The organism is Streptomyces sp. NPDC088812 (genome assembly GCF_044750285.1).
Taxonomy (GTDB): domain Bacteria; phylum Actinomycetota; class Actinomycetes; order Streptomycetales; family Streptomycetaceae; genus Streptomyces.
The window spans coordinates 1-57671 of the sequence record NZ_JBIVJP010000010.1; the positions used below are offsets into that span (position 1 = coordinate 1).

Here is a 57671-nt window from a genome sequence, read left to right on the forward strand (position 1 = left end):
AAGGTCATCGGCTCTCTGCACCGGCGGCATCGGGCTGTGGAGTTCAAGAAGTTCCTGGCCAAGCTGGACAAGGAGGTACCCGCCGAGCTCGAGGTGCACCTGATCCTGGACAACTACGTCACCCACAAGACGCCCGCCGTCAAGCAGTGGCTGGTGGCTCATCCGCGTTTCCACCTGCACTTCACGCCGACGAGTTCGTCCTGGCTGAACCTGGTGGAGCGGTGGTTCGCCGAGCTCACCCAGAAGAAGCTCAAGCGCGGTGTCCACCGCTCCGTCCAGTCCCTCGAGCGCGACATCCGGTACTGGCTCGCCGACTGGAACGAGCGCCCCAGGCCGTTCGTCTGGACGAAGACCGCCGACGAGATCCTCGACAAAGTCGCCGCCTACTGCCGACGAATCTCCGACTCAGGTCACTAGGTGTAGTGCCCTGTGGGGTTGGGGACGCTCAGTCGAGACAGAACTCGTTGCCCTCGACGTCCTGCATCACGATGCACGACTCGTTGTCGTCGTCGGCGGGCAGGAGCCGCACGCGTACCGCGCCGAGCGCGACCAGCCGCGCGCATTCGGCCTCCAGCGTGGCCAGGCGCTCCTCCGCCACGAGACCGGTGCCGGCCCGCACGTCGAGATGCACCCGGTTCTTGACGACCTTCCCTTCGGGAACGCGCTGGAAGAACAGCCGCGGGCCCACACCCGAGGGATCGACGCAGGCGGACCACGAACCCCGCTCCTCAGCGGGCAGCGAGCGCTCGGCATCGGCCCACGTGGCGTACCCCTCCGGCGGCTGGGGCACGACGTACCCCAGCACCTCGCACCAGAAGCGGGCGACGCGCTCGGGCTCCGCGCAGTCGAAGGTGACCTGGAACTGCTTGACCGATGCCATCGGGCCACCGTAGCAGGGGGACTCAGCCGCTCAACTCCCCGTGGGGAACGGCGAGAAACCCCCTGCGGTGCGGTGTTCGCCGGTGCGGTGTTCGCCGGTGTGCGCGGACGAAAGGGCAGGAGGGCCGGGCGGGCCCGCGCCTCCTTCAGCCGGTCGGGGCGCCCGGCACTCCTCCGCCCGAGCCGTCACCTCCGGTGGGCAGGTGCCGCGCGCCGCGCGGAAGGCGCCGTCCCGTCGCTCACCGCTCACTGCACACCGTCTTCGGCGCCGCCCTCTTGTCGACGCCTTGCGCGGACGGCGTGTCCTGCACCCGCTGCACGTCCCGGAGCAGGTCCTCGATGCGCAGTTCCTGACCGGCGGCGGCCCGGGCGATGGTCAGCAGAACGGCCTCGTAGAAGGCGTCCCGCACGGCGGGGGCCATGACGTCCGAGGCGTCCAGGCAGCGGGGCCCCTGACCGAGCCGTCGGGCGATCTCGCGCTCGACCGCGCCGCCACCCGACGCCACCCGGCGATTCGCCGAGAACACGTCCGCGAGATCGGCCCACTTCTGCTGGCCGTCCTCGGAGGCCAGTCGCCGGATCAGCTCACGGGCCCGGGGGCGGTCGCTGAACAGCGCCGCGAAGTCGCCGGTCACCTCGTGGGCCCGGACCTGGCCGCCGCCGTCCGGCAGCAGCGGAGCGGAGTCCATCAGTTCCGCTGCCTCCGCGGCACCCTTGTAGAAGGAGAGCGCGAAGGAGCCCTGGTGCTCCAGGGTGCACCCGCCCCAGCCGTCGAACAGCAGCCCGTCGCCGTCCGGGGCGCCGCGATGGTCGGTGAGCAGAGCGTGCTCGGCCGCGTCCCTGTCCTGCTGGAGCAGACCGGCCCACGCCTCCCAGGCGGTCCGCACCTCCTCACTGTCCCACCACTGCTTCCCGTCCTTGTCCAGCGCCCACTGCTCGTAGACCTCCGGGCCCTCCCGTTGCAGCACCAGGTCCTCGATCCAGTCGGTGCCCGGCCAGCCGGAGGCGCCGTCGTCCCCCATACCGACGCACCAGCTCGTCATCGGGGCCGCTGCGGCCGCCGGCCGGTGACCCTCGCGGTACCAGACGACGCTCTTCAGGTCCGCCTTGACCGGGACCCAGAAGACGTGTTCGGACGGCGAGCCGGTCGACTTCCAGGGTGCGCCGTACTCCTGCGGGTCGTAGAGGCCGTCCAGCGGTTCGAGGAGGTTCTGGCCGGCGTATTCGGCGAGTTCGCCGAGGCCCGGCATGATCACGATGTCCGGGGGCTCCCCCGACTGCACCTTGGAGAGCAGCACCTCCCGCTGGGCCGCGGTGCCCTGGTAGTCGAAGGGGATGCCGAAGCCGCGCAGCACGGCCTCGAACTGGTCCGCCTGCTTGGCCGTCCACGTGCCGAGGATGGTCACCGGGTCCTCGTCGTCGTGCTGCGCCCAGACCACCACCATGCCGCCCGCGGTGATCAGCAACATGACCACGACGAAGATCAGTCCCCTGAACCGCTTGGTCACCGACGCCTCCAGTAGTCGTGGTCGAGCCGGAGACCGAGCCCCAGCGCGGGCAGGACGACGGTCAGCAGGCTGCCGACGAACGCGCCCCGGTACACCCGCTCGGTCCACACGCCGTCGGCCGTCTTCTCCCGGACGTCCTCCGACTTCTCCGTGACGCGCTGCTGCGCGTCGGCCAGCCCCGGGCCGCTCTGCCGGGACACCGCGGTGATCAGCCGCAGATCCCCGACCGCCCCGTCGAGGTCGTCCTCGGCGGACGACGTCGCCGTCAGCGGGACCACCGCGAGCAGCGCGGTGAGGACGAAGGCCGCGAGCAGGTACGGATTCCAGTCACGGCCGCAGCGGTCCCGCAGTACGAACAGCGCCGACAGCAGGGTCAGCGCCACCGCGGCCAGCGCCAGTTCGGCGGCCCACCACCCGCCGCGCTGCCAACGCCCCACCGAGACCGTGGCTTCGGCGTGCCGCAGCTGGATTCGCTGCAGCGCGTCCAGCCGGGGTGCGAGTCCCACCGTCTCCCGGGTGAGCAGCGAGTCCGCCTCCTTGAGCTTCTGCTCCCGCATGAGGGGCTGGTCACGGTAGAGGGACGTGCCGAGAGCGAGCGAGTTGCTGTAGGTGGCGAGCAGCCCCTTGACCGTGCCGAGGTCCTGGTCCGTGCGGTCGGCGATCCGGGACAGGCCCTGGTCGGCGGCCGACAGCTGGGACCGGTAGGTCTCGCCCGAGCCCGCGACGCCGATGAGGTGCCGCTCGACCAGGAGGTGCGCCTCCTGGTCGGCCCGCAGGGCCGCGAGCCGGGTGGCGGCGAGCCCTTGTACGGCCGGCGCCTCACGGGAGGCGAGGGCGTCGGCGCCGCGCTCGACCTGACGGCAGGAGAGGAACAGGGCGGTCGACGCCACAGCCGTGAGCAGCAGCAGGACCAGCAGGTGCGCCTCCAGCAGCCGGCGGGTCCGCCAGCGGCTCAGGCGCCCGCGCCAGAAGGCGGCGGGGGAGCGGCGGCGCCAGGAGGCGGCGCGTCGGGCCGTCACAGCAGCTTCTCCCCGCAGGCGACGCAGTACCGGGCCTCGCTCCCGGCCGGGGCGCCGCAGGTGCCGCAGCGCGGGCCCGGCCGCGCCCCGCCGGCGTCGGCCGGGACGCCGCCGGGACGGGACCCGGCGCGCAGGATCATCGGGCCGAGGGTGCCGGCGTCGACGGCGCGCGGGCGGACCCGCCCGGCGGTCGCGTCCTCGATGTGGGCGACCGCGCCGATCTCGTCCAGCACCCAGCCCGTGCCGAACTGCGCCGCCAGCCGGGCGGCCAGCCCCAGACAGCTCTCGGCGGTGTCCCAGCGGTGTTCCCGCAGCGCGACGAGCCCCTGGCGCAGAGCACCCCGCATCCGCGCGGTGGCGTTGAGGTCCCGCACGCTGTCCGCGCCCGCCGGGGCGTGGGGCGGGGTCTGCTCGGGAAGGTGCCAGCGGGCGGTGACGGGCACGTGGACGTCGCCGACGGAGACCATGGCGAACTGCAGCTCGGTCTCCAGCGGGTCGGCGCCGGCGTCGGCGACCAGGGTGAGCAGGTAGTCGCGTCGGCCCTGCTCCCACTGGTAGGTCGGGAAGCTCCAGCAGTGCGGCCGGCCGGGCTGGGGCAGGGCGCCGAGGCGGTGCGGCCGCGGCGCCTTCTCGCTGAGCGACACCTGGCGGACGGAGGGCCGCACGGTCACCTCGATCGGCAGTTGGGGCGTGTGCACCCGGCGCAGCCGCTGGATGGCGGCGGTGATCGCGTGGCCGAGGCCGTCGTCCACGAACTCGGCCGTGCCGTGCAGCCGTTCCGCCAGGGCCAGCAGGGGGTCGGGGGTCCAGTCCGCGCCCACGGCGAACACATCGCAGGTGAACTGCCCGGAGCAGGCGTCCAGTTCCTCCTCCAGACGCATCTCGCCGCCGGCACTGCTGCCATCGGTGATCAGCACCAGATGGCGTACGGACACCGGCCGTCCGGCGAGCAGGGCGCGCGCCGCGGCCACCCAGACGGCGTACCCGGCGGGACGCGGCCCTTCCCGGTGCAGCGGGAGCGATCCCGAGACGAAGGCGGCCCGGCGCCGCTCCTCCGGGTCGGCGACCGCCCACTCGTCGTCGCCCCGCGGATAGCACCGGACCGGTTCGGGGCCGCTGCCGAGCACGGCGAAGGAGAGGGAGTCGGGCAGGGCGCGCAGCGCCGCCGGCAGGGCGTGCCGGACGGCCGCCCGGTGGGATTCGGCGACGTCCACCGCGATGATCACGGCGAGCTGGACCGCGGGCAGGTCGGTGGGGGCGCCGTCGGCGGCCACGTCGACCTGGAGACGGGCCTCGATCTTCGCGCTCCGGTGCGGGCGCAGATCGCCGCCGAGGTCGACGTGGAGCCGGATGCCGGGGTGCGGCGTCCGGGTATGGCTGCTCATGTCGTACGTCACCGCTCCTTCGCCTTCGTCGCCCGCACACCGGGGGCCGGGTGCCGACGGGTCTGTCGTGCCGTGCGGTCAGAACACCGTCTGGGGCCGTACCGCGTGCATGAGGTCCACGAGGTGTTCGTGGGCGCCGGCCGGCTCCTGGTGACGTGCCGCCAGCCGCCGGTAGTGCGACTCCAGCTGCTTGCGCAACACGCGCTCCGGCACGCCCAGACGCCGCAGACTCCGTGCGTCGAGCCGTCCGGCGTCCCGTCCCGGAGCACCGGGCCGGTCGCTGAGACCGTGCACCGCGTGCAGTTTCCATTCGTGGAGTTCGGTGCTCAGGCGCAGCGCCTCGTCCTCGGACAGGCCGGGTTCCCCGGCGCCCGGTTCGCGGCCCACGAGGCCGTGCAGTTCGGCCAGGGCCGCGTCGACCTCGGCGGGCGCGGGCAGCGGATCGCCGTCCCCGGGCAGCCGGGCCGCGCGGATGCGCAAGGAGGCGATCCGGGCGACGGTGTGGTCCAAGGTGCCCTGCCGGACCCGGCCGAGCACGTCGATGGCCGCCCGGCGGTCGTGCGCGCGGAGCGCCAGCCTGGCCAGGCCCAGGGCGGCGCCGCCGTGCGCGGGGTTGCGGGCGAACACCGCCTCGTACAGTTCCCTGGCCGTGGGCTCGGCCGGGTCGTCGCCGAGCCGCTCCGCGCAGTGGGCGAGGGCCAGCTTGGGCGCGTACTCGCCGGGCAGTTCGAGGTGGACCTGGGTGAAGCGGGCCCTGGCCTCGGCGACCTGCCGCTGGTCGTCGTCGAGGTCGGCGCTGTGCAGCGCGAGCAGGGCGCGGTGCCACTCCAGCCGCCACCGGCGCACGGAGGGCGGTCCGGGCACGGAGTCGGCCGTGTCGAGCTCCTCCTGGGCCCGCCGCAGGTTCTCGCGGGTGCCGCGGCCCAGCAGGACGCGCACGTTGTGCAGGCAGATCTCCACCGAGCGCGGCTTCTCGTCCTCCGGCGCGAGGAGCTGGCCGGGGTCGTAGCCGCTGCTCACCGCGAACCGCGCGGCCTGCGGGTCGCCCGGGTACGGCCTCGGCACCGGCAGGCAGCCGGCGATCTCGGTGGGGGTGGGGGCGCCGAGGTCGAGGGCCGGGGCGACGGGTGGCGCGTACCGGTCGCGGCTGGGGCGCTCCAGCCAGTGCTCGATGCCCGGCACCGTGCCGAGCCGGGCGCCGGGCAGCCGGGTGGACGGCCGGAAGTAGTCGGAGGGCTCGGGCGGGTCGCTCTTGCCGCGCAGCGCACGGATCTCCCGCAGGGCGCCGCGCAGCTGGCCGACCATCTCGCGGGCGTCGGTGAAACGGCGGCCCGGGTCGGTGCGCACGGCACGGTCGACGACCCGCTGGAAGGAGGCGGTGCCGAGGCCGGGCACCTCGGCGACGGCCCAGCGGGCGAGTTCCCGCAGGGTGACGCCGACGGTGTGCAGGTCGTGGGCGACGGTGGGCACGGCCGAGGTGCCGGTCTCCGGCGCCATGTAGTCGGGCGTGACGTGGGCGGGCGGCTGGCTCTGGCCCTGTTCGCGCATGCCGCCGAGATCGATGACCTTGACGCCGGCACTGTGGTGCACGACGTTGGAGGGCTTCATGTCCCCGTACACGAAGACCCGTTCGCCGTCGGCGTGCAGGTGGACGAAGGCCTCGAGGATCTGGCAGCCGTACGCCGCGACGTGCTCGATGTCGAGGACGGACTCACCGCGCCGGACCTCCTCGACGACTTTCGCGAGGGTGCCGTCGCCGACGTCGTCCATGACGATGTAGCCGCCGGTGACCTGACCGGACTCGTCGCTGCGGGCGACGAAGTCGCGGATCTGGACGATGCGGGGGTGGCGGATGGCGACGAGGTTGCGGCGTTCGACGTCGGCGAGCCGGGCGCCGTCGTGCTCGTACCGGTTGAGCAGGCCCTTCACGGCGACGACGTCCCCGAGATGGGTGTCCTCGGCGAGGTAGACCCAGCCCTGGCCGCCGTGCGCGATGGGGCCCATGATCGCGTACTGGTCGCGCAACACGTCACCCTTGGTGAGTTCGGGCCGGTACGAGTACCGCTCGCCGCAGGCCGGGCAGAATCCCGTGATCGGCACCGGGCCCTCGGTGTAGGGCGGGGCGAAGGTGATGCCGCAGTCGGCGGACGAACAGCCCATGCGGATGTGCAGCGGCGCCTCGGGACGCATGAGGCGTTCCTCGGCGGGGCGCGGCTCCCGCTCGGGGAGCGCGAGGAGCTCGCGGGGGCCGTGGTCCCGTGGGTCCTCGGGCAGGGCGGGCAGCCCGGGGCCGTTCTCCGCGCGGCCGCACACGGCGCAGTGGCCGGTGGGCAGCACGGTGCCGCCGCAGGGGGCTCCGGTGAAACGCCGGTGCGGGCAGGTCGTCATCCTCTCGGGGTCCTCCTCCCTCGCCCGGGCCGGGCGGCACACCGCATCACCGGTCCCCATGGCGGCTCAGGTCGGCGCGCAGGGCCCTGATCAGCGCGCGCACCCGGGTGAGCTGCTGTTGCGGGTCCCGCACGCCGTCGATCAGACGGCGCTCGGCCCGGCGCCGGTCGGCCGTCGCGGTCACGGAGCCGAGGGAGTCGCTGTCGACGACATCTCGGCTGATCGCCAGGGTGACCTCCACGCGCTGCAGACGGTCGAGCAGCGTGTCGGCGTGGTGGAGGAGCGCGGGCCGCAGAAGCCGGTCGCGGGACGCGGTCCAGCCGGGGCCGCCCTCGTGGCGGAAGACGAGCAGCAGCCGTAAGCCGAGAACCCGTACCCGCGTCAGGAGTTCGACCAGGGAGTCCGGCTGGGGCTCCTCGTCGAGGCCGTCGACGAGGACCGTGACCGGTCGCACGGGCGCACGGTCGGCCGCCCGCGCGGGCGGGGGCTTGGCGCCGCGCAGCCAGTCCCAGTACGCCAGGTATTCGCCGGCCGGGAAGGCCACCTGGCCCAGGGCGTGGTCGATGAGTTCAGGCCGGCCGGCGCCGCCGCGGTGGACGACGTGGGCGCGGTGTGCCAGATGGCGCAGCGAGCGGTCCTTGCCGCTGCCCGGAGGCACCACGGTGATCTTCACCGGGTCCCCGTCCGGGTCGTCGAACCACCGGGTCAACCGCTCCTCGAAACCGTGGTCCCAGGCGTACGGGCTGCTCAACTCCTCGACGACGGGCGAGAGTTCGGCGATGCGGTCGACGGGGATCAGGTACGAGAAGGAGAGCCGGTTGTCCTCGGGCAGCACCTCGCCCAGGTCGCCGCGCCAGCTGACGACGAGGCCGACCACACGGGCGGGACGGCCTTCCTCCGGCCGCGTGCACACGCCGGCTCCGCTGAAGCCGGCGCGCACCACCTCCGCCTTCGTGACGGCGTCGAGCTGTACCCGCTCACCGCTGGCGCCGCCGATGCGCCCCCACAGGCTCATGCCGTCGTCGAAGCCCTCCGCGTACCCGGTCGCGTACACCTCCATACCGCCCCACATCCTGGGCTCCAGCGGGGCGCGACGTGCCCCCGGGCGCGGGCTGTCCAGGCGCAGCACGGCGACGTCCTCGCCGCTCTCGCCGTCCGGCAGCCAGCCGCCGGGCATGACCCGTGCGGAGACCGGTTCGAGCGCGCCGTTCTCGGCGAACTCCAGCCACATGACGGCGTCCGGGTGGCGTACCACGTGGGCGCAGGTCAGCGCCGTGTACTGGTCGACGAGCACGCCGGCGCCGCAGATCGGGCCGTGCGCGTCCTCGCGCCGCAGCCTGAGTCTCCAGTCCGCACGCAGTTCCCCCATACCGTCTCACAGTACGCGCACAGCACGGTGCGTCCCTAGAGTTGTGAGTGGGGCGGATCGGTCGATCGACGCAAGACGGTGGTGTGTTGCCGTGGGCAAGAACGCCTCGTCGAACTCGGCACCCTCACCGAAGCCGACACCGGCGACATCGTCAGAAAGCAGCAGCCGAAGCCGCGACCTGCATCCCTGCCACAAGCATCAGCCAGAATGGGACGTCACCTCACGGGCCTGCGAAGCACCCCAGGACGGTCACCTGGTCGAAGCACCGCGCCTTCGCGTCCTTCCTCGCGATCGTCCAGAAGACGTCACCGCCGATGTAGTAGTTACCGAGGTCCAAGACGCCGCCGTACCATTGTGCGAGAAGCGCCCAGTCGTCGGGACGAGGCCGTGCCCAGGGGCTGGCCCGCCTGCCCTCCGGCTTCCCTGCCCTCCGTGCTGCCATGGCGGCGGACGCGGTGATGGGGTCGTCCTCGCCGTAGGAGTCCCTGGAGTATCCGTCGATCTGCAGGTGAGTCTGGTCGCGATGGTGCCTGTCCTCGTACAGCACGTCTGACCAGGCCTGGCGCAGTTCCTTGGCGTGCGGGTGCTCGACGGGGTCGATGAGCACCTCGTTGTCCGGCAGGGAGAGGTCGTACTTCAGCCGTAGCTCCGCGCGGTCATAGCCGTCGTCCCCGGGGCGTTCTTCGAGGGGCGTGCCGGCGGGGACGTACATCACTCGGCCGGAAGCGTCGAGGTCGTCGGGATGGAGTCGGGCGAAGAAGAGGAGCCGGCCGTCGGGGGGCAGTACCAGAGTCGTTGCGTCGTCGGGCAGCGCGGCGAGGTCCAGCATCGCGATCAGGTTCAGCCCTGCCGGGAGTCGGGGAGCGTCGGCGGGGAGCAGGTTGGGCCCCCCGAAGTGGCCCACGACCGGCCCGTCCACGGTGGACGCCAGGGTGGCGCAGGGGCGGGCGGCTTCGAGCCACCTCTCCACCTCGGCGGACGGGACGCCGCCCGCGAGCGCCTTCTCACGGAACCGGTTCACCTTCTCGAGCATCTCGGGTTTCATGCGGTGAACATAGTGGCGGGCACTGACTCATGGGCCGGAGCATGACGTACACCGGGCAACTGCCGGTTCCCGCGGGGCGGCCGCCGAAACGCAGACCCCGGCCGCCGGAAGCACGACACCGACGGACGCCACTGCGGACGCCGCCGCGGACGCGGTGCCGACCGGGCCGCCGTCGGCGGAAGCGCAGCCCTGCGGGCCCCTTGGTGGAGGCTGCCGTGCGCGCGTTGCGCGCGCCGCCCGCGTCACCCCCGACCTCGCGGGCGACGTTCGCGGCCCGGAACCAACGAGCGGATCGGGCGTCCGCACCTGGCGGCGAACACAGAGAGCGGGCCTTGCATAGACTGGGCCGCGGTCTGGGCCGGTCCGCGTTCCGGAGCAGCGGTCGCAGGCCACGCAGGGGGAGGCCTGGCACCGTGGAACCACTGAGGGACGAGGACCCGAGACAGATCGGGGGCTTCGCGCTCGTCTGCCGGATCGGGTCGGGCGGTATGGGGCAGGTGTTCCTCGGCGAGTCCGTGGCCGGCCACCAGGCCGCCGTGAAGGTCATCAAGCCGTCGGTCCTCGACGAGGACACCCGGGCACGCTTCGGGTCCGAGGTGGACAGCCTGCGCACGGTGTACGGGCCGTTCGTCGCGGCCTTCGTGGGGGCGGACGCCGATCAGCCGTGGCTCGCGGTGGAGTACGTCCCCGGACCGGATCTGCGCACGCTCGTCACGGGGAAGGGCCCGCTGCCGCTCGCCGAGACCGCCAGCCTGGCGTCCCGTTTTCCGATCATGCAGGACTTCGACGCCGTGACGTGGTTCGACGCCAACGAGAGAAGGATCGCGGGGAACCGGTACACGTACGGCTTCGGCCAGACCAAGGACCACTACGAGCAGTTCCTCGCCTACCAGAAGCAGGGCCGCTCCGAACCCCCCGAGGGCTATACCGCACCCTTCTACAAGGCCGATCGCGAAAAGGAGATGCGCGAAGCGCACGCCTACTTCTCCGCGCGGCTACGGGAAGCCACCGACAAGGGCAAGTGAACGGCAAACGCCCCGCGCCGGACGGGTCCGGCGCGGGGCGTTTGCCGTGAGGGTCAGCTCCGGGCGGCGTAGGAGACGAAGTCGCTCCACGCGGTGGGGGAGAGGGCGAGTTCGGGGCTCCGCTGGTCCTTGGAGTCCCGGACGTGGATCGCCTGCGTGCCCTTCGCCACCTCGACGCAGGCGTCACCGTCGGAACCGCTGTAGCTGCTCTTGAACCAAGCCCGTTCGTCGATGCTGCTCATAGCGCTCCTCGAAGTTGCTTCAGCAGGCTCCTGGAGTCCTCGGAGGCGAGAGCCTGTGAGCGCAGTTTCGCATACCGCTGGAGCGTGATGCTGACCTCCTTCGGGTCAGTGATCAGCATGCCGCCGCGCTGTCCCTCCGCGTAGCCGAACCACTTGTTGTCCGGGGACTCCAGGAGCATCAACGGTCCGTCGAAGCCAGCATGATCCGGCTGGTATCGCGGCATGATCTGCAACTCGACGTTGAACTGCAACGACCGTTCCAAGAGGCTGTCGAGCAGTTCCCGCGTCACATCAGGGCCTCCCGTACCGCGCTCGACAACTGCCTGCTCGATGATGAAGCTGAACGCGATCGGAGGCTTGCGCTCGAACAGTCGCTGGCGCTCCAACCGGGCCGCAACCTGCTCGGCCACCTGCTCCTCGTCCTTCACGGGCGGCACGCTCTCGGTCACGGCTCGCGCGTACCGCTCGGTCTGGAGCAAGCCGGGGATCACCCGGCACTCGTAGGTCCACAAGGTCACCGCCCGCGTCTCCAGCCGAGCCCACTGCCGGAACCAGCTCGCCAGTCCCGCCTGCCGCGACAGATGTGGCGCGGCCTTCCGCAGTGCCCCCGTGTTGCCTAGTGCCTCCTCCGCACGCTCGACGAAGTCCCGGTCCGGCATCCGGCGGCCCTGTTCGACCGAGGCGACCGTGTGTTTGGAGAAGCGGACCAGGCTGCCGAACTCCTCACGGCTCAGGCCCCCGTGCTCCCGCAGGGCCTGGACGACCGCGCCGAAGGTGCGCAGACTGTCCGACGCCCCCGGTTCCGCGCCGCCCGTCCCCGTACCGCCGTCCGTACATTCGTGGGCCACCGTCGGCCACCTCCCGCGCACCCGCCACGCCCGTACCGCTTCTGACTCGGCTCCATCGTCACGCCGAGCGGCACGTACTGTCTACCGAATGTGCGCGTACGCTGACTCTGCGTACGCGGGTCGCTGCTGGCGAACACCCGCTAAGTGCCGCCAAATTGGGCATATGACGCCACCGTCCACTCCCGTGACCCGCCAAGGGCCCGTCACCGTACGTGTGTTCACGCAGCAGTTCAGCTCCACCCCGCGCGGAGCGCGCCTCGCCCGCCGGCTCGTACTGCACCAGCTCGACGGCTGGGGCGTGCCGCACGGCAGCGATGCGTCCGACACCGCCGCCCTGCTCGTAGCGGAGCTCGCAGCCAACGCCGTCACGCACGGCCGTGTTCCTGGCCGGGACTTCGAGGTCACCGTCAGTCTCCTCGGCCGGACCGTGCGCATCGAGGTCTCCGACACCCGGGACGAGCTACGGCCTCCGGCTCCCGGCGCTCCCCGCCCCGCGCCCCAGCCGCTCGCGGAGACCGGCCGGGGCATGCTCCTCGTGGAGGCGCTCGCCGACCGGTGGGAGGTCCTGGACCGCGCCCCCGTCGGCAAAACGGTCGCCGCCGAGCTGCACCTGGCACGGTGAACGGAGCCGCTTCCTGACGCCGCTGCTTGCGCCCCGGAGCGAGATCTGAGCGACGCCCACGCTCCTTGAGCACATCAACAGCGGTGGCAAGCAGCCCGGTTGGTCCCCGCGCACAGTGAGGACACGAAGACGGTACCGGCCGGTCGATGTTCTTCAGCCTCGGGTTGTTCTCGGCCTTGAGGTGTCGTCGCTGCATCCGATGGGCGTGCGCCGGTCGACGCGGTGCAACAGCAGCAGCGCGCTCGCGGCGGTGGCGAACTCTCCGGAGGCGAGGCCGAACCACACGCCGCGCGTGCCCCAGACCAGGCCGCACATCACCACGAGGGGCGCCTTCAGCAGGATCAGGGACCCGATGGTCAGGACGTAGGCGGGCAGCGGGCGTCCCAGGGCCTGGAAATAGGCCGAGACCAGCGGTGCGATACCGATGACGATCCCGCCGACGGCGATGACGCACAGTGCGAACCCGGCCTCCTCGGCGGCTTCGCCGCCGCTGACGAAGATGCCGACGAGCGGTTCGGCGAGCACCGTCAGCAGGATCGCGGTGGCCGCTCCGTAGACGAGCGAGGCCCGCAGCGCGAGCGCCCGCGTTCGCGCTACCCGGGCGTCCAGGCCGCGCCCGGCGTTGTAGCCGACGATGGGCTGCAAGCCCTGGCTCATGCCGGTCTGCGGCATCACGGCGAAGGACGGGACGCGTTCGGTCGGGGTGTCGGTGACCTCGACGCGCACGGTGTCGGTGCCGTGGGGGAGCCGGACGTGGAAGTCCCGTCCGGCGACGTGCTCGTGCTGCACGGCGTTGGCAGTCAGCTCGGCGGTGATCAGGGTGGGGGTGTTATTGCTCTGATTCGGACGTGATTACTCGATGTCCACATCATCGGCCCCTTCGAGGAGACGGGCCGCGAGGTCGTCGGCCCACTCCACGGCCCAAACACGGAGAGCAGTGATGGTGGCGTCATCGAGCCCATAAGCGGCGAAGGCTTCGTCGTCGGTCCACTCGGCGCCCGTGAGGTTCGACTGCAGATCCTCGCGCTCGAAGCGGCCCCGGGCGTGGCGGCGGCCGAACTCCTCGAGTTCGGTGTTGGTCCAGCGGCGGGAGGCCGCGAACACGTCGATCAGGTCGCGGGGCGCTCCGCGGTCGGCGAGGGCGCGGACCTTGGTCCCGACCACGTCCTCCTCCGCGAGGACGGGCCCGTACGGAGTTTGGGCGACCGGCCGCCAGAAGATCTCCTTGAGGATGTCGACTTCGCAGTCCTGCCCGGTGGCTGGGTCGGTCACGGTGAAGCGGGCGGACAGCGGAGCGGTCTCCAGCACGTGCACCTTCCAGCCGCGGGCTTCCAGGCCGGCGCGGAGCGTGGCCGCGATGTCGGCCATGGGCGCCGGGTTCTCAGTGGCGACGTCGAGGTCCTGGCTGGGGCGGTTCACGAGGCGGTGCGCCCGCACGGCGTATCCACCGGTGAGAACCAGTGGGTACGGCGAGCCGAGCGTGATCACATCCGCCAGGAGCCGCGTGTGCAGCTCCGGCATGTCCGTCACGCGGCTGCCCGGGTGTGGGATGCGAGCTGGGGGAAGGCGTCTTCCCACACGGAGCGCACGGTGCGACCGACGAGTGTGTGCAGCACCGGCCACAGCTGGAGGAGAAGACCCCGGTTGAGGAACTGGGGCAGATCGTCGCGCAGGCCCTCGTGCAGGACGGCGCGGTACAGGCCCACGCGCTGGCGAGGTTTGCCCAGGTCGTACGAGGTCATCCCCGACCAGGCCATGTGCAGTGGCAGCTCCACGATTCCCTGGGTCGGGCCGTGCAAATCGTCCAGCGACTCCGGCAGACGCCGCCGGAACTTCTCCCGGTACAGCGCCAGATCCTCGGCGACCGCGTCCGAGAGGCCGCCCGGCGCGGGTGCGGGGTGCTGTGGGCTGGAGGACATGCCTCCATTATGACGGCAGGGGGGCGGTAAGGGGCATGATGCGTGAGCTTGCGTCCGCAGTGAGCGCGACGGCCGGAGAAGTCCCACAGGCGAAGCCGAATCCCCTCCCGGCTCGCGTACACACAGGTACAGGTCAGGAGGGGTGTGCGGTGTTGTTTCCGAAGACCTTCAGATGTCCCGGAAGATCTCGATCTGCGCCCCCACCGAGTTCAGCCGCTCGGCCAGGTCCTCGTAGCCCCGGTTGATGACGTACACGTTGCGCAGCACGGACGTGCCCTCCGCCGCCATCATCGCCAGCAGGACGACGACCGCGGGGCGCAGGGCCGGCGGGCACATCATCTCGGCGGCCCGCCAGCGGGTCGGGCCCTCCACCAGGACGCGGTGCGGGTCGAGGAGCTGGAGGCGGCCGCCGAGGCGGTTGAGGTCCGTCAGGTAGATGGCGCGGTTGTCGTAGACCCAGTCGTGGATGAGGGTCTTGCCCTGGGCGACGGCGGCGATGGCCGCGAAGAAGGGCACGTTGTCGATGTTCAGGCCGGGGAACGGCATCGGGTGGATCTTGTCGATCGGTGCTTCCAGCTTGGAGGGCCGGACGGTGAGGTCCACCAGGCGGGTGCGGCCGTTGTCGGCGACGTACTCGGGCGTGCGGTCGTGGTCGAGGCCCATCTCCTCCAGCACGGCCAGCTCGATCTCCAGGAACTCGATCGGTACCCGGCGCACGGTCAGCTCGGACTCGGTGACCACGGCGGCGGCGAGCAGGCTCATCGCCTCGACCGGGTCCTCGGAGGGGGAGTAGTCGACGTCGACGTCGATGTGCGGCACGCCGTGCACGGTGAGGGTGGTGGTGCCGATGCCCTCGACCGTGACGCCGAGCGCCTCCAGGAAGAAGCACAGGTCCTGGACCATGTAGTTGGAGGAGGCGTTGCGGATGACCGTGACGCCGTCGTGGCGGGCGGCGGCCAGCAGGGCGTTCTCGGTGACGGTGTCGCCGCGCTCGGTCAGCACGATCGGGCGGTCCGGGCGGACGGCACGGTCGACCTGGGCGTGGTACTGCCCCTCCGTCGCGGCGATCTCCAGCCCGAACCGGCGCAGCGCGATCATGTGCGGCTCGATGGTCCGCGTACCGAGGTCGCAGCCGCCGGCGTACGGCAGCTTGAAGGCGTCCATACGGTGCAGCAGCGGGCCGAAGAACATGATGATGGAGCGGGTGCGGACGGCGGCCTCGGCGTCGATCGCCCCCATGTCCAGCTCGGCCGGCGGCACGATCTCCAGGTCGACGCCGTTGTTGATCCACCGCGTCCGGACACCGATCGAGTTCAGCACCTCCAGCAGGCGGTAGACCTCCTCGATGCGGGCGACCCGGCGCAGCACCGTGCGCCCCTGGTTGAGCAGTGCGCCGCACAGCAGGGCCACGCACGCGTTCTTGCTGGTCTTGACGTCGATGGCGCCGGACAGCCGCCGTCGGCCCACGACACGCAGATGCATCGGTCCCGCGTAGCCGAGCGAGACGATCTCGCTGTCGAGGGCCTCACCGATCCGCGCGATCATCTCAAGGCTGATGTTCTGGTTGCCGCGCTCGATGCGGTTGACGGCGCTCTGGCTGGTTCCGAGCGCCTCGGCCAGCTGCGCCTGTGTCCAGCCACGGTGTTGCCGGGCGTCACGGATGAGCCTGCCGATGCGTACGAGGTAGTCGTCTGCCATGAGGCTGAGGTTATCTCAGATATGAGATCACGCCTTCCCCGGGGGGCCATTCGGGTGACGGCGGCGGTGGCGGTGACGGCCCGTCAGCGGCGCTTGGCCGTCCGCGTGCGACGCCACCCGAAGGGTCCGGGCAGATCCATCGACGTCGTACGGCGTCCGGTGCTGCTGTGGGTGTGGCGCGGGCCGTGCGAGCCGCCGCCGGTCGTGATGGACCACGACCGCCGGTTGATGTTCAGCCGCACGCCCGGCAGGATGCGGAAGCTCTTGCGGAAGGTGAGGGGCATCGGAACCTCCTTCTGTGGACCGTGGGACCGTGCCTCGTCCTTCGTCTACCCCGGCCCGGACGGGCCATGACGGGTCCTCACCTGACGTGCGGGACAAGGCACTTGAGCGGGTGCCCGGGTGCCCGGATGCCCGGGTGCCCGGATGCCCGGATGCCCAGGTGTCCGGATGTGGTGCAGCGCGCCGACCGGGGAGGAGGGGGTCGGGGCGTTCTCCTGGGGGTCGCGGGATGCCGGGTGGCGCGTGCGGGGTGCACGGGGTGCACGGGGTGTGCGGGTGCGCCGGGTGCACGGGGTGATCACGCGGCCGGCCTCGGTGTCGTCGGCGACGAGGCCGGCGCAGGGGGTGTGGCGGGCCGCCCCGCGAGCGCGGCGGCCGCCCGGCGGTCGACCGGCCCCGGAGCCGGTGCCCGAGCCGCCCCCGTCGGCCCCCTCGCCGCCTGCCCGCGACGGGTCTGTGGTCGGCGCCACGGGGAACCCGGGCATGACCAACCAGCCCCCATGTACTAGAGTTATCTCGACATCGAGATATCTGCCGAGGCGCACCGCAGCCGCCACCCTAGTAAGGGTTACCTAACTTAGCCCGACCTTAGCGGATTGGCCAAGCCCGCGTGGCGGCAGAGTGCGGTGGTACGCGCACATCAATGAAGGAGACTGTCGTGTCGGCGAACAGCTTCGACGCCCGCAGCACGCTGCAGGTGGGCGACGAGTCGTACGAGATCTTCCGGCTGGACAAGGTGGAGGGCTCGGCCCGGCTGCCGTACAGCCTCAAGGTCCTGCTGGAGAACCTGCTCCGCACGGAGGACGGCGCGAACATCACCGCCGACCACATCCGCGCCCTCGGCGACTGGGACTCGCAGGCCCAGCCCAGCCAGGAGATCCAGTTCACGCCGGCCCGCGTGATCATGCAGGACTTCACCGGCGTGCCCTGCGTCGTCGACCTCGCCACCATGCGCGAGGCCGTCAAGGCGCTCGGCGGCGACCCGGCGAAGGTCAACCCGCTCTCGCCGGCCGAGATGGTCATCGACCACTCCGTCATCGCCGACAAGTTCGGCACCCACGACGCCTTCGCGCAGAACGTCGAGCTGGAGTACGGCCGCAACAAGGAGCGCTACCAGTTCCTGCGCTGGGGCCAGACCGCCTTCGACGACTTCAAGGTCGTACCGCCCGGCACCGGCATCGTCCACCAGGTGAACATCGAGCACCTGGCGCGCACGGTCATGGTCCGGGGCGGCCAGGCCTACCCCGACACCCTGGTCGGCACCGACTCGCACACCACCATGGTCAACGGCCTCGGCGTCCTCGGCTGGGGCGTCGGCGGCATCGAGGCCGAGGCCGCGATGCTCGGCCAGCCGGTCTCCATGCTCATCCCGCGCGTCGTCGGCTTCAAGCTCACCGGTGAGCTCAAGCCCGGCACCACCGCCACCGACCTGGTGCTCACGATCACCGAGATGCTGCGCAAGCACGGCGTCGTCGGCAAGTTCGTCGAGTTCTACGGCGAGGGCGTGGCCGCCACCTCGCTCGCCAACCGCGCCACCATCGGCAACATGTCGCCGGAGTTCGGCTCCACCGCCGCGATCTTCCCGATCGACGACGAGACCCTGAACTACCTCAAGCTCACCGGCCGCTCCGAGCAGCAGGTCGCGCTCGTCGAGGCGTACGCCAAGGAGCAGGGCCTCTGGCTGGACCCGAAGGCCGAGCCGGACTTCTCCGAGAAGCTCGAGCTGGACCTGTCCACCGTCGTCCCGTCGATCGCCGGCCCGAAGCGCCCGCAGGACCGCATCGTCCTCGCGAACGCCGCCGAGCAGTTCAAGCAGGACGTCCGCAACTACGTCGACGACGTGGACGAGGCGGGCAAGGAGTCCTTCCCGGCCTCCGACGCCCCGGCCGTCCACCCGAACGGCGCCCCGTCGAACCCGGTCACCGTCACCGCCCCCGACGGCTCGACCTACGAGATCGACCACGGTGCGGTGACGGTCGCGGCCATCACCTCCTGCACCAACACCTCCAACCCGTACGTCATGGTCGCCGCCGCGCTCGTCGCGAAGAAGGCCGTGGAGAAGGGCCTGACCCGCAAGCCGTGGGTCAAGACCACCCTCGCCCCGGGTTCGAAGGTCGTCACCGACTACTTCGACAAGGCGGGCCTGACCCCGTACCTCGACAAGGTCGGCTTCAACCTCGTCGGCTACGGCTGCACCACCTGCATCGGCAACTCCGGCCCGCTGCCGGAGGAGGTCTCCAAGGCCGTCAACGACCACGACCTCGCGGTCACCTCGGTCCTCTCCGGCAACCGGAACTTCGAGGGCCGCATCAACCCCGACGTCAAGATGAACTACCTGGCGTCCCCGCCGCTGGTCGTCGCGTACGCCCTCGCGGGCTCCATGAAGGTGGACGTCACCCGGGACGCCCTGGGCGCCGACCAGGACGGCAACCCGGTCTACCTGAAGGACATCTGGCCCTCCGAGGCCGAGGTCAACGACGTCGTGGCGAACGCCATCGGCGAGGACATGTTCAGCAAGTCCTACCAGGACGTCTTCGCGGGCGACGCCCAGTGGCAGTCCCTGTCGATCCCGACCGGCGACACCTTCGAGTGGGACCCGGAGTCGACCTACGTCCGCAAGCCCCCGTACTTCGAGGGCATGACGATGGAGACCACCCCGGTCTCCGACATCACGGGCGCCCGCGTCCTCGCCAAGCTGGGCGACTCGGTCACCACCGACCACATCTCCCCGGCCGGCGCCATCAAGGCCGACACCCCGGCCGGCAAGTACCTCACCGAGCACGGTGTGGAGCGTCGTGACTTCAACTCCTACGGCTCCCGCCGAGGCAACCACGAGGTCATGATCCGCGGCACGTTCGCCAACATCCGCCTGCGCAACCAGATCGCGCCGGGCACCGAGGGCGGCTACACCCGCGACTTCACCCAGGACGGCGCGCCGGTGTCGTTCATCTACGACGCCTCGCAGAACTACCAGGCCGCCGGCATCCCGCTGGTCATCCTGGGCGGCAAGGAGTACGGCTCCGGCTCGTCCCGCGACTGGGCGGCCAAGGGCACGGCCCTTCTCGGCGTCAAGGCCGTCATCACCGAGTCGTACGAGCGCATCCACCGCTCGAACCTCATCGGCATGGGCGTCCTGCCGCTCCAGTTCCCGGCCGGCCAGTCCGCCGACTCGCTCGGCCTGACCGGCGAGGAGACGTTCTCCATCACGGGCGTCGAGGAGCTCAACAACGGCACCACGCCGAGCACGGTCAAGGTCACCACCGACACGGGCGTCGAGTTCGACGCGGTCGTCCGGATCGACACCCCCGGTGAGGCCGACTACTACCGCAACGGCGGCATCATGCAGTACGTGCTGCGCAACCTGATCCGCAGCTAGGCGGCCGGGCGGGCCGCCCCGCAGGGCGGCCCCGCACGGCGGCCGAGGGCCGCATCCCCGGTGACGGGGGTGCGGCCCTCGCCGTGCGGGCCGGCGTGCCCGCAGTGACGGGCCCGTTCCAGGCCTTCGCCGCGTTCGCCCCAGGTCATCACCTACCCTCAGGTGGAACACAGGGTTCCCTCAGCGGGCCGGGACAGGATCGGGACATGACTGCCGCCTCCACGTCCCGAACCGGCCGCGTCCGCGTGCTCATCGTCGACGACGAGCCCGCGCTCACCGAGGTCCTCTCCGTGGCCGTGACCGAGGCGGGCTGGCGCCCGTACCCCGCCCCCGACGGGCAGAGCGCGCTGCGGATGGCCCGCGGCTGCGCCCCGCACGCCGTCGTCCTCGACGGAATGCTGCCCGACCTGGACGGCATCCAGGTCCTGCGCCGGCTGCGCCACGAGAACCCCGGGCTGCCGGTGCTCATGCTGACCGCACGGGACACCCTGGAGCACCGCATCGACGGGCTGGAGAACGGCGCCGACGACTACGTCACCAAGCCCTTCTCGCTGGAGGAGGTCGTGGTGCGGCTGCGCGGGCTGCTGCGCCGCGCCGGCGCCGAACGGTCCCGCACCGACGACTCCGTCCGGGTCCTCGGCGACCTCGTCGTGGCCGTCGAGTCGCGCGAGGTGCACCGCGACGGCGACCGGATCGCCCTCACCGCCAAGGAGTTCGACCTGCTCGGCCTGCTGATGGACCATCCGCGGCAGGTCCTGAGCAAGGCACAGATCCTCGACCACGTCTGGTCCAGCTCCTTCGACGGCGGCGGCAACCTGGTCGAGGTGTACATCTCCAGCCTGCGCCGCAAGATCGACCGGGGCCGCGCGCCGATGATCCACACCGTACGCGGCGTCGGATACGCCATCAGACCGGTGGGAGCCCGCTCATGACCCCGCCGCAGACCGGCACCGCCCGCCGTCGCGGCCCGCGCGCCCTGCGGCTGGCGGGCCGCTCCCTGCGCACCCGGCTGCTCGTCTTCATCGTCGTCACCCTGGTCGGCGTGTGCGCGGCGATGGCCGTCACCACCGTCTTCACCCAGCGCGCCTTCCTCTACGGCAACCTCGACGGCAGGGTGGACAACGCCGCCGCCCGCGCCCTCGGCGGCGCCTGCCTCCACCCCGAACTGGAGGCCGATCTCACCTTCCTGAGGGAGAGCGGGCAGCCGTTCGGGATGATCGCCGCCCGCTACGACGAGGACGGCACCATCCTGTCCGCGGCCGTCGTCCGCCAGGACGCCCCGCCCATGATGTTCAGCTCCGCCCAGGTCGCCGCCCTGGAGGGCATCCACGCCGACGGCGCCCTGTACAACCGCACCCTGCCCGGCCTGGGCACCTACCGCCTCACCGCCCGCGAGAACAACGACGTACGGGTCATCGTCGGCCTGCCGAGGGACCAGGTCGAGGGCCTCATCGGCGGGCTGGCGGTGGTCGAGGCCGTCATCGCCCTCGCCGGACTGGCCGTCGCGGGATGTGTGTGCGCCTTCGTCATACGACGACAGCTGCGCCCCCTCGGCCGGGTCGCCGCCACCGCGGTCGAGGTGTCCCGGATGCCGCTGTGCCGCGGCGAGGTCGCCGTCCTCACCCGGGTGCCCGAACGGGACACCGACCCGACCAGCGAGGCCGGGCAGGTCGGCGCCGCCCTCAACCGCATGATCGACCACGTGGAGTCCTCGCTCGCCGCCCGCCAGCGCAGCGAGGAGCGGGTGCGGCGCAGCGAGGAACGCATGCGCCGCTTCCTCGCCGACGCCAGCCATGAACTGCGCACCCCGCTCGCCTCCATCGCCGGGTACGCGGAACTCATGAACCGCGGCACGGACCGCATCGAGCCGGGCGTGGCCTGGCGCCGGGTGACCGCCGAGTCGGCGCGGATGACCGGCCTGGTGGAGGATCTGCTGCTGCTGGCCCGGCTGGACGAGGGCCGGCCGCTGGAGTCCGCCGAGGTGGACCTGGCCGCGCTGGTCGCGGAGGCGGTGTGGGACGCGCGGGCCGCGGGCGGCGACCACGACTGGCAGCTGGAGCTGAGCCTGGACCCCCCGCCGCTGGTCCTCGGCGACGAGGCCCGCCTCCACCAGGTGGTGGCCAACCTGCTGGCCAACGCGCGGGTGCACACCCCGGCGGGCACCAGGGTGACCACGGTGGTGACCGCCCGGGACGGCCGGTGCGCCGTCCGGGTCCGCGACGACGGCCCCGGCATCCCGCCGGACCTCCTGCCGAGCGTCTTCGACCGCTTCACCCGGGCCGACACCTCCCGCGCCCGCAGCACCGCGGCTTCCGGCGCGGGCCTCGGCCTCGCCATCGCCGCCGCGATCACCGCGGCGCACGGCGGGCGGATCGACGTCCGCAGCGAGCCGGGGCGCACGGAGTTCGTCGTCGAGCTGCCGGCCGTGGCGGAGGCGGAGGCGGAGGCGGAGGCGACGACGTGGGAGGCTCAGGCGCCGGTCCCGTGAGGACGGCCACGCACACCGGGCGGCCGGAGAGAGTGGCGTAGCTCACTTCGGTGGGCCGATCACTTTTCCGTGCCGGGGCGGTCGTAGGGGACGACATCGTCGACACACCCAGGAAAAGGACCCGACCGCCATGACCGCACCCGTGAAGGGCCCCGCGAGTTACTTCCCGTCGATCGAGAAGAAGTACGGCCGCCCCATAGCGGAGTGGAAGGACCTGATCCGCTCCTCGCCGCTGACCAAGCACATGGAGCTGGTGAACTGGCTGAAGGCCGAGCACGGCCTGGGGCACGGCCACGCCAACGCACTCGTGGCGCACACGCTCGCCGAGAACGCCGGCGCGTAGCGGCGCGCGGACGGGGGAGGGCGCCCGTCGGACGTGCGTCGTAGAACGGCGGCGTACGGGGCGGCACCGTCAAACGGCGGCGTCCACCCCGTTTACAAGCCGGTCTTTCCGCGCTACCTTCCGCCTCAGGTGGAGTGGGAGCGCTCCCATCTCGGCGGACCGGAACCCGCCCGGGAGTGCTCCCCCTCCACCCATCCCTCCCGGCCGGTCCGGGGCACCCCCTCTCCGCACCACACCGGTGCTCCCGCCGCCGTACCCCCCCTGTACCCGCACGCCGGTCCGTACACGGAAGGACGGACTCCGCCATGAGTCATGTCATGATCACGACATGTACCACCCGCTCGGGATCACGCACCAGAGCCCTCTTCCTCGTCCTCCTCTCCCTCCTCGCCGTCGTCCCCGCCCTCGGCCTGATCGTCGTCACCACCGGCGGTGAGGCCGAGGCCCACGGCACCCCCATGAAGCCCGCCAGCCGCACCTTCCTGTGCTGGCAGGACGGGCTGACCGACACCGGTGAGATCAAACCGGTCAACCCGGCCTGTGCCAACGCCCAGCAGGTCAGCGGCACCACGCCGTTCTACAACTGGTTCTCGGTGCTGCGCTCCGACGGCGCCGGCCGCACCCGCGGCTTCGTGCCCGACGGGCAGCTGTGCAGCGGCGGCAACACCAACTTCACCGGCTTCGACGCCGCCCGCGACGACTGGCCGCTCACCCACCTCACCTCGGGCGCGACGGTCGACTTCTCCTACAACGCCTGGGCCGCGCACCCGGGCTGGTTCTACGTCTACGTCACGAAGGACGGCTTCGACCCGACCCAGACCCTCACCTGGGACGCGATGGAGGACCAGCCGTTCCTCACCGTCGACCACCCGCCGCTCAACGGCACCCCGGGCACGGTCGAGGCCAACTACTCCTGGAGCGGACAGCTCCCGGCGAACAAGTCGGGCCGCCACATCATCTACATGGTCTGGCAGCGCTCGGACAGCGCGGAGACCTTCTACTCCTGCTCCGACGTCGTCTTCGACGGCGGCGACGGCGAGGTCACGGGCATCCACGAGCCGGGCGACCCGGCCGAGCCCGTGCCCGGCACCTGCACGGCGACCCGCGCGACGACGGGCTCGTGGACCGGCGGCTACCAGTCCCAGGTGACCGTCACCAACTCCGGCGACGTCCCGATGCTCGGCTGGATGGTCGACTGGACCCTGCCGGCCGGCCAGACGGTCGCCAGCCTGTGGAGCGGCAACGCCACCTACGACGGCCAGGCGGTGATGGTCCACAACGCCGACTGGAACGGCTCGCTCAGTCCGGGCCAGAGCACGACCTTCGGATACGTCGTCTCCGGCACCGGCGGCGACAGCGCCACGACCCTTCCCTGCCGGGTCGGCTGACCGGCGGCCGTACGGTCGACCGGCGGCCGTACGGTCGACGCGACCGGCGACCACCGCCGGCACGGACCCGGTGGGCACATGAGCCGCGTGCCCACCGGGTCCGGTGGCGCGTACGGCAGGACCGGCCAATGGGGCCGGTGGCGCGTACGGCAGGACCGGCCGATGGGTCCGGTGGCGCGTACGGCAGGACCGGGCGGACCGGCGGCCGTGCGCGGACCAGCCGACACCCGGAAACCGGCGCGGCTCCGAACCGGCCCGGTTCCGGACCGGCCCGGCTACGGACCGGCCCGGCTACGGACCGGCACGGTTCCGGACCGGCGCGGCTACGGGGACCGCACCGATCAGGCGGTCCCCGTGGCCGGCTCCCGCCCCAGTACCCCCGCCAGCCAGCCCAGTTGCCGCCGCACCTGCTCGGCCTCGCCCCCCTCGTGCCCGTTGTACGGGTACGCGTGCATCTCCTTGCGCACGCCGTCCCCCGCGCCGCCGCCCGTCTCCCCGTACCGGTTGAAGGCCGCGTACGTGCCGCTCGGCGGGCACACCGTGTCGCGCAGGCCGGTGCCGAAGTGGGCCGGGGCGTGGGCGCGGCGGGCGAAGGAGACGCCCTCGACGTAGGAGAGCGTGCGGTACGCGGCCCGTTCCCGGCCCCGGTGGACGGAGAGGTACGCGGCGATCTCGCCGTAGGGGCCCGCGTCGGTGAGGTCCAGGGCGCGGCGGATGCCGCACAGCAGCGGGGCGGTGACCAGCGCGGCCGCCAGCCCGGGGACCAGGCCCGCGACGGCCAGGGCGAGACCGCCGCCCTGACTGTTGCCGACGGCGGCGATCCGCGTCCCGTCCACGCCGGGCAGCGACCGCACCGCCGCCACCGCCCGCACGGCGTCCGTGATCAGACGCCGGTAGTGGTAGTCGTGCGGGGCGAGGAGGCCGCGGACGGCCGGGCCGGGGCCACCGGGCGCGACGGCGTGCGGATCGGCGGTGGCGCCGCCGTTGCCGTACTGGTCGCCCTGGCCGCGGTTGTCCATCAGCAGATGCGCGTACCCGGCGTTCACCCAGGTCAGCCGCTCGTGGGGGAGGCCGCGGCCCCGGCCGTAGCCGACGTACTCCACCACGGCGGGCAGGGGGCCGTCCGCGTCGGCCGGCCGGCTGAACCAGGCACGCACCGGGTCGCCGGCGAAGCCGCGGAAGGTCACGTCCCAGGTGCGGGTCAGGCGCAGGCCGGTCTCCACGGGCGCCACGGACACCAACGGCTCGTGCCGGGACGCCTCCTGGAGCGTGTCGCTCCAGAACACGTCGAAATCGGCGGGTTCTCCGAGCGCCGGACGGTACTGCTCCAGCTCCCCGGGCGGCAGGTCGAACGCGGGCACGGTGACACCTCGCAGGAGTCGGTGGCAGGGGGGAAACTTGCGGAGACGGCGGGCGCGGACTCCCGGGTTCTACCCCGCCGTCAGAGCGTTCCAACGCCGCGCCCGTGTCTCGGATGATCCCCGCACGCCCATTGACACCGCTTTCTGGGTGCCCCTAAGTTGCCGCGAAGTTACCGGTAACGATCTCGAAAGTTTCGGTACCGCGTCCCCCACGGGAGGCCCGAGCATGAGCACCTCCACCACGCCGGCACCACCCCCCGGCACCCAGGACCCACCACCCCCCGACCGGCCCCCCCGCCCCGCACGCCCCACCGCGCGCACCGGCCTGCGGCGGGCGCTGCGCCGCGACTGGCAGCTGTACTCGCTGGCCGTCCTGCCCCTGCTGTTCTTCCTCGTCTTCCGCTACCTGCCGATGATCGGCAACGTGATCGCCTTCCGCCGCTTCGAGCCGGGCGGGTCGATCCTGGGCGAGCAGTGGGTGGGCCTGCGGTACGTGGAGATGTTCCTGTCCGACCCGACCTTCTGGCAGGTCTTCCGCAACACGCTCTGGCTGGGCGCGCTGACCCTGGTGTTCTGCTTCCCGGTGCCGATCGTGCTGGCGCTGCTGCTCAACGAGGTGCGCCGCACGGCGCTGAAGCGGTTCGTGCAGTCGGTGTCGTACCTGCCGCACTTCCTGTCGATCGTGATCGTCGCGGGCATCACGATGCAGATGCTCGCCACCGACGGGCCGGTCAACCACGTCCTCGGCTGGTTCGGCCACGACCCGGTGCGGTTCATCCAGGAACCCGAGTGGTTCCGCACGGTCTACGTCGGCTCCGAGATCTGGCAGACCGCGGGCTGGGGCACGATCCTCTACCTGGCGGCGCTCACCACGATCGACGACGACCTCTACGAGGCCGCCCGTATCGACGGCGCCAACCGCTGGCAGCAGATCTGGCACGTCACCCTGCCCGGCATCCGCCCCACCATGATCACGCTGCTGATCCTGAACATCGGCACCTTCATGGCCGTCGGCTTCGAGAAGATCCTGCTGCTGTACAACCCGCTGACCTATCCGACGGCCGACGTGGTCTCCACCTACCTCTACCGGACCGGCGTGGAGTCCAACAGCTTCAGCTACGCCGCCGCAATCGGCCTGTTCGAGGCGGTCATCGGGCTGGTGCTGATCACCTCCGCGAACCAGCTGTCGCGCCGCACGGTGGGGACGAGCCTGTGGTGAGCGTCGATCGGCCGACCCGCGGTTACCGGATCTTCCAAGGCGTCAACGGCGTGATCCTCGGCCTCGTCGTGCTGGTGACCCTCTATCCCTTCGCCACCATCGTCGCCCGCTCCTTCAGCGGCGAACGGCAGATCCGGGCCGGTGAGGTGACGCTGTGGCCCAAGGGATTCGACCTCACCACCTACGACATCGTCCTCAGGGACACGATGTTCTGGCGCAACTACGGCAACACGGTGCTCTACACGGTGGTCTCCACCGCCGTCGCCATGACCCTGACGACCTGTTACGCCTACGTCCTGTCGAAGAAGAACCTCAAGGGGCGAGGCGTCCTCGTCGGCGTAGCCGTGTTCACCATGTTCTTCTCCGGCGGACTGATCCCCCACTACGTGCTGATCACCAGCCTCGGGCTGAAGAACTCCGTGTGGGCGATCGCTCTGCCGAACGCGATCAGCGTCTTCAACCTGCTGGTGATGAAGGCGTTCTTCGAGAGCCTGCCGGCCGAGCTGGAGGAGGCCGCGGAGATCGACGGCCTGAGTACGTACGGCATCCTGCTCAGGATCGTGCTGCCGCTGTCCAAGGCGGTCATCGCGACGATGGTGCTGTTCTACTCGGTGTCCTTCTGGAACTCCTGGTTCTCGGCCTTCCTCTACATGGACAGCGCCGACCTGATGCCGGTCACGGTCTATCTGCGCAACCTCATCGCGGGCGCCACCGGCGCCACCGGCGCCGGCGCCACCACCGAGCAGGGCACCCAGGTCGCGGCGAACATCCAGGCGGTCACCATCGTGCTGACGTCGCTTCCCATCCTCTGCGTGTACCCGTTCGTCCAGCGCTGGTTCGTCTCGGGCGTGATGCTCGGCGCGGTCAAGGGCTGACGGTTCCGCATCCGACGTACGGACCCAAGGGAGTATCCGTGAAGAACGCGGCACAGAAGAAGGCGGAGCGGAAGAACCGCGGACAGCTGTCGCGGCGGCAGGTCCTGGCCGCCGCCGGCTTCATCGGCCTCGCCGGCCTGACCGGCTGCGGCAGCGGCGACGACGGAGGGGGCTCCAAGGACCTCTCCAAGAAGCGGAACGGCGCGATGAAGGAGTACCGGGCCGGCCAGCAGTTCAAGGCGGCCGGGGCGCTGTCCTTCTCGGTCCTGCACAACGACAACCCGGGCTACCCGATGAAGAAGGACTGGCTGTTCTGGAAGGAGCTCACCCGGCGCACCGGCGTCACGTTCAAGCCGGTGTCGGTGCCGTTGAGCGACTACGAGAAGAAGCGCAGCCTGCTCATCGGCGCGGGCGACGCCCCCTTCCTGATCCCGAAGACGTACCACCCGTCGGAGGTCGCGTTCGTGGCGTCCGGCGCGATCCTCCCGGTCAGCGACTACACGCACCTGATGCCCCACTTCCTCGACAAGGTGAAGAAGTGGGGTCTGGAGCCCGAGCTCGACTCCATCCGCCAGTCCGACGGCAAGTACTACCTCCTGCCCGGCCTGCACGAGAAGGTCAAGTCCGGCTACTCGCTGTCCCTGCGCACCGACGTCCTCGACCGGCTCGGCCTGGCCCTGCCCACCACCTGGGACGAGGTGTACACCGTCCTCAAGGCGATCAGAGAGGAGTACCCCGACCGCTACCCCTTCACCGACCGCTGGAGCACCAACACGCCCTACCCCGCCGCCGCCCTCTTCAGCTACCTCGGGCAGGCGTACGGAGTCCGGGCGGGCTGGAGCTACGACAACATCAGCTGGGACGACCCGGCGGGCGAGTTCGTCTTCACCGGCGCCACGGACGGCTGGCGCGAGATGCTCACGTACCTGAGGAAGCTGGTCGCCGAGAAGCTCGTGGACCCCGAGAGCTTCACCCAGACCGACGACGACGCGGTGAAGAAGCTGCTGTCCGAGAAGGCCTTCGCGATCAGCGCCAACCCCCAGGAACTGGTGCAGAACTACCGCTACAACCTCGGACAACAGGTCCAGGGCGCGACGATCGAGATGATCCCGGTACCGCTCGGCCCGGCCGGCCCGGTGGTGATCGGCGGCGCCCGGCTGGAGAACGGCGTGATGGTCTCCGACAAGGCGCTCGACAGCGACAGCTTCGTCGCGATGATGCAGTTCGTGGACTGGCTGTGGTACTCCGACGAGGGCCAGCGGTTCGCCAAGTGGGGCGTCGAGGGCGTCACCTACACCCGCTCCGGCGACCGGTACACGCTCAAGGACGGCATCAGCCTCATGGGCTCCGACCCCGACGCCCCGAAGGACCTCCAGAAGGACTACGGCTTCTTCAACGGCGTCTTCACCTACGGCGGCAGCTGGGCCCTGGTCTCCTCCTCCTTCAGCGCCGACGAGAAGGCGTTCCAGGACGCCATGGCCCAGCGCGAGCAGCTGCCCATCGGCCCCGCCCACCCGCTCCAGTCGGTGGAGCAGGAGCAGGCCACCCTGTGGGACACCCCGCTGCGGGACCACGTCACCCAGAACGCGCTCAAGTTCGCCCTCGGCAAGCGCCCCCTGTCCGAGTGGGACGCGTACGTCGGTGAGCTGAAGGCGAAGAACATGGACCAGCTCGTCGCCCTGCACAACAAGGCGCGCGAGCGCTACGCGAAGGAGAACGGGTGATCCGCGTCCCCGCGGAGGCCACCGGCCGGCTCTCCGACGCCTGGCGGACCTGCGTGGGCACCGGCCGGACCGACCTCGCCCTGCGCCGCGACCACCAGGACTCCCTCGCCCTCCTCCAGCGCGAGATCGGCTTCCGGCACATCCGGGGCCACGGCCTGTTCAGCGACGGCATGGGCGTGTACCGGCCCTACGAGCACCAGGGCGCCCGCCGGGTCCACCACGCCTTCACCTACGTCGACCAGGTCGTCGACACCTACCTCGCCCTCGGCATCCGCCCCTTCCTCGAACTCGGCTTCATGCCGACGGAGCTGGCCTCCGGGGAGCGGACGGTGTTCTGGTGGGGCGGCAACGTCACCCCGCCCCGCTCCCACCGGGAGTGGGCCGACCTGGTCCGCGCCACCCTCACCCACCTCGTCGACCGCTACGGCCTCGACGAGGTCCGCACCTGGCCGATCGAGGTGTGGAACGAGCCCAACCTGCCCGACTTCTGGCAGGACGCGGACGAGAAGGCGTACCACCGGCTGTACGAGGTGACCGCGCACACGGTGAAGGAGGTGGACGCGGGCCTCCAGGTCGGCGGGCCCGCGATCTCCCCGGGCGCCGACGAGTGGCTGGTCCGGTTCGCCGGGTTCGCCGAGGAACGCGCGGTCCCCCTCGACTTCGTCTCCCGGCACGCCTACACCTCCGGGCCCGCCCAGCACGTGCCCTTCGGCGTCCACCAGACGCTCGGCCCGGCGAGCGGCCTGCTGGAGCAGTTCGCCACCCCGCGCCGACAGCTCCGCGACACCCCGTACGCCGCACTGCCCGTCCACATCACCGAGTTCAACTCCTCCTACCGCCCCGACAACCCGGTCCACGACACCGCGTTCCACGCCGCCTACCTGGCCCCGGTTCTCGCCGCGGGCGGCGACCTGGCCGACTCGTTCTCCTACTGGACCGGCAGCGACATGTTCGAGGAGACCGGCGTCCCCACCGCCCTCTTCCACGGCGGCTTCGGCCTGCTCACCCACCGCCAGGTGCGGAAACCGACGTACCACCTGTACGCGTTCATGGCCCGGACCGGCCCCGAGCTGCTCGCCCGCGGCGACGACCACCTCGTCACCCGCCACCCCGACGGCCGGGTCGCCGTCCTGGCCTGGGCGCCCGTCGACCCGACCGGCGCCACCCCCGGCCCCGACCGCCACGACCTGCACCTGTCCGTCCCCCTCGCGGCCCGCGGCGAGGCCTTCGTCCGCCGGTCCACCGTGGACGAGGAACACGGCAACGCCCACACCGCCTGGCGGCACATGGGCAGCCCGCGCTCGCCGGGCCCCGGGCAGCTGGACGTCCTGCACGAGGCCGCCGAGCCCGCCCGCAGCCACCGCCGCCTCCCCCTCCACGAGGGCCGCGCCGACCTGCGCCTCACCCTCGCCCGCCACGAGATCACCCTCGTCGAGCTCACCCCCCTCACCGACGAGACCCCACCCTGGTGGGACGACCACCGGCTGCTCGGCCGGGAGGCCCCATGAGCACCGTACGCCCCGCTGACGTCGGCTCCGGGTCCCGTTCCCGCGCCGCGGCCCCCGGTTCCGGGTCCCGTTCCCGCGCCGCGGCCCCCGGTTCCGGGTCCCGTTCCCGCGCCGCGGACGTCGGTTCCGGGTCCCGTTCCCGCGCCGCGGACGTCGGTTCCGGGTCCCGTTCCCGCGCCGCGGACCTCGGCTCCGGACCCCTCTCCCGCGCCGCCGCCCTCGTGCACACCCTGCTCACCGTCGAGGTCCTGCTCCTGGCCACCGCCGCCCCCGGTCTCGCGGTCCTGCTGCTGCTCGGCCCCGACCCCGCCAACCTGCCCCTCGCCGCCGTCTGCCTGCTGCCGCTCGGCCCGGCCGTCTCGGCCGCCGTGTACGCCCTGCACCACCGCGGGCGCGACCTCACCGACCTGCACCCGGCCCGCGTCTACCGGCGCGGCCTGCGCCTCAACGCCCTCCCCGCGCTGAAGCTGTGGACGCCGCTGCTGGCCTGGCTGACGGTGATCGCCTTCACCCTCACCCACTTCGCCGCCACCGGCCTGCCCCGCTGGTGGGCCGCGCTCCTCGGGGCGGTCGGCGCCGGCGCCCTGCTGTGGGGCGCCCACGCCCTCCTGCTCACCTCCCTCTTCGCCTTCCGCGCCCGCGACACCGCCCGCCTCGCCGCGTACTTCCTGTTCCGGCACGGCCGGGCGACCCTCGCCGCCGCCTCCCTGCTCGTCCTGACCGGCGCGCTGACCGCCCTGCTGACCGAGGCCCTGCCCGCCCTCCTCGCCGCCCCGCTGCTGCTCTCCCTGCTCCGATCGAGCAGCCCGGTGATCGCCGAGACCCAGGAGGACTTCACCGCATGACCACCCCCGCCGCCGGAAACCCCGGCAACCGCCCGCACCCCGGCAACCTCCCCCGCACCGCCAAGATCGCCTACGGCGGTGACTACAACCCCGAACAGTGGCCGGACGACGTGTGGGACGACGACCACCGCCTGTTCACGCGGGCCGGCGTCGACGCGCTCACCGTCGGCGTCTTCTCCTGGTCGCTCACCGAGCCCGCCGAGGGCGCGTACGACTTCACCGTCCTGGACCGGATCCTCGACCGTGCCGCGGCCGAGGGCCGCCGCGCCGTCCTCGCCACCGGCACCGCCGCCGTACCGCCCTGGCTCGCCACGAAGTACCCCGAGGTCAACCGCACCGACTTCGAAGGCCGCCGGCACCGCTACGGCCAGCGCCACAACTTCTGCCCGAGCTCACCGGCGTACCGCCGTCTGTCGACGGCGCTCGCCGGCCGGCTCGCCGAACGATACGCCGGCCACCCCGCGCTGCTCGCCTGGCACATCAACAACGAGTACGGCGGTGCCTGCTACTGCGACCTGTGCGCCGAGGCCTTCCGCGCCTGGCTGCGCGCGCGGCACGGCACGCTCGACGGCCTCAACGACGCCTGGTGGACCACCTTCTGGTCGCACCGCTACACGGACTGGGACCAGATCGAGCCGCCGAGCGCCCTCACCGAGCACTGGCGCGGCCCCGACCACACCGCCTTCCAGGGCGTCACCCTCGACTACCAGCGCTTCATGACCGACGCCCTGCTCGGCTGCTTCACCGCCGAGAAGGAGGCGATCCGCGCCCACGACCCCGCCACCCCCGTCACCACCAACTTCATGGGCGCCTACCGGCCGCTCGACTACCACCGCTGGGCCCCCCACCTCGACTTCGCGTCCTGGGACAGCTATCCGCCCCTGGGCGCCCCGCCCTCCCGGCCGGCCCTCGGCCACGACCTGATGCGCGGCCTGAAGGACGGCGCCCCCTTCTGGCTGATGGAGCAGACCCCGTCCACCACCGCCTGCCACGACGTGAACCCGCTGCGCCGCCCGGGCGAGCTGCGCCTGGCCACCTGGCAGGCGATCGCCCACGGAGCCGACGCCACCCTCTACTTCCAGATGCGGGCCTCGCGCGGCGCCTGCGAGAAGTACTTCGGCGCGGTGATCGGGCACGCGGGCCGCGACGACACCCGCGTCTTCCGGGAGGTCGCCGCCCTGGGCGAGGAGCTGACCGCCCTCGGCGACGCCACCCTGGGCGCCCGCACCCCCGCCCGGACCGCGCTGCTGTTCGACTGGGACAGCTGGTGGGCGCTGGAGATCTCCGACGGCCCCTCCCGGCTGGTCCGCTACCCGGACGTCGTCCACGCCTACTACCGGGCCGCCCGCGAGGCCGGCGCCGACGTGGACGTCGTCCCCGTCACCGCCGATCTGACCGGCTACGACGTGGTCCTCGTCCCCGTCCTCCACCTGGTCAAGGGCGATCTCGCCGACCGTCTGGAGGAGCTGACCCGACGCGGCGGCACCGTCCTCGCGACGTTCCTCACCGGCCGCTCCGACGAGCACGACCGGGCGTTCCTCAGCGACGTGCCGGGACCGCTGGCCGGCCTGCTGGGCATCCGCGTCGACGAGTGGGACGCCCGCCCCGAGGACGTCGTCCAGCCCGTCACCATCGGCGCGTCGCGCCACGAGGCCCGGCTCGTCTTCGAGATCGTCCAGCCGCGCGGCGCGGAACCGGTCGGCACGTACGGCGCCGACTTCTACGCCGGCACCCCGGCCGTCACCCGCCACCGCTTCGGCGAGGGAGAGGCCTGGTACGTGGCCACCGCCCTGGACCGGCCCGGCGTCGACGACGTCGTCCGCCGGGTGCTGGCCCGTCACGGTCTGATCGGCCCCTACGCGGACCGGCCCGCCGTCGAGACCGCCCACCGGGTCACCCCCGACGGCACACGCCTGCTCTTCCTCCTCAACCACGCCCCGGAGCCGGCCCCCCTCACCGCGCACACCGACGCCACCGACCTGCTCACGGGCAAGCGGATCGAGCGGGGCGCCCCCCTCACCCTCGACCCGCTCGGCGTGGCCGTCCTCCGGCTTCAGTAGACGGTCCGCCCCCGCTCGTCCGGCACCCCCGACTTGCGCAGGAAGTAGCTGTTCACCTGGTCCCGCCACTCCCGGGCGCTCCGCAGCTGCTCCGCGTACCGCTCCGCCACGCGCGCGTGGCGGGCCGGTGCCACCAGGTCCGCGAGGCCCTCCCACACCCGGAGGGCCTCCTCCGTCTCCTCGACGCCCTCGAAGTGGCTGTCGTAGATGTGCTGGATCACCGTCTTCCCGCTGTGCAGGACGTGCTCGTAGGGGACGTGGTGGAAGAACAGCAGCAGCTCGTCGGGGCACGAGCCGGGGGACTCGTAGACCTCGGCCCACGGCTTGCCGTACTGGGCGGCGTACCCGGTGCCGGTGGCGGCGCTGCGGTCGACGCCGACGCCGTCGCGGTCGGCGAAGTGGTAGGTGCCCCAGGGGCTGTACTCGTAGCCGTCGACGCTCGGCCCGTAGTGGTGTCCGGGCTGCACCATGAACCCGACGCCGAGCGGCGCGGTGTACTTCTCGTACGTCCGCCACGAGCCGTGCAGCACCGCGCGCAGGCCGGTGATCAGGCGCTCGGGGGCGGACAGGAAGGTGAGGCCGATCCACTCGTCGAGGATGCGCCGGGGGTCGTCGTCCGGCCGCCAGGCGAGGCGCCCGAAGGTGTACAGGTTCGCCTGGGCCAGCGGATGGCCGGTCCAGAACGGGTCGTCGCCCACGTTGGACACCGCGACGAGTCCGCCCCGCGCCACCTCCCCGACGCATCCCCCGGCGTCACCGCCCGGCCGGAACCGCAGCGCCTCGCTCCACATCGGGCCCAGCCAGCACACGTGCCGCTGCTGCCCGGTGTACTCCTGCGTGGCCTGCACCTCCACCGCGAGCCGGGTGCGCGGCATCGCCCCGAGCACCGGGGAGACCGGCTCGCGCACCTGGAAGTCCATCGGCCCGTGCTTCACCTGGAGCACCGCGTTGTCCGCGAACTCCCCGTCCAGCGGCGCGAAATGGTCGTACGCGGCGCGCGCCCGGTCCGTCGTGCGGTCCCGCCAGTCCTGCCGGTGGTCGTAGACGAACGCGCGCCAGTGGACCGTGCCGCCGTGCGGGGCGAGCGCGGCGGCCAGCGCATCGGCGCCGTCCGCGTGCGAACGGCCGTAAGCGAACGGTCCCGGCTGGCCCTCCGAGTCGGCCTTCACCACGAACCCGCCGAAGTCCGGGATCGCCGCGTACACCCGCGCGGCCGCGTCGGCCCACCAGGCCCGCACGGACGCGTCCAGCGGATCCGCCGTGGCCAGCCCTCCGAGCACCACCGGCGCGGCGAAGGTGACCGACAGATGCGTGCGGACGCCGTACGGGCGCAGCGCCGCCGCGAGGTCGGCGACCTCACCGAGCCGGTCGGTCAGCAGCCGCGCCTCGGTCGCGTGCACGTTGACGTTGTTGACGGAGACGGCGTTGATCCCGCAGGCGGCGAGCAGCCGCCCGTACGCCCGGACGCGCTCCGGCTCCCCCCGCGCCCTCCCGTCCCGCCAGAACAGCGAACCGCCCGCGTAGCCGCGCTCCACCTGGCCCATGACCGGGTGCACGGCGACGTTGTCCCAGTGGTCCAGCATCCGCAGCGCCACCGCCGGCCGGTGCACCTCGCGCGGCCGCTCGCCCCGGAAGGCGTCCTCGCCGAGCCGCACCACGTGGAACAGGCCGTACAGCAGACCCCGCGGGCCGGACGCGGTGACCGTGGTGGTGCCGGCGGACCGCTCGCAGGCGAACCCCTCGTCGCCCAGGTCCTCCGGGCCGTCGGTCCGGCACAGCACGAGGTCGTACGGGGCGGCCGTGCCGTCGTCGTCCCGTACGACCTCTCCGCCGAACCGGCGGCAGGCGTCCGACACTTCCCCGTGCACCGTCTCCACGAGCGGCCCCGAGCCGCGGATCCGCGTCCGCCGGGCGCCCAGCGGCCGGAAGGCCTCCGGAGGCAGCCAGGCGGGGTCGATTCCCTCGGGCAGGACGGGCACGGGCACGGGAAGCGGCATGAACCCTCCGGTGACGGGGCGATCGCCGTGCCGGTCCCGCGCGCGGCGCCGCCGTTGCTGACAGGGCGCCTGATCATTATGGAACAGATGTGCAGGACGGGTCAGTGGGCGGACGCCGTCGGTTGCACGTCATCCGGCACCGGATTGCCGATCTGCTTGTATTTCCGGGAGGTCTCAACTCGGAAAAGACCCACGGCCATCCCTGTATCCGATCTTGCCCCGTCGGCAAGAAGTGGACTATACCTGTCGGCGATCCACGTGACCGCACGACCCTGCTTGACCTGACCGCGGTGCCGGCCCGGATCCGGTTCACCGCCTGAGTCCTGGAGAAGGCGAGGACTTGAGCATGGGATCCACTTCCGCATCGGCGTCCGAGAACAACGGCTCCGCGGGTTTCGGCCGCCGCGGCCTGATCAAACGGTCCGCGGCACTCGGCCTGATCTCGGTCCCCACGATGAGCTTTCTGGCCTCCTGTGCCAGCAGTGGGGGCGGCGGTGACCAGGACAAGGCGAAGGCCGGAAAGAAGACCGAGCAGAACCCGCTCGCGGTCAACGAGACCGCCCCCATGGAATTCGTCCTGTTCGACGGCGGTTTCGGCAAGGAGTACGCCGAGGACGCGGTGAAGATCTACGAACAGAAATTCCCCGATGTCGAGGTGAAGTTCTCGGCCACCCAGAAGATCCAGACCACGCTCCAGCCCCGCTTCAACCAGGGCACCCCGCCCGACCTCATCGACAACTCCGGTGCCGAGCAGATGGACATGGGCGTCCTGGCCGGCAAGAACCAGCTCTCCGACCTCACCCCGCTGCTCGACGCCCCCTCCTACGACGACCCGGCGAAGAAGGTCCGCGACACGCTGCGGCCCGGCATCGTGGAGATGGGCCGGCTCGACGGCGACCCCGTCTGGATCCTGTACTACGCCTACACCGTCTACGGCGTCTGGTACTCGCAGAAGCTCCTGGACTCGCTGGACGCCACGTACCCCGAGACCTGGGACGAGATGCTCGCGGTCTGCGAGAAGGCGAAGAAGAAGGGCGTCGCGGGCTGGACGTACGCCGGCAAGTACCCGTACTACCTCCCCTTCTCGCTGTACCCGATGATCGGCAAGGTCGGCGGCCGCGAGGTCCTCGACGCCATCGACAACCTGGAGCCCAAGGCCTGGGAACACCCCGCGGTCAAGACGTGCTTCGAGGCGTACTACGAGCTCTACAAGAAGGGCTACGTCCTCAAGGGCACCCCGGGGCTGGACCACATCCAGTCGCAGACCGCGTGGGCCCAGGGCAAGGCCCTGTTCCTCCCCAACGGCTCCTGGGTGGAGAACGAGTCGGCGAACGTCATCCCGGCCGACTTCGACCTCGCCGTCTCGGCGCCCACCGGCATCGACTCCTCCGACGCGCTGCCGTTCGGCACCCTGTGGGCCTCCGGCGGCGAGCCGTTCGTCGTGCCGGCCAAGGCGAAGAACGCGGCGGGCGGCATGGAGCAGCTGCGCATCATGCTCGGCGAGGCGTCCTCGAAGAACTTCACCACCAAGGTGAAGTCCCTGACCGCCTACGACGGCGGCACCGACGGCATCACCCTCACCCCCGGGCTCAAGTCGGGCGTCGCCGCGCTGGAGAAGGCGGGCGAGAACGTGCTGAACCCCCGGCTCCAGGACTGGTACGTGAAGTTGCAGAAGGAGCAGATCGGGGTGTCCGGACTCGGCGAGATGATGGCCGGCCGCCTCACCCCCGTCGAGGCCGTCAAGAAGATCCAGAAATTCGCCGACGACACCGCGAAGGACACGTCGATCAAGCACTACAAGCACCAGTAACGGGAATTCACACGGCACCGGAGTGGTGATGCAGCACGGCAAGTACCGCTTCATCGTGGGGTTCCTGGCGCTGCCCCTGGGACTGTACGCGCTCTTCGTGATCTGGCCGTTCGTCCAGTCCGTCTACTACTCGTTCACGGACTGGACCGGACTGAGCCCCGAGTTCGAGATGGTCGGCCTCGACAATTACCGCAGGATGCTGGACGACGACGTCTTCTGGAAATCCCTGTGGCACAGCCTGACGTTCGCGGTCGTGGTGCCGCTGATCACGATCTGCTTCGCGCTGTTCCTCGCCTTCATGATCAATATTGGCGGACGGAGGAGGAAGGGCGGCCCGGCGGTCTCCGGCGTCCGCGGCTCCTCCTTCTACAAGATCGTGTACTTCTTCCCGCAGGTGCTCTCCATCGCGATCGTCGCGCTGCTGTTCGCCTTCGCGTACAACCCGGACAGCGGCGCGGTGAACTCTTTGCTGCGGGGGATCGGACTGGACGGCGTCCAGCCGCTGTGGCTGGGCGACCCGGACCTCGCGCTGTGGTGTGTGATGGCGGTGCTGGTGTGGTCGACGGTCGGGTTCTTCGTGGTGCTGTTCTCCGCGGGCATGGCGTCGATCCCGGCGGACCTGTACGAGGCCGCCCTGCTCGACGGCGCGAACCGGGCCACCACCTTCTTCCGCATCACCCTGCCGCTGCTGTGGGACACCGTGCAGTCCGGCTGGGTCTACCTGGGCATCCTCGCCCTCGGCGCGGAGTCGTTCGCGGTCGTGCAGATCATGACGACCGGACCGGGCGGCCCCGACTACTCGACCACCGTCATGGTCCTGTACGTCTACCAGAAGGCGTTCCGTGACGGTCAGGCCGCCTACGCCACCACCATCGGCGTCGCCCTGCTCGTCGTGACGCTGGCCTTCGCCGCGCTCGTGATGCGGCTGGGACGGCGCGAGCGGCTGGAGTACTGATCATGAGCATCGAGAAGACCACGGAACCCGCCGCGCCCGCGCCCGTGCCCGCGCCCGTGACGAAGACGGACCCGCCCCCGGCCGGCCGGCCGGCCGGGCGGAAGGGGGAGGGGCAGATCCTCAACGCCTTCTCGCACGGCATCCTCGCCCTGTGGGCGGTCATGGTCGTGCTGCCGCTGCTGTGGGCGGTGATGACCTCCTTCAAGGACGACGCCTCCATCTTCGGCTCGCCGTGGTCGCTGCCCGACGCACTGCACCTCGACAACTGGGCCCGGGCGTGGACCGAGGCCGACATGAGCGACTACTTCCTCAACACCGTCCTGGTGGTGGGCGGTTCGCTCGTCGGCACCCTGGTCCTCGGCTCCATGGCGGCGTACGTCCTGGCCCGCTTCGACTTCCCCGGCAACCGCTTCGTCTACTACCTGTTCATCGGCGGCATGAGCTTCCCGATCATGCTGGCGCTGGTCCCGCTGTTCTACGTGGTCGACACCATGGGGCTGCTGAACACCCTCCACGGCCTGATCCTGGTCTACATCGCCTACTCGCTGCCGTTCACGGTGTTCTTCCTCACGGCGTTCTTCCGCACCCTGCCCACCGAGGTCGCGGAGGCGGCCTTCGTCGACGGGGCCTCCCACAGCCGCACGTTCTTCCGGATCATGCTGCCCATGGCCCGGCCCGGCCTGGTCAGTGTGGGCATCTTCAACTTCCTGGGCCAGTGGAACCAGTACATGCTCCCCACGGTCCTCAACACCGACCCCGACCGCCGCGTCCTCACCCAGGGGCTCGTCCAACTGGCCGCCAGCCAGGGTTACAAGGGCGACTGGTCGGGGCTCTTCGCCGGACTCGTGATGGCGATGCTGCCGGTCCTGGCGGCCTACATCGTGTTCCAACGGCAGGTGGTGCAGGGGTTGACAGCGGGCGCGCTGAAGTAGACCTCACGCCTTCAGGCGGCGTACGCGGGCTCCCGGAGCACAGGGGGCGGCGTGCGCCGCCTTTTGTCTGGGTCCGTCCGCTTTTCATGCCTGCTGCGCTCCTCCGCCCGCCCGATTCCCGCAACACCGCGCACCCACCCCCGCACACCCCGCAACCTAGGGTGGCGACCGACGTCCGTCTCTTTGTTCGAGTACGCGGATACTGTTCAACCTCTTGACGGGAGGCGACCCGAACAGCTCAGCTTAGAGTTCACTAGTTGGACATGGACGGGGCCCCATCGCTGCGGTCCCGCGCGCAGGAGGTCGTCGTGGAGACTCCGGGGTCGCAGTCGTCGCTGCACCGAGCCAACCTGGAGCGGGTCGTACGGGCCGTGCGGCTGGCCGGGTCGCTCACGCAGGCGGAGATCGCCCGGACGACCGGTCTGTCGGCGGCCACCGTGTCGAACATCGTGCGCGAGCTGAAGGACGGCGGAACCGTCGAGGTCACGCCCACCTCGGCGGGCGGACGCCGGGCCCGCAGCGTCAGCCTCAGCGGCGACGCCGGCATCGTCATCGGCGTCGACTTCGGCCACACCCACCTCAGGGTCGCCATCGGCAACCTCGCCCACCAGGTGCTCGCCGAGGAGTCCGAGCCGCTGGACGTGGACGCCTCCTCGGCCCAGGGCTTCGACCGTGCGGAGCAGCTGGTCGAGCGTCTGATCGAGGCCACCGGGGTCGACCGGAGCAAGATCGCCGGGGTCGGGCTCGGCGTGCCCGGACCCATCGACGTGGAGTCCGGCACGCTCGGCTCCTCCGCCATCCTGCCCGGCTGGATCGGCACGCGCCCCGCCGCGGAGCTGCGCGGCCGTCTCGGGGTGGCCGTCCACGTGGACAACGACGCCAACCTCGGCGCCCTCGGCGAGATGGTCTGGGGAAGCGGCAGAGGCGTACGTGATCTTGCTTACATCAAGGTCGCGAGCGGTGTGGGCGCCGGTCTGGTGATCGAGGGGAAGATCTACCGGGGTCCCGGCGGCACCGCGGGGGAGATCGGGCACATCACGCTCGACGAATCCGGCCCGGTCTGCCGCTGCGGGAACCGCGGTTGCCTGGAGACGTTCACGGCCGCGCGGTACGTGCTGCCGCTCCTCCAGCCCAGCCACGGCACCGACCTGACGATGGAGGGCGTGGTGAGGCTGGCCAGGGACGGGGACCCGGGCTGCCGTAGGGTGATTGCCGACGTCGGACGCCATATCGGCAGCGGAGTCGCCAATCTCTGCAACCTGCTGAACCCGAGCCGGGTGGTGCTCGGCGGCGATCTCGCCGAGGCCGGGGAGCTGGTGCTCGGGCCGATCCGGGAGTCCGTCGGCCGCTATGCGATCCCCAGCGCGGCGCGCCAACTCTCCGTTCTCCCGGGGGCACTCGGGGGCCGTGCCGAGGTGCTCGGGGCGCTCGCCCTCGCGCTCAGCGAGATGGGCGATTCGACTCTTTTGGACGGCACTCTGTCCTCCGCCGCACCCGCCTTCACTTAGAGAACGAATGACCCCGTTGCCATCTCGTTAAGTATTTACTTCTTGACGTCGAACTTGCGGCCGAGTTGACTTCGAGCCACCTCGGCCGCAGCGTTGCGGCCCTGTCAGGGAGGCACAACCCACATGAACGCAACGATGCGTAGAGTCGTGATCGGCGCCACCGCCGTTTCCATGGCCCTGTCGATTGCCGCGTGCGGCAAGGCGGGCGGCGACGACTCCGACAGCAGCAGCTCCGACAGCAAGTCGATCGGTCTGCTGCTCCCCGACACCGTCACCGCGCGCTACGAGAAGTTCGACAAGCCGTACTTCGAGGCCAAGGTGAAGGAGCTCTGCGCCGACTGCAACGTCGAGTACGCGAACGCCGCCGCCGACGCCGCCAAGCAGGCCCAGCAGGTCAGCAGCATGGTCACCAAGGGCGTGAAGGTCATCGTGATCTCCGCCCAGGACTCCGCCGCGATCAAGTCCTCCATCCAGTCCGCGGTGGACAAGGGTGTCAAGGTCATCGCGTACGACCGCCTCGCGCAGGGCCCGGTCTCGGCCTACGTCTCCTTCGACAACGTCAAGGTCGGCGAGCTCCAGGGCCAGGCCCTGCTCGACGCCCTCGGCTCCAAGGCGACCACCAAGTCCAAGGTCGTCATGATCAACGGTGACGACGCCGACCCGAACGCCGCCCAGTTCAAGGAGGGCGCGCACAACGCCCTCGACGGCAAGGTCACCATCGCCTACGAGCAGTCCGGCCTGTGGAAGGACACGGTCGCCGCGCAGAAGGTGTCCGCCGCGATCACCCAGCTCGGCGCCAAGAACATCGCCGCCGTCTACTCCGCCAACGACGGCATGGCCGGTGGCATCGCCAACACCCTCAAGGGCGCGAAGATCAGCGGCATTCCGCTGACCGGCCAGGACGCGGAGCTCGCGGGTATCCAGCGCATCGTCGCCGGCACCCAGTCCTCCACCGTCTACAAGGCGTTCAAGCCCGAGGCCGACGCCGCCGCCCAGCTCGCGGTCAACCTGCTCGAGGGCAAGGACATCAAGTCCCTCGCCACCCAGACGCTGACCAGCGGCTCCGGCGACAAGGTCCCCTCCCAGCTGCTGACCCCGGTCTCGGTCACCAAGGCCAACATCAAGGACACGGTGGTCGCGGACAAGCTGTACACGGTCGAGGAGATCTGCACCGCCGAGTACGCCGCCGCCTGCAAGACCGCCGGTCTGCAGTAGCGACACCGCGCGCCACGCGCACCCGGCCCGGGTCCCCACGGGGAGCCGGGCCACGACCGCCGAGCGGTCCCGCGAGACTCCTCCGACGCCTGCCCCACCTCAACACCCCGCTGCCGGGGCGGGCGTCGGACGGAACCGTTGCCGAGCGCAACGGACTCGCGCTTGTTCATCTTGTAAACCTCGTGCGCCGACGGCGCGTTCCGCGTCCCGTCCCGCACACCCTTCCGCGCCTTTCCCAACAGCGCGGCATCCCCGCCGGTCAGGCGGCGAAGGAGATGGTTCACGTGTCCGCTACGCCCGTGCTGGCGTTGCGCGGAGTCTCCAAGCGATTCGGTGCGGTCCAGGCCCTCACCGACGTCGAACTGGAGGTCCACGCCGGAGAAGTGGTCGCCCTGGTGGGCGACAACGGCGCAGGTAAGTCCACCCTGGTCAAGACGATCGCGGGTGTCCACCCCATCGATGAGGGCGTCATCGAGTGGGAGGGCAGGCCGGTCAGCATCACCAAGCCGAACGACGCCCAGACCCTCGGCGTCGCGACGGTCTACCAGGACCTCGCCCTCTGCGACAACCTCGATGTCGTCGGCAACCTCTACCTCGGGCGCGAGCTGCTCCGCCGCGGCGTCATCGACGAGGTGTCGATGGAGAAGAACGCCCGGGAGCTGCTGTCCACGCTCTCCATCCGCATCCCGAGCGTGCGCATCCCGATCGCGAGCCTCTCCGGAGGCCAGCGCCAGGTCGTCGCCATCGCCCGCGCGCTGATCGGTGACCCGAAGGTCGTCATCCTCGACGAGCCCACCGCCGCCCTCGGCGTCGAGCAGACCGCGCAGGTCCTCGACCTGGTCGAGCGGCTGCGCGAGCGGGACCTCGGCGTCATCCTCATCAGCCACAACATGGCCGACGTCAAGGCGGTCGCGGACACCGTCGCCGTGCTGCGCCTGGGCAAGAACAACGGCTCCTTCCCGGTGAAGGACACCAGCCACGAAGAGATCATCGCCGCGATCACGGGTGCCACGGACAACGCCGTCACCCGTCGTGCGGGGCGTCGCACCGCGGAGGCGGCCAAGTGAGCGACACGTCCAAGACCGTGAAGAGCGACAACGCCGAGGCCGCGAAGGCCGTGAAGAGCGACGGCGCCGAGACCGCGAAGACCGCGAAGAGCGACAGCGCCGAGGGCCCGAAGGCCACCAAGGCCGAGAAGACCGAGGGCGTCGTCGAGAAGCAGGCGACCGTCGCCCCCGCCGACGACCCCACCGCGGCCCCCGTCGCCGTCGTCGACCCGCGCCTGCTGGTGCGCGAAGAGGGCCTCACGGGCTACCTCACCGAGTTCAAGCGCAAGGTGAAGGGCGGCGAGCTGGGCTCGCTTCCGGTCTTCGTCGGCCTGATCATCATCTGGACGATCTTCCAGCTCCAGAACGACCGCTTCCTGAGCGCCGAGAACCTCTCGAACATCAGCTACTTCCTCTCGGCCACCGGCATGCTCGCCATCGGCCTGGTGTTCGTCCTGCTGCTCGGTGAGATCGACCTGTCCGTCGGCTCCGTCAGCGGTCTGGCGTCCACCCTGTTCGCGGTGTTCGTCGTCGACCACACCATGAACCAGTGGCTGGCGCTGTTCCTCACCGTCCTCACCGGTGTCGCCATCGGCGCCCTGCACGGATGGTTCTTCGCCAAGATCGGCGTCCCCGCGTTCGTCGTCACCCTGGCCGGCTTCCTCGGCTGGAACGGTCTGATGCTGTGGCTGCTGGGCTCCAGCGGCACCATCAACATCCCGGCCGACTCCGGCCCGGTCCACCTGCTCGGCCAGGGCTCCTTCTTCATGGACCAGGCCATCATCGGCGCCTACCTGCTGGCCGGCCTCGGTGTCGTGCTGATGCTGGTCGGCAACTTCGGTGAGCAGCGCCGCCGCAGGGCCGCGGGTGTGCCGTTCCGGCCGACCAGCGAGATCCTCATCCGGGTCGGCGCGCTCGGCATCGCCTCCTTCGTGGCCGCGGCCGTGCTGAACAACGCGGCCGGTGTCTCCAACGCCCTGGTCATCTTCCTGGCCTGCCTGGTCATCGTCGACTTCGTGCTGCGCCGCACCACCTACGGCCGCAAGGTCTTCGCGGTCGGCGGCGGCATCGAGGCCGCGCGTCGCGCCGGTATCAACGTGGCCCTGATCCGGATCACCGTGTTCGCCATCGCCGGCGGCTTCGCGGCGGTCGGCGGTATGTTCTTCGCCGGCCAGACGGCCAGCGCCACGCTGAACGCCGGTGGCGGCAACACGCTGATGCTGGCGATCGCCGCGGCGGTCATCGGCGGCACCAGCCTCTTCGGCGGCCGCGGCTCGGTGTGGTCGGCGCTGCTCGGCATGCTGGTCATCCAGTCCATCCAGACCGGTCTGGACCTGCTCAACATGAACACCTCGATCCAGTACATGATCACCGGTGGTGTTCTGCTCGGCGCGGTCGTCATCGACTCCGTCTCCCGCAAGAGCCAGAAGGCCGCGGGGCGCGGCTGAGGTTCACGCTCGCGCGAGCGCCGTTCCGGGTGCGGTGGGACCGCGCCTGACCCGCCGTCGTGGCCGGTCGCGCCCACGCGGCGGAGCCGCACATCGATGCAGCCCCGCGCCCCTCGGGCCCGTCGCGGTCGCCCGCTGTGCCCGGCACCCCTCCCGGTGCCGGGCACAGCGCTGTCATAGGAACCGTCCGACATGGGTACGGCCGACGGGTGACCTATGACGCACGGGCCGTGGTCCACGGGCCGAGACGGAACATTAGACTCGACGAACCCGGCAACAGCTCGATCAGCTCTACTGCAAGGAGGCACGGGTGCCGCTGCTGACCCGCATCACGGGACCGCGCGATCTGGACCGGCTCAGCCTGGAGGAGCTGGACCGGCTGGCGGGGGAGATCCGCGCCTTCCTCGTCGAGGCCGTCTCCAAGACCGGCGGCCACCTCGGGCCCAACCTCGGCGTGGTCGAGCTCACCATCGCCCTCCACCGGGTCTTCGAGTCGCCCAGGGACAAGGTGCTGTGGGACACCGGCCACCAGTCCTACGTGCACAAGCTGCTCACGGGACGGCAGGACTTCTCCAAGCTGAAGATGAAGGGCGGCCTGTCCGGCTACCCCTCGCAGGCCGAGTCCGAGCACGACGTCATCGAGAACAGCCACGCCTCCACGGTGCTCGGCTGGGCCGACGGCATCGCCAAGGCCAACCAGCTCCTCGAACGCGACAGCCACGTCGTCGCCGTCATCGGTGACGGCGCGCTGACCGGCGGCATGGCCTGGGAGGCGCTCAACAACATCGCCGAGGCCAAGGACCGCCCGCTCGTCATCGTCGTCAACGACAACGAGCGCTCCTACGCCCCCACGATCGGCGGCCTCGCCAACCACCTCGCCACGCTCCGCACGACCGACGGCTACGAGCGCTTCCTCGCCCGGACGAAGGAGATCCTCGACCGCACCCCCGTCGTCGGCAAACCGCTCTTCGACACCCTGCACGGCGCCAAGAAGGGCCTGAAGGACTTCATCGCCCCCCAGGGCATGTTCGAGGACCTCGGCCTGAAGTACGTCGGCCCCATCGACGGGCACGACATCGAGGCCCTGGAGTCGGCGCTGGCCCGCGCCAAGCGGTTCGGCGGGCCCGTCATCGTGCACTGCCTCACCGAGAAGGGCCGCGGCTACCAGCCCGCCCTCCAGGACGAGGCCGACCGCTTCCACGCCGTCGGCAAGATCCACCCCGACACCGGTCTGCCGATCTCCACCTCCGGCGCCGACTGGACCTCCGTCTTCGGCGACGAGATGGTCGAGCTCGGCAAGGAGCGCAAGGACATCGTCGCCATCACGGCCGCCATGCTCCAGCCGGTGGGCCTGGACAAGTTCGCCAAGGCCTTCCCGGACCGCGTCTACGACGTCGGCATCGCCGAACAGCACGGCGCCGTCTCCGCGGCGGGCCTCGCGCACGGGGGAGTGCACCCCGTCTTCGCCGTCTACGCCACCTTCCTCAACCGCGCCTTCGACCAGGTCCTCATGGACGTCGCCCTCCACAAGTGCGGGGTCACCTTCGTCCTGGACCGGGCCGGGGTCACCGGCACCGACGGCGCCTCCCACAACGGCATGTGGGACATGTCCATCCTCCAGGTCGTTCCGGGGCTCAGGCTGGCCGCGCCGCGCGACGCCGACCAGGTGCGCGCCCAGTTGCGCGAGGCCGTGGAGGTCGACGACGCACCGACCGTGGTCCGCTTCTCCAAGGGCGCCGTCGGCCCCGCCGTGCCCGCCGTGGGACGGGTGGGCGGCATGGACGTGCTGCGCGAGCCCGGCACCGACCGGCCCGACGTACTGCTCGTGTCGGTCGGCGCCCTCGCGCCCATGTGCCTGGAGATCGCCGGGCTCCTCGACCGGCAGGGCATCTCCACCACCGTCGTCGACCCGCGCTGGGTCAAGCCGGTCGACGAGGCGATGGCCCCGCTCGCCGACCGGCACCGCGTGGTCGTCACCGTGGAGGACAACTCCCGCGTCGGCGGTGTCGGCTCCGCGATCGCCCAGGCCCTGCGGGACGCCGGCGTCGACGTCCCGCTGCGCGACTTCGGCATCCCGCCGCGCTTCCTCGACCACGCCACCCGCGCCGAGGTCATGGCCGAGATCGGTCTGACCGCCCCCGACATCGCCCGCCAGGTCACCGGCCTGGTCTCCCGGCTCGACGGACGGTACGACAGCACGGCGGCCGAGGTCGACTCCGTGGAGTCCGCCCGCGACTGACGCGCCGCTAGGGCCTGTCGTCACCTTGCCGTCCGCCCTGCGGGCGACGACGGGAATCTGACGACAGGACCTGGGGCCCGGACGCGCCGGAGACGCTCGGACGGACAGGCCGGACGCGCCGAGACGCTCGGACGGACAGGCCGGACGCGCCGAGACGCTCGGACGGACAGGCCGGACGCGCCGGAAAGGGCCGGTTGTGCCACCGTGAGGAGTGGTGCGACCGGCCCGTCCGCGTGACACGCCCACGCCGGGGCATACGCACCACGCGCTCTCGATCATGTCGAGGACGACCAGCGTGGGAGGTAGGCCCGTGAGCAACACCCTCTTCCGGACGAAGAAGGTCGAGCAGTCCATCCTCGACACCGAGGAACCAGAGCACGCGCTCAAGAAGTCACTGTCCGCGCTGGACCTGACCGTCTTCGGTGTCGGTGTCATCATCGGCACCGGCATCTTCGTCCTCACCGGCACGGTCGCCAGGAACAACGCCGGTCCGGCCGTCGCCCTCGCCTTCGTCGTGGCCGGGGTCGTCTGCGCGCTCGCCGCGCTCTGCTACGCCGAGTTCGCCTCCACCGTGCCGGTGGCGGGCTCCGCGTACACCTTCTCGTACGCCTCCATCGGGGAGCTCCCCGCCTGGATCATCGGCTGGGACCTGGTCCTGGAGTTCGCGCTGGGCACGGCGGTGGTCGCCGTCGGCTGGTCCGGCTACGTCGCCTCGCTGCTGGACAACGCGGGATGGCACCTGCCGGCGACGCTCGGCACCAGGGACGGCGCCGAAGGGTTCGGCTTCGACGTCCTCGCCGCCGCGCTCGTCCTCGTGCTCACCGCCATCCTCGTGGTCGGCACCAAGCTGTCCGCGCGCGTCACCTCGGTCGTCGTCGCCGTCAAGGTGACCGTCGTCCTCGTCGTGATCATCGCGGGTGCCTTCCTCGTCGAGAGCAAGAACTACGACCCGTTCATCCCGAAGGCGCAGGCGGTGCCGGCGGGCGACAGCCTCCAGTCCCCGCTCATCCAGCTGATGATCGGCTGGGCGCCGTCCAACTTCGGCGTGATGGGCATCTTCACCGCCGCGTCCGTCGTGTTCTTCGCCTTCATCGGCTTCGACGTCGTCGCCACGGCCGCCGAGGAGACCAGGAACCCGCAGCGGGACATGCCGCGCGGCATCATCGGCTCCCTCCTCATCTGCACCACCCTCTACGTCCTGGTGTCCATCGTCGTGACCGGGATGCAGCACTACAGCAGGCTGAACATCACCGCGCCGCTCGCCGACGCGTTCAAGGCCACCGGCCACCCCTGGTACGCGGGCTTCATCAGCTTCGGCGCCGCCGTCGGTCTCACCACGGTCTGCATGATCCTGCTGCTCGGCCAGACCCGGGTCTTCTTCGCGATGAGCCGCGACGGGCTGCTGCCGCGCTTCTTCTCCCAGGTCCACCCGCGGTTCAAGACCCCGCACCGGCCGACCATCCTGCTCGGCGTGCTCATCGCGGTCCTCGCCGGCTTCACCCCGCTGAGCGAACTCGCCGAACTGGTGAACATCGGCACGCTCTTCGCGTTCGTGGTCGTCGCGATCGGCGTGATCGTCCTCCGCCGCACCCGCCCCGACCTGCACCGGGCGTTCCGCACGCCCTGGGTGCCGGTCCTCCCCGTGCTGTCGGTGGTGGCCTCCCTCTGGCTGATGCTCAACCTGCCCGCCGAGACCTGGGTCCGCTTCGCCGTCTGGATGGTCATCGGCATCCTCGTCTACTTCCTGTACGGCCGTTCCCACAGCCGGCTGGGCCGCCATGAGGAGACGACGGTCGAGGAGGTGGCCCACCCGCACCGGGACGGCAACCGCTGACCCGCCCCCCGGTGCCGCTCCGCCCCCGTCCCGTACGGCGCGGTCCTCAGCCGAGCACGGCCCGCGGTCCCGTGACCTCCGCGCCGTGCTCCGTGACCCGGCGGCGCAGTTCCCGGTCGGCCGTGACGACCAGGCGGGCGCGGCCGGCGGCGCGGGCGGCCAGGTCGACGATGTGGTCGTCGCCGCTGCCGGGGGCCGACTCCACGCGCACCCCGGGCACCGACTCCACCCCGCGGGCGGCGCCCTCGACGACGAGGACGATCTCCCGTGGGCCGGGGCGTCCGGGGAGACCGCCGGCGGCCAGCCGGTCGCGCAGCCGCTCCGTGGCGCCCCGCCGGTCGCGCCACCAGCCGTCGGGCACCGACCCCACGACGTTCGCGGCGTCGACGATCACCAGCAGGGGGGAGGCGTGGTCCCCGGGCTCAGCGTGCATGGGCCCAGGGTGGCACGGACGGCGGCGGGGCGTGTGCCCCGAGCGGTGGGACGGGACTGCGGCGGGGGGTGCGCGGCGGGCGGTGGCGCGGGACGGCGGCGGGGGCGTGCGACCCGAGCGGCGGCACCGGACTGCGGCCGTCATACAGTGAGCGGGTGAACGGCGAATGGCTCATACGCGGCCGCGACGGGCGGCTCAGTGTCTACCTGACGTCACACGACGCCGTGCTGTGCCGGGCGGAGCGGACCGGCGGCGGCCCCTGGGACCCGCCCCGCACGGTGGCCGGCGAACAGCGGGTGCGGCCGGACGGCGTGGCCGTCGGGCAGGGCGCCGACGGCTACGCCCATCTGGCCGCCTGGCGGCCGACCGCGTCGGGGGAGGCGGTCCTGGTGCACTCCACCCACTTCCGGCCCCTGCTCGCGGCCCTGGACTGGGCTCCGGTCGGCCACCCCAACAAGGCGGGCGGGCGCACCGGCACGCCCGCCGTGGCCGTGGACGCCCAGGGGCGGGCGCACGTCTTCGTGCGCAACGTCGGCACCGGGATCAGCATGGTCGCCCAGAAGGAGAAGGGCGGCTGGGACCCGTGGCGCGACCTGAAGGGGCAGGGCGTGCAGGGCCCGCCGGTCGCCGTGACGGGGGAGTCCGGCCGGGTCGAGGCGTACGCCGCGGCCTCCGGCGCCGTCCTGCACTGGCGGCAGACGGAGCCGGGCACGGTTCCGGTGCGCGGCGAGCCCCTGGAGGCGGCGGTCCGCCCCGGCACGCTGCGCGCCCTCGCCACCTCCGCCGAGCACACCACCCTCTTCTTCACCGACGACGACTCCGGCGAGGTCTGCGCCTGGCGCCCCGGCGGCAAGCCGGTCCCGCTGCTCGCCGCCGCCGGCCCCGGCCCGGTGGCCGCCGTCCGTTGCGAACTCGACGGCCTCGACTGCACGTTGCTCGCCCAGCGTGCCGCGAGCGGCCGTGTCGCCTTCGCCGCCTACCCGACCGAGGACGAGACGGCCGGCGCCTGGTGGACCGAGTCCGGCCCCCACCTGCCGGACGACGCCGTGGTGGCCCTCGCCCGGGACCACGGCGGCCGGGTGGTCGCGGCGACCCTCTCCCCGTCGACCGGCCGTCTCCTCACCAGCCGCCGCAAGGAGGAGCCGGGGCTGGCGCTGACGGCGTGGCGGGAGGTGTGAGCGGGCGGGACCTGTCCTGGTCGGGCCGCGTCCGCGGAGTCCCCCCGGATCGCGACGCCCGGCACGCGCGTTCGCCGTGCGGACGGCGCTCCGTCGCGGACCCGACCCCGCCGCTCAGGCGATCCGCGGGATCCACTGCCAGCCGCCGGTCCCGACCGTGACCGCCGCACCGAGCCCGGACTCCGTCCCGGGGTGGAACAGCAGGGCGTTCGCGGTGTCCGTGTCTGCCGCGCTCGTCGTCACCCACAGGTCGGCCCGGCCGTCCCGGTCGACGTCGCCCGCGGTGAGCAGCGGCCGGTCCGCGGCGGGCCAGGAGCCGCCCGCCACCGCCTGCGGCGTGCCGAGCGTCCCGCCCCCCGCGTTCGGGTACAGCCAGAGGGTCCCGGTGGCCCGGTCACGGGCCCACAGGTCGGGCCGGCCGTCACCGTCGGTGTCGCCGGGGGCGAGGACGTCGAGGCCGCTCCAGTCGCCGCTGCCCAGCCGGACGGGCGCGGCGGCCGACAGGGCGGGAGCGGTGCCGGCCGGGTCGCCGGGGTACAGCCACAGGCCGGTGCCGTCGCGCACGACCAGGTCGAGCGTCCCGTCGCCGTTCAGGTCACCGGCGCTGAGTACGGCGGTGGCCGAGGTCCAGCCGGTGGGCCGTCCGCCCATGGCGAGGCGGGTGCCGAGGGCGCCGTCGCCGGTGGTGGGGTAGACCCACAGCCGGTCGCCGAGGCGCACGACCAGGTCCTCGCGGCCGTCGCCGGTCCAGTCGCCCCGGTGTGTGATCAGGGCGTCCGTCCAGCCGCCGGTGCCGATCTGGCGGTAGGGCACGGCGACCAGGCCGTCGCCGCGGCCGGAGTACAGCCGCAGGTTCCCCTCGTTCTGGACGGCCACCAGGTCGGGCCGGCCGTCGTTCGTGAGATCGCCCGGCACGCCGGAGCCGGGGCGCGGCTCGGGGTACGCGGCACCGCGCAGCAGCCGGTGGTCGGAGAGCCCGGGGTCGACGACGGAGCCCCGGACGCCGTAGAAGTCGCCGGCGGTGACGAAGACGTGGTCGAACTTCTTGGGCGTGCCGGAGATGTCCACGGTCGGCTCGCCGGACCGGCACTCGCCGCTGCCCGCGGTCAGGCAGGCGTCGGTGAACCAGTCCCGGTCGTTCTCGTCGACCTCGGCGAACCGGCCGGTGCCGGGCAGCCCGGCGCGGACCGGGTCCAGGGCCGGGTAGTCGGGTGCGGCGTTGAAGTCGCCGCCCAGGAGCACCGGGGTGCCCAGCGCCCAGCCGTCGATGTGGCCGAGCGCTTCGGCGGAGCCGTTGTCGGGCTGGATGTACTGGGCGAGGTGCGTGGTGCACACCAGTGTGGGCCGGCCGTCGACCGGGCCCTTCGCGCAGAGCACGGACCGGGGTTCCGCACCGTCGGGCACGGTCAGGTGGGCGACGTACCGTTCGACCGCGTCCGTTCTGACGAGCACGCCGAGCCCGAAGCGGGTGCTGCCGTCCGCCGACCACTTGGCGCACCCGGCGGCCGTGGCCGGGCTGGTCCACACGGCGCTGTACCCGGGCAGCGCGTCCCGCAGCGCGGTCCACTGGCCGAGGCACAGCTCCTGGAGCATCACCGCGTCGGCGTCCCAGGCCTCGATCTGCTCGACCATCCGCTCGGTCCAGGTGGCGGTGTCGAGGTCGCTCTGACAGGCGGAGTAGGCGCCGCACACGTTGTACGTGAGCGAGCGGACGGTGGGGGCCGTGGCCGGATCCACCTCGTCGGCGTGCGCGGGGCCGGGCAGCAGCAGGGCGGCGCAGAGGGCGAGTCCGGCGCCGATCCATCTCAACAGGCGGGCCACGGCCCGCGTCCCCCCATGACGGTGTCTCCCGGAGTTCTGTAAGGGATGTGTGAAAGCAAAGCGAACGCATACTATGCGCACATGTTCGGATGATCACGGGGGAGCGTGACTCGGTGACCGTCCGCCAGGAACGTCCGCATCCGTGCAAGGGGGGCGCGTTGGGCGCGCGAAGACGATCAGCAAGCCGGACGGCAGGGGTGTGCCTCGCCTTCACCGCCCTGGTGTTCTCCGTTCTGACCGGCTCCCTCGCCGGTGCCGCCGACTGGCAGGAATGCGCCGAGGGCCGTTTCTGCCTCTACACCGAGGCCGACGGGCAGGGCGCCGTCGTAGGCTTCGGACCCGCCAACCCGGTCCAGACCTACTCGGCCGACTGGGACGACCAGGTCGACTCCGTCCACAACAACACCGCCTACTGGGCGTGCGTGTACGAGGACGCCTCCTACGGCGGCACCGTGCAGGCGATCCGCCCCGGTTACCGCGGCAATCTGGCCGACACCAGCACCCAGCTCGTCGACCGGGTCAGCTCGCACAAGCTCGCCAAGTCCAAGGCCGGCTGCTTCACCGGCTTCGAGCGCTGCCGCGACGGCTACCTCTGCCTGTTCACCGAACCCGGCGGACGCGGCGCGATGACCGCCACCCAGCTGGACATCGCGCGCTACGGCACGGAGTGGGACGACAAGGTCGTCTCCGTCGCCAACCACACGGACCGCCACGCCTGCTTCTACCCCGGCGCCGACCACTCCGGGAACTGGACGGACGACGGACGTACCTACGCCAAGTACGTGGTGCTCCGCACGGACGCCACCGTGATCCCGCAGCCGTACGCCGCCACCTTCTCCTCCCACAGGCTGGTCACCGGGACGAGCCTGTGCTGACCGTGAAGAGGACCTCCGTGAAGCACCTGGAGCGGGGCGCCGCCGTCCTGGCCCTGACCGCCTCCCTGCTGGCCGTCCCCGCCACCGGCCCCCGCGCGTTTGCCGCCGAGACCGGACTGACCCTGTCCGTGCTGGAGGCGAGCGCGCTGAAGACGGTGGACGCCACCGTCCCCGGTGTCACCCGGACCACCTACACCGGCGGAAGCGGCGGCCCGTGGATCGTCGACGTGGTGGTCGTCGACCCCGACAAGGCGCCGCTCACCCTGGATGGCTCGTACGGCACCGGCCTCGCCGTCTCCGAGACCACCTCGTCGATGCTCCAGGGCGTCTCCGTCAACACCCTGCGCCGCCCCCGCGCCGGCGTCAACGCGGCCTTCTTCGACGGGCACGTGCGCAACCCGGCCACCGGCACCCACGACGGCGACATCGGCGGCATCGCGGTCCGGGGCGGCAAGCTGCTCAGCGAGGCGGCCAAGGGCAAGGGTGCCGCGCCGGTCGGCTCCGCCCTCGTCCTCCAGTACGACCGCGTCTACATCACCGAACTCGCCACCACGCTGACCGTCGCCCCGAAGGACGGCTCCGCCGCCGCCCGCCAACTCGACGGCATCAACCGGCTGCCCGGCCGCAACGCCCACTGCGAGGGCGCGGAAGCCGGCGAGACCATCGACGCCGAGGGCGTGTGCCGGGACATGTCCGAGATCGTGTCCTTCACCCCCGAGTACGGCGCCCCGACGCCCACCACCGCGGCCGTCGCCACCGACAACGACCCCGACAACCCCACCGGCGAGGCCGTCGTGAGCACGGACGAGGGCATCGAACTGCTTCTCGACGCCGACGACGAGGTCACCGCCTGCTACGAACCCGCCCCGCCCGCCGGCAGCACCTGCGCGACGGGCACCCGCGGCGGACGCACCGTCCCCGCCGGCGGCCGGGTCCTGCAGGGCATCGGGGAGGGCGCGGACTGGCTGCGCGCCCACGCGCCCGTCGGCACCGCCCTGGACCTCACCGAGACCGTCGTCGACACCCGCTTCGGCGACACCCTCGCCCTGGAGCCGTCGATGTACGTCACGGCCGGCGGCGACCTCCTCCTGCGCGACGGGACCATCCGGTACGTCCAGCCGGCCTCGTACAGCGACGGCACCCCGTACGTCCCCGACGCCGCCCCGCGTACCGCCGTCGGCTCGGACGGCTACGGCCGGACCCTGCTGGTGACCGTCGACGGCTACGACACCACGGTGAGCCGGGGCGCCACCCGCCTGGAGCTCGCGACCCTGCTGCGCGACCTCGGCGCGACGGACGCCCTCAACCTCGACGGCGGCGGCTCCACCACCCTCGTCTGGCAGAACACGGTGGTCAACCACCCCTCCGACGGCGACGGGACGGAACGGCCCGTGGCCGACACGGTGTACGCGGGAGCGGGTGGCTATCCGCTGCCCTGACACACCCCACGCCGTGCGGAACGGTCCCCTGGTCTCCCCCCGGTCGTATGACGAGAGGGCCCCCGCCGGCCGGCCGCTGTCGGTGATCGGCCGACAGCGTCCGGACGGCGGAGGCCCTCTTCACGTCCCCGTGACGGTCAGGCGGGAACCGACGCCACGCCCGGGGCCAGGAACCGCTTGCCGTTCACCCGCTCCGAGACGCCCTCGCGGTCCAGGTACGGCGTGACGCCGCCCAGGTGGAAGGGCCAGCCGGCACCGGTGATCAGGCAGAGGTCGATGTCCTGGGCCTCCGCGACGACGCCCTCGTCGAGCATCAGCCCGATCTCCTGCGCCACCGCCTCCAGGACGCGCGCCCGCACCTGCTCTTCGGTGAGGACCGTGTCGCCCTGCTTCAGCAGCGCGGCGACCTCGGGGTCCAGCTCGGGCTTGCCGCTGTCGTAGACGTAGAAGCCGCGCTTGCCCGCCTCGACGACCGCCTTGAGGTTCGGGGAGACCGTGAAGCGGTCCGGGAAGGCGCGGTGGAGGGTCTCCGAGACGTGCAGGCCGATCGCGGGACCGACCAGCTCCAGCAGGACCAGCGGCGACATCGGCAGGCCGAGCGGCTCGACCGCCTTCTCCGCGACCTCGACCGGGGTGCCCTCGTCGATGACGTTCTGCACCTCGCCCATGAAGCGGGTCAGGACGCGGTTGACGACGAACGCCGGGGCGTCCTTCACCAGGACCGCCGTCTTCCTCAGCTTCTTGGCCACGGCGAACGCCGTGGCCAGCGAGGCGTCGTCGGTCCGCTCGCCGCGCACGATCTCCAGCAGCGGCAGCACGGCGACCGGGTTGAAGAAGTGGAAGCCGACGACCCGCTCGGGGTGCTTCAGCTTCGACGCCATCTCGGTGACCGAGAGGGAGGAGGTGTTGGTGGCGAGGATCGCGTGCGCCGGGGCGACCGCCTCGACCTCCGCGAACACCTGCTGCTTGACGCCGATCTCCTCGAACACGGCCTCGATGACGAAGTCCGCGTCCGCGAAGCCCTCGGCCTTGTCCAGGACACCGGTCACCAGCGCCTTGAGGCGGTTGGCCTTGTCCTGGTGGAGCCGGCCCTTGGCGAGCAGCTTGTCGATCTCGGCGTGGACGTAGCCGACGCCCTTGTCGATGCGCTCCTGGTCGATGTCGGTCAGCACGACCGGCACCTCCAGGCGGCGCAGGAAGAGCAGGGCGAGCTGCGAGGCCATCAGGCCCGCGCCCACCACGCCGACCTTGGTGACCGGCCGCGCCAGCGACTTGTCCGGGGCGCCCGCGGGGCGCTTGCCGCGCTTCTGCACCAGGTTGAAGGCATAGATGCCGGAGCGCAGTTCGCCGCCCATCATGAGGTCGGCGAGCGCCCGGTCCTCGGCGTCGAAGCCCCGCTGGAGGTCGCCGTCCTGGGCGGCGGCGATGATCTCGAGGGCGCGGTAGGCGGCCGGGGCCGCGCCGTGCACCTTGCCGTCGGCGATGAACCGGCCACGTGCGACGGCCTGGTCCCAGGCCTCACCGCGGTCGATCACCGGGCGGTCGACGACGATCTCGCCCTTGAGGACGGAGGCCGTCCACAGGAGCGACTGCTCCAGGAAGTCGGCGCCCTCGAACAGCGCGTCGGCGATGCCCAGCTCGTAGACCTGCGCGCCCTTGAGCTGCTTGTTCTGGTTGAGGCTGTTCTCGATGATCACCGAGACGGCCTTGTCGGCGCCGATCAGGTTCGGCAGCAGCGCGCAGCCGCCCCAGCCCGGGACCAGGCCCAGGAACACCTCGGGGAGGGAGAACGCCGGAACGGCCGCGGACACCGTGCGGTAGGTACAGTGCAGGCCGACCTCGACACCGCCGCCCATGGCCGCGCCGTTGTAGTACGCGAACGTCGGGACCCCGAGGGACGACAGGCGCTTGAAGACGTCGTGGCCGCCCTTGCCGATGGCGAGCGCGTGCTCGTGCTCCTTGAGGAGCTCGATGCCCTTGAGGTCGGCGCCGACGGCGAAGATGAACGGCTTGCCGGTGACACCGGCGCCGACGATCGAGCCGTCCGCGGCCTCCTGCTCGACCTGGTCGATCGCGGTGTTCAGGTGCGCGAGGGACTGCGGGCCGAAGGTGGTCGGCTTGGTGTGGTCCAGGCCGTTGTCCAGGGTGATCAGGGCGAAGCGGCCCGCACCCAGCGGCAGGTCGAAGTGGCGTACGTGCGCGCTGGTGACGACCTCGTCCGGGAACAGCTCGGCCGCACCCTTCAACAGCTCTGCGGTGGTGCTCACTTGTCCCCCTCGAAGTGCGGGTTCTCCCAGACGACCGTCGCGCCCATGCCGAAGCCGACGCACATGGTGGTCAGGCCGTAGCGGACGTGCGGCTGGTCCTCGAACTGGCGGGCCAGCTGCGTCATCAGGCGGACGCCCGACGAGGCCAGCGGGTGGCCGAAGGCGATGGCGCCGCCGTACTGGTTGACGCGCTCGTCGTCGTCGGCGATGCCGTAGTGGTCGAGGAAGGCCAGGACCTGGACGGCGAAGGCCTCGTTGATCTCGAACAGGCCGATGTCGGAGATCGACAGCCCGGCCTGGGCGAGGGCCTTCTCGGTGGCCGGGATCGGGCCGTAGCCCATGACCTCCGGCTCCACGCCCGCGAAGGCGTAGGAGACCAGGCGCATCTTGACCGGCAGGCCGTTCTCGCGCGCGAAGTCCTCGGACGCGATGAGGGAGGCGGTGGCGCCGTCGTTCAGACCGGCCGCGTTGCCCGCGGTGACCCGGCCGTGGACGCGGAACGGCGTCTTCAGGCCCGCCAGGTTCTCCAGGGTGGTGCCCGGGCGCATCGGCTCGTCGGCCGTGACCAGGCCCCAGCCGGTCTCCCCGCCCTCGGGGCTGGTGCGGCGCACCGAGATCGGCACCAGGTCGGCCTGGATCTTGCCGTCGGCGTACGCCTTGGCGGCCTTCTCCTGCGAGCGCACCGCGTACTCGTCCGCGCGCAGCTTGGTGATCTGCGGGTAGCGGTCGTGCAGGTTCTCCGCGGTCATGCCCATGAACAGGGCCGACTCGTCGACCAGCTTCTCGCTCACGAACCGCGGGTTGGGGTCCACTCCCTCGCCCATCGGGTGGCGGCCCATGTGCTCGACACCGCCGGCGACGGCGACGTCGTACGCGCCGAAGGCGACGGAACCGGCCACCGTGGTGACGGCGGTCAGCGCGCCCGCGCACATGCGGTCGATGGAGTAGCCGGGGACCGAGGTGGGCAGGCCCGCGAGGATGCCGGCGGTGCGGCCGATGGTCAGGCCCTGGTCGCCGATCTGGGTGGTCGCGGCGATGGCGACCTCGTCGACCTTCTTCGGGTCGAGACCGGGGTTGCGGCGCAGCAGCTCCCGGATCGCCTTCACGACGAGGTCGTCGGCGCGGGTCTCGTGGTAGACGCCCTTCGGGCCCGCCTTGCCGAACGGGGTGCGGACGCCGTCGACGAAGACGACGTCCCTGACGGTACGAGGCACGATGGCTCTCCTCCAGGGTGCGGGATGGCACTGCTGCGACGCGC

The 57671-nt window shown here is 71.5% G+C and carries 46 protein-coding genes; 26 read left to right on the top strand and 20 right to left on the bottom strand.

Annotation, left to right across the window (positions count from 1 at the left end):
- The coding region (locus tag ACIP67_RS18780) for a transposase (protein WP_401692939.1) at window positions 1-417 on the top strand (417 nt) is incomplete at its 5' end.
- A gap of 28 nt (window positions 418-445) precedes the next feature.
- Here ACIP67_RS18780 and ACIP67_RS18785 read toward each other — a convergent pair.
- From ACIP67_RS18785 to ACIP67_RS18815, 7 genes are all read right to left on the bottom strand, one after another.
- A complete protein-coding gene (locus tag ACIP67_RS18785; protein WP_401692941.1) occupies window positions 446-880 on the bottom strand; it encodes a VOC family protein in 435 nt (144 codons plus the stop codon).
- 238 nt (window positions 881-1118) lie between these two features.
- A complete protein-coding gene (locus ACIP67_RS18790) occupies window positions 1119-2387 on the bottom strand; it encodes an ABC transporter substrate-binding protein (RefSeq protein WP_401692943.1) in 1269 nt (422 codons plus the stop codon).
- Complete coding sequence (locus tag ACIP67_RS18795; RefSeq protein ID WP_401692945.1) at window positions 2384-3406, bottom strand: hypothetical protein; 1023 nt, start codon at window positions 3404-3406, stop codon at window positions 2384-2386. The genes ACIP67_RS18790 and ACIP67_RS18795 overlap by 4 nt, the downstream gene beginning before the upstream one ends.
- Window positions 3403-4791, bottom strand: coding sequence for a hypothetical protein (locus ACIP67_RS18800; protein WP_401692946.1), 1389 nt, complete (start codon window positions 4789-4791; stop codon window positions 3403-3405). The genes ACIP67_RS18795 and ACIP67_RS18800 overlap by 4 nt, the downstream gene beginning before the upstream one ends.
- A 78-nt stretch (window positions 4792-4869) precedes the next feature.
- Window positions 4870-7179 (bottom strand): tetratricopeptide repeat protein, encoded by a 2310-nt coding sequence (locus ACIP67_RS18805; protein WP_401692947.1) that lies wholly within the window; start codon window positions 7177-7179, stop codon window positions 4870-4872.
- Window positions 7180-7225: 46 nt separating this feature from the next.
- Window positions 7226-8548: a serine protease gene (locus ACIP67_RS18810; protein WP_401692948.1), complete on the bottom strand. Its 1323-nt coding sequence runs from the start codon at window positions 8546-8548 to the stop codon at window positions 7226-7228.
- A gap of 220 nt (window positions 8549-8768) precedes the next feature.
- Entirely contained in the window at window positions 8769-9593 is an 825-nt protein-coding gene (locus ACIP67_RS18815) for a DUF1963 domain-containing protein (RefSeq protein WP_401692950.1), read from the bottom strand.
- A 413-nt stretch (window positions 9594-10006) separates the two neighbouring features.
- On the opposite strand from ACIP67_RS18815, the gene ACIP67_RS18820 reads away from it, so the two are divergent.
- Window positions 10007-10618 carry a hypothetical protein gene (locus tag ACIP67_RS18820; RefSeq protein WP_401692952.1) on the top strand — a complete coding sequence of 204 codons (612 nt, stop codon included), beginning with the start codon at window positions 10007-10009 and terminating at the stop codon, window positions 10616-10618.
- A gap of 53 nt (window positions 10619-10671) precedes the next feature.
- Here ACIP67_RS18820 and ACIP67_RS18825 read toward each other — a convergent pair whose 3' ends face one another.
- Complete coding sequence (locus ACIP67_RS18825; protein ID WP_401692954.1) at window positions 10672-10860, bottom strand: DUF397 domain-containing protein; 189 nt, start codon at window positions 10858-10860, stop codon at window positions 10672-10674.
- Window positions 10857-11708: a helix-turn-helix domain-containing protein gene (locus tag ACIP67_RS18830; protein WP_401692955.1), complete on the bottom strand. Its 852-nt coding sequence runs from the start codon at window positions 11706-11708 to the stop codon at window positions 10857-10859. Before ACIP67_RS18830 ends, ACIP67_RS18825 begins: the two co-directional genes overlap by 4 nt.
- Before the next feature lie 163 nt (window positions 11709-11871).
- Here ACIP67_RS18830 and ACIP67_RS18835 point away from each other — a divergent pair, with 163 nt between their 5' ends.
- Complete coding sequence (locus tag ACIP67_RS18835) at window positions 11872-12330, top strand: ATP-binding protein (protein ID WP_401692957.1); 459 nt, start codon at window positions 11872-11874, stop codon at window positions 12328-12330.
- Window positions 12331-12483: 153 nt separating this feature from the next.
- Here the strand turns inward: ACIP67_RS18835 and ACIP67_RS18840 are convergent, their stop codons facing one another.
- The 5 genes from ACIP67_RS18840 to ACIP67_RS18860 all read right to left on the bottom strand — a co-directional run bounded on the left by ACIP67_RS18840 (window position 12484) and on the right by ACIP67_RS18860 (window position 16231).
- Window positions 12484-13119 (bottom strand): MATE family efflux transporter, encoded by a 636-nt coding sequence (locus ACIP67_RS18840; protein ID WP_401692959.1) that lies wholly within the window; start codon window positions 13117-13119, stop codon window positions 12484-12486.
- A gap of 63 nt (window positions 13120-13182) precedes the next feature.
- On the bottom strand, window positions 13183-13851 hold the full coding sequence (locus ACIP67_RS18845) for a nucleotidyl transferase AbiEii/AbiGii toxin family protein (RefSeq protein ID WP_401692961.1): 669 nt from the start codon (window positions 13849-13851) through the stop codon (window positions 13183-13185).
- Between the two features lie 5 nt (window positions 13852-13856).
- Window positions 13857-14249 (bottom strand): hypothetical protein, encoded by a 393-nt coding sequence (locus ACIP67_RS18850; protein WP_401692962.1) that lies wholly within the window; start codon window positions 14247-14249, stop codon window positions 13857-13859.
- 168 nt (window positions 14250-14417) lie between these two features.
- Window positions 14418-15947 (bottom strand): helix-turn-helix domain-containing protein, encoded by a 1530-nt coding sequence (locus ACIP67_RS18855; protein ID WP_401692964.1) that lies wholly within the window; start codon window positions 15945-15947, stop codon window positions 14418-14420.
- An 83-nt stretch (window positions 15948-16030) separates the two neighbouring features.
- The gene (locus ACIP67_RS18860) at window positions 16031-16231 is read right to left on the bottom strand and encodes a DUF4236 domain-containing protein (protein ID WP_385062676.1); all 201 of its coding nucleotides are present in this window, start codon (window positions 16229-16231) and stop codon (window positions 16031-16033) included.
- Window positions 16232-16887: 656 nt separating this feature from the next.
- Here ACIP67_RS18860 and acnA point away from each other — a divergent pair.
- The 5 genes from acnA to ACIP67_RS18885 all read left to right on the top strand — a co-directional run bounded on the left by acnA (window position 16888) and on the right by ACIP67_RS18885 (window position 23824).
- Window positions 16888-19605, top strand: coding sequence for an aconitate hydratase AcnA (gene acnA / locus ACIP67_RS18865; RefSeq protein WP_401692966.1), 2718 nt, complete (start codon window positions 16888-16890; stop codon window positions 19603-19605).
- Window positions 19606-19811: 206 nt separating this feature from the next.
- On the top strand, window positions 19812-20537 hold the full coding sequence (locus ACIP67_RS18870) for a response regulator transcription factor (RefSeq protein ID WP_401692967.1): 726 nt from the start codon (window positions 19812-19814) through the stop codon (window positions 20535-20537).
- The gene (locus ACIP67_RS18875; RefSeq protein ID WP_401692969.1) at window positions 20534-22093 is read left to right on the top strand and encodes a sensor histidine kinase; all 1560 of its coding nucleotides are present in this window, start codon (window positions 20534-20536) and stop codon (window positions 22091-22093) included. Before ACIP67_RS18870 ends, ACIP67_RS18875 begins: the two co-directional genes overlap by 4 nt.
- Before the next feature lie 130 nt (window positions 22094-22223).
- Complete coding sequence (locus ACIP67_RS18880) at window positions 22224-22436, top strand: DUF4287 domain-containing protein (protein ID WP_401692970.1); 213 nt, start codon at window positions 22224-22226, stop codon at window positions 22434-22436.
- Window positions 22437-22753: 317 nt separating this feature from the next.
- Window positions 22754-23824: a lytic polysaccharide monooxygenase gene (locus ACIP67_RS18885; protein ID WP_401692971.1), complete on the top strand. Its 1071-nt coding sequence runs from the start codon at window positions 22754-22756 to the stop codon at window positions 23822-23824.
- A gap of 341 nt (window positions 23825-24165) precedes the next feature.
- On the opposite strand, the gene ACIP67_RS18890 is transcribed toward ACIP67_RS18885, so the two are convergent.
- A complete protein-coding gene (locus ACIP67_RS18890; protein ID WP_401692973.1) occupies window positions 24166-25185 on the bottom strand; it encodes an acetylxylan esterase in 1020 nt (339 codons plus the stop codon).
- 226 nt (window positions 25186-25411) lie between these two features.
- Here ACIP67_RS18890 and ACIP67_RS18895 point away from each other — a divergent pair, with 226 nt between their 5' ends.
- From ACIP67_RS18895 to ACIP67_RS18920, 6 genes are read left to right on the top strand one after another with little or no spacing between them, the layout of a single operon-like run.
- Window positions 25412-26404, top strand: a complete 993-nt coding sequence (locus ACIP67_RS18895) for an ABC transporter permease (RefSeq protein WP_401692974.1) — start codon at window positions 25412-25414, stop codon at window positions 26402-26404.
- Window positions 26398-27279 (top strand): carbohydrate ABC transporter permease, encoded by an 882-nt coding sequence (locus tag ACIP67_RS18900; RefSeq protein ID WP_401692976.1) that lies wholly within the window; start codon window positions 26398-26400, stop codon window positions 27277-27279. Before ACIP67_RS18895 ends, ACIP67_RS18900 begins: the two co-directional genes overlap by 7 nt.
- Window positions 27280-27317: 38 nt before the next feature.
- Window positions 27318-29003, top strand: a complete 1686-nt coding sequence (locus tag ACIP67_RS18905) for an extracellular solute-binding protein (protein ID WP_401692978.1) — start codon at window positions 27318-27320, stop codon at window positions 29001-29003.
- Window positions 29000-30511, top strand: a complete 1512-nt coding sequence (locus ACIP67_RS18910; RefSeq protein ID WP_401692980.1) for a xylan 1,4-beta-xylosidase — start codon at window positions 29000-29002, stop codon at window positions 30509-30511. The genes ACIP67_RS18905 and ACIP67_RS18910 overlap by 4 nt, the downstream gene beginning before the upstream one ends.
- A complete protein-coding gene (locus tag ACIP67_RS18915; protein WP_401692981.1) occupies window positions 30508-31356 on the top strand; it encodes a hypothetical protein in 849 nt (282 codons plus the stop codon). The genes ACIP67_RS18910 and ACIP67_RS18915 overlap by 4 nt, the downstream gene beginning before the upstream one ends.
- Window positions 31353-33416 carry a beta-galactosidase gene (locus tag ACIP67_RS18920; protein WP_401692983.1) on the top strand — a complete coding sequence of 688 codons (2064 nt, stop codon included), beginning with the start codon at window positions 31353-31355 and terminating at the stop codon, window positions 33414-33416. Before ACIP67_RS18915 ends, ACIP67_RS18920 begins: the two co-directional genes overlap by 4 nt.
- Here ACIP67_RS18920 and ACIP67_RS18925 read toward each other — a convergent pair.
- Window positions 33410-35413 (bottom strand): alpha-glucuronidase, encoded by a 2004-nt coding sequence (locus ACIP67_RS18925; protein ID WP_401692984.1) that lies wholly within the window; start codon window positions 35411-35413, stop codon window positions 33410-33412. The two genes, ACIP67_RS18920 and ACIP67_RS18925, sit on opposite strands and share 7 nt — an antisense overlap.
- 346 nt (window positions 35414-35759) lie before the next feature.
- Between ACIP67_RS18925 and ngcE the strand changes: the two genes are divergently transcribed.
- The 9 genes from ngcE to ACIP67_RS18970 all read left to right on the top strand — a co-directional run bounded on the left by ngcE (window position 35760) and on the right by ACIP67_RS18970 (window position 48400).
- Window positions 35760-37223 carry an N-acetylglucosamine/diacetylchitobiose ABC transporter substrate-binding protein gene (gene ngcE / locus ACIP67_RS18930; protein ID WP_401692985.1) on the top strand — a complete coding sequence of 488 codons (1464 nt, stop codon included), beginning with the start codon at window positions 35760-35762 and terminating at the stop codon, window positions 37221-37223.
- Window positions 37224-37251: 28 nt separating this feature from the next.
- The gene (locus ACIP67_RS18935) at window positions 37252-38178 is read left to right on the top strand and encodes a carbohydrate ABC transporter permease (protein WP_401692986.1); all 927 of its coding nucleotides are present in this window, start codon (window positions 37252-37254) and stop codon (window positions 38176-38178) included.
- 2 nt (window positions 38179-38180) lie between these two features.
- Entirely contained in the window at window positions 38181-39110 is a 930-nt protein-coding gene (locus ACIP67_RS18940; RefSeq protein WP_401692988.1) for a carbohydrate ABC transporter permease, read from the top strand.
- Between the two features lie 308 nt (window positions 39111-39418).
- Complete coding sequence (locus ACIP67_RS18945; RefSeq protein ID WP_401693274.1) at window positions 39419-40618, top strand: ROK family transcriptional regulator; 1200 nt, start codon at window positions 39419-39421, stop codon at window positions 40616-40618.
- Window positions 40619-40741: 123 nt separating this feature from the next.
- Window positions 40742-41833 carry a sugar ABC transporter substrate-binding protein gene (locus ACIP67_RS18950; protein ID WP_401692990.1) on the top strand — a complete coding sequence of 364 codons (1092 nt, stop codon included), beginning with the start codon at window positions 40742-40744 and terminating at the stop codon, window positions 41831-41833.
- Between the two features lie 275 nt (window positions 41834-42108).
- Entirely contained in the window at window positions 42109-42900 is a 792-nt protein-coding gene (locus tag ACIP67_RS18955; RefSeq protein ID WP_401692992.1) for an ATP-binding cassette domain-containing protein, read from the top strand.
- Between the two features lie 50 nt (window positions 42901-42950).
- The gene (locus ACIP67_RS18960; RefSeq protein WP_401693276.1) at window positions 42951-44327 is read left to right on the top strand and encodes a sugar ABC transporter permease; all 1377 of its coding nucleotides are present in this window, start codon (window positions 42951-42953) and stop codon (window positions 44325-44327) included.
- Window positions 44328-44637: 310 nt separating this feature from the next.
- On the top strand, window positions 44638-46566 hold the full coding sequence (gene dxs, locus ACIP67_RS18965; protein WP_401692994.1) for a 1-deoxy-D-xylulose-5-phosphate synthase: 1929 nt from the start codon (window positions 44638-44640) through the stop codon (window positions 46564-46566).
- A gap of 310 nt (window positions 46567-46876) precedes the next feature.
- Window positions 46877-48400: an amino acid permease gene (locus ACIP67_RS18970; RefSeq protein WP_401692995.1), complete on the top strand. Its 1524-nt coding sequence runs from the start codon at window positions 46877-46879 to the stop codon at window positions 48398-48400.
- A 46-nt stretch (window positions 48401-48446) separates the two neighbouring features.
- On the opposite strand, the gene ACIP67_RS18975 is transcribed toward ACIP67_RS18970, so the two are convergent.
- Window positions 48447-48833, bottom strand: a complete 387-nt coding sequence (locus ACIP67_RS18975) for an NTP pyrophosphohydrolase (protein WP_401692996.1) — start codon at window positions 48831-48833, stop codon at window positions 48447-48449.
- Between the two features lie 155 nt (window positions 48834-48988).
- Here ACIP67_RS18975 and ACIP67_RS18980 point away from each other — a divergent pair, with 155 nt between their 5' ends.
- A complete protein-coding gene (locus ACIP67_RS18980; RefSeq protein ID WP_401692998.1) occupies window positions 48989-50011 on the top strand; it encodes a hypothetical protein in 1023 nt (340 codons plus the stop codon).
- Window positions 50012-50125: 114 nt separating this feature from the next.
- On the opposite strand, the gene ACIP67_RS18985 is transcribed toward ACIP67_RS18980, so the two are convergent.
- Window positions 50126-51832, bottom strand: a complete 1707-nt coding sequence (locus ACIP67_RS18985; protein ID WP_401692999.1) for an FG-GAP-like repeat-containing protein — start codon at window positions 51830-51832, stop codon at window positions 50126-50128.
- Between the two features lie 197 nt (window positions 51833-52029).
- Here ACIP67_RS18985 and ACIP67_RS18990 point away from each other — a divergent pair, with 197 nt between their 5' ends.
- Both ACIP67_RS18990 and ACIP67_RS18995 read left to right on the top strand, forming a co-directional pair.
- A complete protein-coding gene (locus ACIP67_RS18990; RefSeq protein ID WP_401693000.1) occupies window positions 52030-52707 on the top strand; it encodes a peptidase inhibitor family I36 protein in 678 nt (225 codons plus the stop codon).
- Between the two features lie 2 nt (window positions 52708-52709).
- A complete protein-coding gene (locus ACIP67_RS18995; RefSeq protein WP_401693002.1) occupies window positions 52710-54146 on the top strand; it encodes a phosphodiester glycosidase family protein in 1437 nt (478 codons plus the stop codon).
- Between the two features lie 137 nt (window positions 54147-54283).
- Here ACIP67_RS18995 and ACIP67_RS19000 read toward each other — a convergent pair whose 3' ends face one another.
- A complete protein-coding gene (locus tag ACIP67_RS19000; RefSeq protein WP_401693004.1) occupies window positions 54284-56413 on the bottom strand; it encodes a 3-hydroxyacyl-CoA dehydrogenase NAD-binding domain-containing protein in 2130 nt (709 codons plus the stop codon).
- Complete coding sequence (locus ACIP67_RS19005) at window positions 56410-57627, bottom strand: thiolase family protein (RefSeq protein ID WP_401693005.1); 1218 nt, start codon at window positions 57625-57627, stop codon at window positions 56410-56412. The genes ACIP67_RS19000 and ACIP67_RS19005 overlap by 4 nt, the downstream gene beginning before the upstream one ends.
- Window positions 57628-57671 lie beyond the last annotated feature (44 nt).

Bases quoted from the DNA above. Each gene is read 5' to 3' on its own strand.
- ACIP67_RS18785 (WP_401692941.1), bottom strand. From the start codon at position 880: ATGGCATCGGTCAAGCAGTTCCAGGTCACCTTCGACTGCGCGGAGCCC.
- ACIP67_RS18800 (WP_401692946.1), bottom strand. From the start codon at position 4,791: ATGAGCAGCCATACCCGGACGCCGCACCCCGGCATCCGGCTCCACGTC.
- ACIP67_RS18805 (WP_401692947.1), bottom strand. From the start codon at position 7,179: ATGACGACCTGCCCGCACCGGCGTTTCACCGGAGCCCCCTGCGGCGGC.
- ACIP67_RS18810 (WP_401692948.1), bottom strand. From the start codon at position 8,548: ATGGGGGAACTGCGTGCGGACTGGAGACTCAGGCTGCGGCGCGAGGAC.
- ACIP67_RS18815 (WP_401692950.1), bottom strand. From the start codon at position 9,593: ATGAAACCCGAGATGCTCGAGAAGGTGAACCGGTTCCGTGAGAAGGCG.
- ACIP67_RS18825 (WP_401692954.1), bottom strand. From the start codon at position 10,860: ATGAGCAGCATCGACGAACGGGCTTGGTTCAAGAGCAGCTACAGCGGT.
- ACIP67_RS18835 (WP_401692957.1), top strand. From the start codon at position 11,872: ATGACGCCACCGTCCACTCCCGTGACCCGCCAAGGGCCCGTCACCGTA.
- ACIP67_RS18845 (WP_401692961.1), bottom strand. From the start codon at position 13,851: ATGCCGGAGCTGCACACGCGGCTCCTGGCGGATGTGATCACGCTCGGC.
- ACIP67_RS18850 (WP_401692962.1), bottom strand. From the start codon at position 14,249: ATGTCCTCCAGCCCACAGCACCCCGCACCCGCGCCGGGCGGCCTCTCG.
- ACIP67_RS18855 (WP_401692964.1), bottom strand. From the start codon at position 15,947: ATGGCAGACGACTACCTCGTACGCATCGGCAGGCTCATCCGTGACGCC.
- ACIP67_RS18860 (WP_385062676.1), bottom strand. From the start codon at position 16,231: ATGCCCCTCACCTTCCGCAAGAGCTTCCGCATCCTGCCGGGCGTGCGG.
- ACIP67_RS18870 (WP_401692967.1), top strand. From the start codon at position 19,812: ATGACTGCCGCCTCCACGTCCCGAACCGGCCGCGTCCGCGTGCTCATC.
- ACIP67_RS18875 (WP_401692969.1), top strand. From the start codon at position 20,534: ATGACCCCGCCGCAGACCGGCACCGCCCGCCGTCGCGGCCCGCGCGCC.
- ACIP67_RS18880 (WP_401692970.1), top strand. From the start codon at position 22,224: ATGACCGCACCCGTGAAGGGCCCCGCGAGTTACTTCCCGTCGATCGAG.
- ACIP67_RS18885 (WP_401692971.1), top strand. From the start codon at position 22,754: ATGATCACGACATGTACCACCCGCTCGGGATCACGCACCAGAGCCCTC.
- ACIP67_RS18895 (WP_401692974.1), top strand. From the start codon at position 25,412: ATGAGCACCTCCACCACGCCGGCACCACCCCCCGGCACCCAGGACCCA.
- ACIP67_RS18915 (WP_401692981.1), top strand. From the start codon at position 30,508: ATGAGCACCGTACGCCCCGCTGACGTCGGCTCCGGGTCCCGTTCCCGC.
- ACIP67_RS18920 (WP_401692983.1), top strand. From the start codon at position 31,353: ATGACCACCCCCGCCGCCGGAAACCCCGGCAACCGCCCGCACCCCGGC.
- ACIP67_RS18925 (WP_401692984.1), bottom strand. From the start codon at position 35,413: ATGCCGCTTCCCGTGCCCGTGCCCGTCCTGCCCGAGGGAATCGACCCC.
- ngcE (WP_401692985.1), top strand. From the start codon at position 35,760: ATGGGATCCACTTCCGCATCGGCGTCCGAGAACAACGGCTCCGCGGGT.
- ACIP67_RS18935 (WP_401692986.1), top strand. From the start codon at position 37,252: ATGCAGCACGGCAAGTACCGCTTCATCGTGGGGTTCCTGGCGCTGCCC.
- ACIP67_RS18940 (WP_401692988.1), top strand. From the start codon at position 38,181: ATGAGCATCGAGAAGACCACGGAACCCGCCGCGCCCGCGCCCGTGCCC.
- ACIP67_RS18950 (WP_401692990.1), top strand. From the start codon at position 40,742: ATGAACGCAACGATGCGTAGAGTCGTGATCGGCGCCACCGCCGTTTCC.
- ACIP67_RS18955 (WP_401692992.1), top strand. From the start codon at position 42,109: ATGGTTCACGTGTCCGCTACGCCCGTGCTGGCGTTGCGCGGAGTCTCC.
- ACIP67_RS18975 (WP_401692996.1), bottom strand. From the start codon at position 48,833: ATGCACGCTGAGCCCGGGGACCACGCCTCCCCCCTGCTGGTGATCGTC.